This window comes from Paenarthrobacter sp. NPDC090517, assembly GCF_044769165.1.
GTDB lineage: Bacteria > Actinomycetota > Actinomycetes > Actinomycetales > Micrococcaceae > Arthrobacter.
In genome coordinates this window covers 1-57,671 of record NZ_JBIVXN010000004.1, presented here as the reverse complement: position 1 = coordinate 57,671, position 57,671 = coordinate 1, and the positions used below count along the sequence as shown (strand labels likewise).

41 protein-coding genes (1 of these 41 running past the window's edge) are annotated in these 57,671 nt (G+C 62.7%); 21 read left to right on the top strand and 20 right to left on the bottom strand.

Annotated features, from left to right (window positions below; translation table 11 throughout):
* The 5 genes from ACIQTW_RS13840 to sufU all read left to right on the top strand — a co-directional run.
* A protein-coding gene (locus tag ACIQTW_RS13840) for a LuxR C-terminal-related transcriptional regulator (protein ID WP_402937710.1) crosses the window boundary here: on the top strand, nucleotides 1-1,808 show its 3' portion. The gene continues 925 nt to the left of window position 1, outside the view; the window shows 1,808 of its 2,733 coding nt (coding positions 926-2,733); its start codon lies off the left edge, out of view; it ends in the stop codon at nucleotides 1,806-1,808.
* 41 nt (nucleotides 1,809-1,849) lie between these two features.
* On the top strand, nucleotides 1,850-4,507 hold the full coding sequence (locus ACIQTW_RS13835) for an AAA family ATPase (protein ID WP_402937707.1): 2,658 nt from the start codon (nucleotides 1,850-1,852) through the stop codon (nucleotides 4,505-4,507).
* 471 nt (nucleotides 4,508-4,978) lie between these two features.
* Nucleotides 4,979-7,468, top strand: coding sequence for an AAA family ATPase (locus tag ACIQTW_RS13830; protein WP_402937705.1), 2,490 nt, complete (start codon nucleotides 4,979-4,981; stop codon nucleotides 7,466-7,468).
* 79 nt (nucleotides 7,469-7,547) lie between these two features.
* Nucleotides 7,548-8,873 (top strand): cysteine desulfurase, encoded by a 1,326-nt coding sequence (locus ACIQTW_RS13825; RefSeq protein ID WP_402937702.1) that lies wholly within the window; start codon nucleotides 7,548-7,550, stop codon nucleotides 8,871-8,873.
* Between the two features lie 67 nt (nucleotides 8,874-8,940).
* On the top strand, nucleotides 8,941-9,393 hold the full coding sequence (sufU, locus tag ACIQTW_RS13820; protein WP_402937700.1) for a Fe-S cluster assembly sulfur transfer protein SufU: 453 nt from the start codon (nucleotides 8,941-8,943) through the stop codon (nucleotides 9,391-9,393).
* A 16-nt stretch (nucleotides 9,394-9,409) separates the two neighbouring features.
* On the opposite strand, the gene nhaA is transcribed toward sufU, so the two are convergent.
* The 4 genes from nhaA to ACIQTW_RS13800 all read right to left on the bottom strand — a co-directional run bounded on the left by nhaA (nucleotide 9,410) and on the right by ACIQTW_RS13800 (nucleotide 13,197).
* Entirely contained in the window at nucleotides 9,410-10,744 is a 1,335-nt protein-coding gene (gene nhaA / locus ACIQTW_RS13815) for a Na+/H+ antiporter NhaA (protein ID WP_402937697.1), read from the bottom strand.
* 158 nt (nucleotides 10,745-10,902) lie between these two features.
* Nucleotides 10,903-11,124 (bottom strand): SCO4848 family membrane protein, encoded by a 222-nt coding sequence (locus ACIQTW_RS13810; RefSeq protein ID WP_089594213.1) that lies wholly within the window; start codon nucleotides 11,122-11,124, stop codon nucleotides 10,903-10,905.
* A 1-nt stretch (nucleotide 11,125) separates the two neighbouring features.
* The gene (locus ACIQTW_RS13805) at nucleotides 11,126-11,623 is read right to left on the bottom strand and encodes a DUF2505 domain-containing protein (protein WP_402937693.1); all 498 of its coding nucleotides are present in this window, start codon (nucleotides 11,621-11,623) and stop codon (nucleotides 11,126-11,128) included.
* Between the two features lie 47 nt (nucleotides 11,624-11,670).
* Nucleotides 11,671-13,197 carry an SDR family oxidoreductase gene (locus ACIQTW_RS13800; RefSeq protein ID WP_402937690.1) on the bottom strand — a complete coding sequence of 509 codons (1,527 nt, stop codon included), beginning with the start codon at nucleotides 13,195-13,197 and terminating at the stop codon, nucleotides 11,671-11,673.
* Nucleotides 13,198-13,306: 109 nt separating this feature from the next.
* On the opposite strand from ACIQTW_RS13800, the gene mfd reads away from it, so the two are divergent.
* The 8 genes from mfd to ACIQTW_RS13760 all read left to right on the top strand — a co-directional run bounded on the left by mfd (nucleotide 13,307) and on the right by ACIQTW_RS13760 (nucleotide 26,684).
* Nucleotides 13,307-16,939, top strand: a complete 3,633-nt coding sequence (mfd, locus tag ACIQTW_RS13795) for a transcription-repair coupling factor (RefSeq protein ID WP_402937687.1) — start codon at nucleotides 13,307-13,309, stop codon at nucleotides 16,937-16,939.
* A gap of 4 nt (nucleotides 16,940-16,943) precedes the next feature.
* Entirely contained in the window at nucleotides 16,944-17,753 is an 810-nt protein-coding gene (locus tag ACIQTW_RS13790; protein WP_014921147.1) for a metal-dependent hydrolase, read from the top strand.
* 229 nt (nucleotides 17,754-17,982) lie between these two features.
* A complete protein-coding gene (locus tag ACIQTW_RS13785; protein WP_402937684.1) occupies nucleotides 17,983-18,780 on the top strand; it encodes a glycosyltransferase in 798 nt (265 codons plus the stop codon).
* Between the two features lie 11 nt (nucleotides 18,781-18,791).
* Nucleotides 18,792-20,216 (top strand): glycosyltransferase family 4 protein, encoded by a 1,425-nt coding sequence (locus tag ACIQTW_RS13780; protein WP_402937681.1) that lies wholly within the window; start codon nucleotides 18,792-18,794, stop codon nucleotides 20,214-20,216.
* 23 nt (nucleotides 20,217-20,239) lie between these two features.
* Nucleotides 20,240-23,344: a glycosyltransferase family 39 protein gene (locus tag ACIQTW_RS13775; protein ID WP_402937678.1), complete on the top strand. Its 3,105-nt coding sequence runs from the start codon at nucleotides 20,240-20,242 to the stop codon at nucleotides 23,342-23,344.
* A gap of 5 nt (nucleotides 23,345-23,349) precedes the next feature.
* On the top strand, nucleotides 23,350-24,660 hold the full coding sequence (locus tag ACIQTW_RS13770; protein WP_402937675.1) for a hypothetical protein: 1,311 nt from the start codon (nucleotides 23,350-23,352) through the stop codon (nucleotides 24,658-24,660).
* 76 nt (nucleotides 24,661-24,736) lie between these two features.
* On the top strand, nucleotides 24,737-25,873 hold the full coding sequence (locus ACIQTW_RS13765; protein WP_402937672.1) for a glycosyltransferase family 4 protein: 1,137 nt from the start codon (nucleotides 24,737-24,739) through the stop codon (nucleotides 25,871-25,873).
* Nucleotides 25,874-25,904: 31 nt separating this feature from the next.
* Nucleotides 25,905-26,684 (top strand): PIG-L deacetylase family protein, encoded by a 780-nt coding sequence (locus ACIQTW_RS13760; protein ID WP_402937669.1) that lies wholly within the window; start codon nucleotides 25,905-25,907, stop codon nucleotides 26,682-26,684.
* Nucleotides 26,685-26,699: 15 nt separating this feature from the next.
* Here the strand turns inward: ACIQTW_RS13760 and ACIQTW_RS13755 are convergent, their stop codons facing one another.
* From ACIQTW_RS13755 to ACIQTW_RS13740, 4 genes are all read right to left on the bottom strand, one after another.
* Nucleotides 26,700-27,776, bottom strand: a complete 1,077-nt coding sequence (locus ACIQTW_RS13755; RefSeq protein WP_402937666.1) for a right-handed parallel beta-helix repeat-containing protein — start codon at nucleotides 27,774-27,776, stop codon at nucleotides 26,700-26,702.
* A gap of 70 nt (nucleotides 27,777-27,846) precedes the next feature.
* Entirely contained in the window at nucleotides 27,847-28,074 is a 228-nt protein-coding gene (locus ACIQTW_RS13750) for a hypothetical protein (protein WP_402937664.1), read from the bottom strand.
* 52 nt (nucleotides 28,075-28,126) lie between these two features.
* Nucleotides 28,127-28,819 carry a deoxyribose-phosphate aldolase gene (deoC, locus tag ACIQTW_RS13745; RefSeq protein ID WP_402937661.1) on the bottom strand — a complete coding sequence of 231 codons (693 nt, stop codon included), beginning with the start codon at nucleotides 28,817-28,819 and terminating at the stop codon, nucleotides 28,127-28,129.
* A gap of 116 nt (nucleotides 28,820-28,935) precedes the next feature.
* A complete protein-coding gene (locus tag ACIQTW_RS13740; RefSeq protein WP_402937658.1) occupies nucleotides 28,936-29,823 on the bottom strand; it encodes an FAD-dependent oxidoreductase in 888 nt (295 codons plus the stop codon).
* A 171-nt stretch (nucleotides 29,824-29,994) separates the two neighbouring features.
* Between ACIQTW_RS13740 and ACIQTW_RS13735 the strand changes: the two genes are divergently transcribed.
* The 3 genes from ACIQTW_RS13735 (at nucleotide 29,995) to ACIQTW_RS13725 (ending at nucleotide 31,983) form a co-directional block, all read left to right on the top strand.
* A complete protein-coding gene (locus ACIQTW_RS13735) occupies nucleotides 29,995-30,765 on the top strand; it encodes an SDR family oxidoreductase (RefSeq protein ID WP_402937655.1) in 771 nt (256 codons plus the stop codon).
* A gap of 44 nt (nucleotides 30,766-30,809) precedes the next feature.
* Nucleotides 30,810-31,406: a dihydrofolate reductase family protein gene (locus tag ACIQTW_RS13730; RefSeq protein ID WP_402937652.1), complete on the top strand. Its 597-nt coding sequence runs from the start codon at nucleotides 30,810-30,812 to the stop codon at nucleotides 31,404-31,406.
* Nucleotides 31,407-31,551: 145 nt separating this feature from the next.
* Nucleotides 31,552-31,983, top strand: a complete 432-nt coding sequence (locus ACIQTW_RS13725; protein WP_402937649.1) for a LexA family protein — start codon at nucleotides 31,552-31,554, stop codon at nucleotides 31,981-31,983.
* Here ACIQTW_RS13725 and ACIQTW_RS13720 read toward each other — a convergent pair.
* On the bottom strand, nucleotides 31,974-32,996 hold the full coding sequence (locus ACIQTW_RS13720) for a LacI family DNA-binding transcriptional regulator (RefSeq protein ID WP_402937646.1): 1,023 nt from the start codon (nucleotides 32,994-32,996) through the stop codon (nucleotides 31,974-31,976). The genes ACIQTW_RS13725 and ACIQTW_RS13720 overlap by 10 nt on opposite strands.
* A 136-nt stretch (nucleotides 32,997-33,132) precedes the next feature.
* On the opposite strand from ACIQTW_RS13720, the gene ACIQTW_RS13715 reads away from it, so the two are divergent.
* Both ACIQTW_RS13715 and ACIQTW_RS13710 read left to right on the top strand, forming a co-directional pair.
* Nucleotides 33,133-34,599, top strand: coding sequence for a sugar porter family MFS transporter (locus ACIQTW_RS13715; RefSeq protein WP_402937643.1), 1,467 nt, complete (start codon nucleotides 33,133-33,135; stop codon nucleotides 34,597-34,599).
* A gap of 170 nt (nucleotides 34,600-34,769) precedes the next feature.
* Nucleotides 34,770-36,068, top strand: a complete 1,299-nt coding sequence (locus ACIQTW_RS13710) for a Y-family DNA polymerase (RefSeq protein WP_402937641.1) — start codon at nucleotides 34,770-34,772, stop codon at nucleotides 36,066-36,068.
* A gap of 37 nt (nucleotides 36,069-36,105) precedes the next feature.
* Here the strand turns inward: ACIQTW_RS13710 and ACIQTW_RS13705 are convergent, their stop codons facing one another.
* The 4 genes from ACIQTW_RS13705 to nirB form a co-directional block, all read right to left on the bottom strand.
* Nucleotides 36,106-36,894, bottom strand: a complete 789-nt coding sequence (locus ACIQTW_RS13705) for a hypothetical protein (protein WP_402937638.1) — start codon at nucleotides 36,892-36,894, stop codon at nucleotides 36,106-36,108.
* A gap of 199 nt (nucleotides 36,895-37,093) precedes the next feature.
* The gene (locus ACIQTW_RS13700; protein WP_091466214.1) at nucleotides 37,094-38,251 is read right to left on the bottom strand and encodes a uroporphyrinogen-III synthase; all 1,158 of its coding nucleotides are present in this window, start codon (nucleotides 38,249-38,251) and stop codon (nucleotides 37,094-37,096) included.
* Between the two features lie 12 nt (nucleotides 38,252-38,263).
* Nucleotides 38,264-39,298: a uroporphyrinogen-III C-methyltransferase gene (cobA, locus tag ACIQTW_RS13695; RefSeq protein WP_402937636.1), complete on the bottom strand. Its 1,035-nt coding sequence runs from the start codon at nucleotides 39,296-39,298 to the stop codon at nucleotides 38,264-38,266.
* A 9-nt stretch (nucleotides 39,299-39,307) separates the two neighbouring features.
* On the bottom strand, nucleotides 39,308-41,938 hold the full coding sequence (gene nirB, locus ACIQTW_RS13690) for a nitrite reductase large subunit NirB (RefSeq protein ID WP_402937633.1): 2,631 nt from the start codon (nucleotides 41,936-41,938) through the stop codon (nucleotides 39,308-39,310).
* A gap of 281 nt (nucleotides 41,939-42,219) precedes the next feature.
* Between nirB and nirD the strand changes: the two genes are divergently transcribed.
* On the top strand, nucleotides 42,220-42,582 hold the full coding sequence (gene nirD / locus ACIQTW_RS13685; RefSeq protein WP_402937631.1) for a nitrite reductase small subunit NirD: 363 nt from the start codon (nucleotides 42,220-42,222) through the stop codon (nucleotides 42,580-42,582).
* A gap of 6 nt (nucleotides 42,583-42,588) precedes the next feature.
* On the opposite strand, the gene ACIQTW_RS13680 is transcribed toward nirD, so the two are convergent.
* The 4 genes from ACIQTW_RS13680 to ACIQTW_RS13665 form a co-directional block, all read right to left on the bottom strand.
* The gene (locus tag ACIQTW_RS13680) at nucleotides 42,589-44,334 is read right to left on the bottom strand and encodes a phospho-sugar mutase (RefSeq protein ID WP_402937628.1); all 1,746 of its coding nucleotides are present in this window, start codon (nucleotides 44,332-44,334) and stop codon (nucleotides 42,589-42,591) included.
* 102 nt (nucleotides 44,335-44,436) lie between these two features.
* A complete protein-coding gene (locus ACIQTW_RS13675) occupies nucleotides 44,437-46,056 on the bottom strand; it encodes a glycoside hydrolase family 32 protein (RefSeq protein ID WP_402937626.1) in 1,620 nt (539 codons plus the stop codon).
* A gap of 90 nt (nucleotides 46,057-46,146) precedes the next feature.
* Nucleotides 46,147-47,745, bottom strand: coding sequence for a glycoside hydrolase family 68 protein (locus tag ACIQTW_RS13670; protein ID WP_402937623.1), 1,599 nt, complete (start codon nucleotides 47,743-47,745; stop codon nucleotides 46,147-46,149).
* Between the two features lie 462 nt (nucleotides 47,746-48,207).
* Nucleotides 48,208-49,008, bottom strand: a complete 801-nt coding sequence (locus ACIQTW_RS13665) for a purine-nucleoside phosphorylase (protein ID WP_402937619.1) — start codon at nucleotides 49,006-49,008, stop codon at nucleotides 48,208-48,210.
* 121 nt (nucleotides 49,009-49,129) lie between these two features.
* Between ACIQTW_RS13665 and ACIQTW_RS13660 the strand changes: the two genes are divergently transcribed.
* A complete protein-coding gene (locus ACIQTW_RS13660; RefSeq protein ID WP_402937616.1) occupies nucleotides 49,130-50,539 on the top strand; it encodes an NAD(P)H-quinone dehydrogenase in 1,410 nt (469 codons plus the stop codon).
* A gap of 109 nt (nucleotides 50,540-50,648) precedes the next feature.
* On the opposite strand, the gene ACIQTW_RS13655 is transcribed toward ACIQTW_RS13660, so the two are convergent.
* From ACIQTW_RS13655 to ACIQTW_RS13645, 3 genes are read right to left on the bottom strand one after another with little or no spacing between them, the layout of a single operon-like run.
* Entirely contained in the window at nucleotides 50,649-52,211 is a 1,563-nt protein-coding gene (locus tag ACIQTW_RS13655; RefSeq protein ID WP_402937613.1) for an FAD-dependent oxidoreductase, read from the bottom strand.
* The gene (locus tag ACIQTW_RS13650; RefSeq protein WP_402937610.1) at nucleotides 52,208-54,403 is read right to left on the bottom strand and encodes a molybdopterin oxidoreductase family protein; all 2,196 of its coding nucleotides are present in this window, start codon (nucleotides 54,401-54,403) and stop codon (nucleotides 52,208-52,210) included. The genes ACIQTW_RS13655 and ACIQTW_RS13650 overlap by 4 nt, the downstream gene beginning before the upstream one ends.
* Complete coding sequence (locus tag ACIQTW_RS13645; protein ID WP_402937608.1) at nucleotides 54,404-55,816, bottom strand: MFS transporter; 1,413 nt, start codon at nucleotides 55,814-55,816, stop codon at nucleotides 54,404-54,406.
* A gap of 294 nt (nucleotides 55,817-56,110) precedes the next feature.
* Between ACIQTW_RS13645 and ACIQTW_RS13640 the strand changes: the two genes are divergently transcribed.
* A complete protein-coding gene (locus ACIQTW_RS13640) occupies nucleotides 56,111-57,520 on the top strand; it encodes an MFS transporter (protein WP_402937605.1) in 1,410 nt (469 codons plus the stop codon).
* Nucleotides 57,521-57,671: the final 151 nt, after the last annotated feature.

Sequence of the window (57,671 nt, the reverse complement as noted above, 5' to 3'; positions counted from 1 at the left end):
TGGAAGAGTCAGCCCTGCTGACCATTGAAAAGGACGGCGACCACTGGGTTTCGCTCCGGGACACGTACGTGGGCGAAGTGGTGCGCGGCTGGTTGAGTACCCGCCGTATGCGTGAGCTGCGGTTGATGCTGCACGGCCCCAAAGAGCCTGAACTCCAAGCATTGGCACCACAGGACCTCCTCAGCTATGCGGCCTGGATGCATGCCTCCGAGGACGAACCCGCGCCATCGCCCGCGCATGCACTTGCGGCCGGGCGGGCCGCGTTGGATGACTATGACCCCAACTTCGCCATTCAATGCACGTTGTCATTGGACCCGAAGGACAGCGAATGGGTGCCCGGGCAACGGCTCAAAGCTGCGGCCTACCTCTTGCTGGACCTGCCGTTGCACGCCGCGCAGGCGTTGGATGAGGTGTCCGATTCCCATATCGCGGCTCTGGAGCCATTGGAGTTCGCTGAAGTCATCGCGGCAAAATGCCAGGCGATGACCTGGATCGATGGTCGGTCAGGAATGGTGCCGGGAGTTATCGCCGCCGGCCTGGAGACGCTCGAAGCCAAGGCCGGAAATTATCCGCCACAGGCCATGGTGGCGGCGCGCAACCGACTCCGGCTCTGCAGCTACGAGTACCAAACCTACATGGGTGAGTACGCCGCAATGATTGATGCCTTGGAGGAGGAACTGGCCAAGGACCCCGCAGAGGACCGCGAACACTGGCTCAAGTCTTCCTTCTTCCTGATCGAAGCCCGCTGCATGCTGGGCAGGGAGTTGGAGGCACAACAGCTCGCTCGAACCGTTTCACGGCACTTGGGGAACACGGACCGCCCCGCACACTTGGAGGAATCCTTCGCCAGGCACGCGTTCCTGGTTCTCCTGTTGTCCGGGCAATGGCGGAAGTGCATCGAACTCATGCGCCGCACACCCTCAGGGTCCTCACGCCTTCAATACCGGGGTGCGCTCACCGAACTGGGCGTCGGGCTCGCGTTCGCTTATGCCGGCAAGCCCGCCAGCGCAATTGAACCCCTGCGCTCGGCCGTTGCCCAACTGGAGCTCCGGCCCAGCATGAACATGAACAAGGTTGCCTACGCAGCCACCGCTTTTGCCTACGCTCAACTGGGCAATTCAGTGGAGGCCGGCCGGTACCTGGACCTCTACAGAACCTGCAGGGGAGTAGGGACGTATTTCTCCGAATCCGTCGCTGAGTTCTGTGCGGAGATGGCCGGGCGATGGATGGGTGACCCTGATGTTAAGCAGCGGCTCCTGGCCCGGGTACGCACAGACATCGAGCAGCAGCGCTTCACCACAGCCGGCATCTACCTTTTTGGCGCCACCGTGGAAGGCACGGACGAGGAATACCGGTTGCTGGAGGATATTGCCGGTCGCCGCCAAGGGCCCTTGGCCAAGATTTCCGGCGATCTTGCGCGCGGTGCCCTGACCAAGAGCTCCCGCTCCTTGCTGGCGGCCGCTGACGCTGCAGCATCCCTTGACCTGTTGGTGGTGGAAGCACGGTGTGTGGCCATGGCACTTGATTACGCCAGGGACGCCGGGGAAACCACAGCAGCCCGAACGGCGCAGCTGAGGCTTGAACGGCTGGAACATTCAGTCCCTGCATTGCCGATCCAGCCACGCAGCGACGCGCCGGTGTTGACCGAACGGGAACGCCAAATTGCTAAACTCGCGGGAAAGGGTGTCAGCAACCGTGAAATCGCGATGGATATTGGGGTGTCTGTGCGAACTGTAGAAGGTCATCTGTACCAAGTGTTCACTAAGCTCGGCGTATCGTCTCGGGGCGAGCTCAATGGACTGCTGTGAGGCAAGAGGCGAAACTTCCGTAGACATGGTGTGGGTTGCCCATGCAGGCTGAACACCTTGTAGGGCGGGACGCCGAATTGGAACTGGCCATGGAGATTCTGCGCCAGGAAGGCGCCGGGGCTGTGCTCCTGGTTGCGGATCCCGGCATCGGAAAGACCGCCTTGTCAGCCGAAATCGCAGCGCGCCTTGCCGGGGAAATGGTGGTGATGCGGGTTCATGGGAGTCCTGCATTGTCCGCCGTGCCCTACGGCGTCCTTGCCCCGTACTTGCTGGATCTTCCCGTTGAGCAAGCGACATCGCCTGTGGCGATCCTGCGTGAGTTCTGGTCCCAGTTCGAGAAACGGCGGGGCGGCGAAGGAGCGCGCCTGCTGTTGATCGTGGACGACGCACACGACCTCGATGAAGGCAGTACGCAGATTCTCGCCGAGTTGGTCACTGCGGGATGGGCGCGGCTCGTAGCCACCAGCAGGCCGAGGCCCGGCTTGCCCGCTGCGCTGCTCCAACTCTGGTATGACGGACTTGCAGAACGGCTGGAACTCCACCCGTTGGACAAGCAAACGGTCACCGAGCTGGCAGAAAAAACGTTAGGCGGGCCCGTCATGTCCAGTGCGGCTGAGGTCCTGCACTCTGCGTCCGAGGGCAACCCATTGCTGCTTCACTGCCTGCTTGAGGATTCAAAGTCTGAGGGAAACCTGGTACGGCGGAACGGGGTCTGGCTCCTGACCCGGGCACTCTCCGGCAGCGGGGAAAGCCTGGCCGAGGTGGTTCGTAACAGGATACTCCGCACCAGCGAAGCTGAACGGGAGGCGATGTACATCATTGCCCTGTCCGAGCCCGTCCCTGCCGCTGTGCTGGATACGCAGGTGGGCAGGGACACCGTACGGGCATTGATGGACAGCAGGCTTGTACTTTCCGCCAATGGAGCCGGCGGGCCCCTTAAGATGTGGCACCCCATGTACAGTGAGGCGCTCCGCAAGATCGTTTCGCCTGCCCGCAGCCTCCAGATCCACCAGCGCATGGAGCAGCACCTCCCAGCGGAACCGTCCACACCGGAAGGACTGCTCCGGATGGTGAGCTGGGCCCTGGACTGTGGCGCCGACGTCGATGATGAACGGCTGCTGCAGGCAGCTTTCCTGGCCGCCAAGCTGCTTCAGAATCCATTGGCGTTAGCGGCAGCTGCCAAAGTCCGCTCGGAGGCGCTGCGTCCCAGGGCGAGTGCAGTCATGGCCATGGTCCACTACAACGAAGGCGACTACCGCAGTGCCGTGCGGCTGCTGGAGGAAGGTTCCGGGTTCCTGGACGCTGATCCGTCGCGACCTTTGGGCGCAGGCCTTCTGTGGGCTGCCGCGCGAATTGCAGCGGGCGATCAGTCAGCGGACATCGTGGCTGATGCGCGGACCGCTGCCAAAGCCCTGATTGGTGAGCGGGAGATTTCGGACCCTGTTATCCAGCAGGTCGAAAGGCACCTGCTGGCGCTGGAATTGGCAGTACTCGCCAATGACGGCCGCTATGAGGAGCTCCGGTCGGGCTTGGACCGGTTCGCTGAAGCCCTAGGGCCGGAAGGGCCGGACCTTGTCATGAACCGGATTTTCCTGTTGGCGATGCAGTGTGAGCTTCTGACGGTGGAGGGACAACCCGTGCAGGCTTTGGAGGCTGGCCGCGAAGCTTTCCTGCTGTTGGAAAACGACAATGACCTCCTGTACTTCAGCGACTTTGTTCTGCTTCGTTACACCTTGGCCGCCTTGGAATCCGGCGACTGGGAAGCGGCCGCCGCGGCACTTGACCGTCACGCCGCAGGTTCAGCCATGGGACTTATTTATTTTGGTGGCGGCCTCGAAGCCCTCAAAGGCATGTCGCTGTTGCGCCAGGGCCGCTTGGAACAGGCCGCCGAGTTGCTGATGCCCGCCGTCGAAGCGCTGCGGGTCAGGGACCCGCTGCAGTTGCGGAGCCTTGGAAACGCCTTGGCGTTTTACGCCGCAGCGAAGTCCGGCAACACACTGCTCGCCTCGCGCCTGGAAAGCGGGCAGGGAGCGGCAACCGGCGCCTGCGCCTTCGTGGAGGCTCTCGCCGAGCTCTTCAGGCTCGCAGGCCAGGAACTTCTCAGCAAAGGCGCAGGCCTGCAGGGATTGAGCCGACTTCCGGAATCCGGATATCTGCACCGGTTGCCCGGCATTTTGCTGCAGAACCTGGTCCTCAGGGCCGAAGCCGGGGACGTGCAGGCCATGGAGTCCGTCCAGGAAACGGCGGCGTCGATGGCCGGAGGCTGGGCAGCCGGATGGCAGTCGCTGGCTGCGGCACAGTTGCGCGGCGAGGGCCAGGGATTCGTGAATGCGGGCAATCTCCTTGCCGCTTCCGGCATGCCAGGACCGGCCGCAGTCGCCTTCGACAAAGCAGCATTGACTTTCGACGCCGAAGGCAAGCGCCAGGAGGCGCGGCAAGCTGCGGTACTGCGCGATGTCAGCGAGGCCAGCCTGGGCGACGCCCTGGTTCATGACCCCCACACCGAGGCGGACCGGTCAGTGCCGTTGACCCGCCGCGAGCAGGACATCGTGGCATTGGCCGTTTCGGGCCTGTCGGACCGACAGATCGCGGAGAAGCTCATGGTGTCTGTGCGGACCGTGGAAGGTCACTTGTACCGGAGCTATGCCAAACTGGGCATCCGCCGGCGAGAAGACCTGGGCGCTGCCGTCCGTCACTGACGCACGCTCCTGAGTACCTGCATGGAAGCCTCCCGGAACACTTGTCCCGGCAACCAGCAGAGTTTGCCCAATCAATGGAGTAATGCGCGGGTATTCCGTGTCGAAACCAAGTAGTGCCCCTTCAGGGGACTGAGTACAACAGAGTACCGGACCATCAAAAGCCGCCCGGTATTCGAGTACCAACTACTGATGTACGCGATGTTGCGCCCCGGCAATATTGATCTTGGAAGAACGGTTCAGCCCCAAGCATCACCGGGATTCCGAAACTCGCATCACCCGCATCGGAGGTCTCTTGAGCCGATGCTCCGGCCACCGAAAGGTGGTCCGGCCCTGTACGAAGCCGGCGGCGACAGAGTCTTCTGAGACCGAGACTCTCCCCCCAGCCGCCGCCGGCTTCTAGGCCAGGGACCCCGCGAACCGCGGACCCCCAAACCCCTCCCGCATCATGGGACTGCTGCTATTGGAGTGCGCATGTTGCCGGACCCCTGGCTGGACGAAGACACCGTCACAGCAGGGCTGAGGCCATCAACACTCCCGGACAGGGCGCAGCTGCTCGACCTCATCCTTGCCGCCGTTCCCTCGGCCTCCACCAGCGGAATCGTGGTGGTGGGAGAGCGGGGCTCGGGAAAGAGCCACCTTTTGCTCTCCCTCAAAGAAGGTCTCCCCAAAACCGTGGATGTCCGCACCTTTACGGGAAAACCGGAACTGAAGGCCCTTCATTTTGCGGCGTTGGGAGCCATCTCAGGAACTGAGCCGGACGAGTCCGTAGCTCCGGGCCTCCACGTTCTGCGGGCCCTCACCAACACTCTGGGGCCAGCCGACTACTTGTACACACCCCCGCTTGGACGACGCCGGAACAAGCGGCATGCTCAATCGGCACGGCCGCAACTGGTCCTGTTGGTGGACGACATCCACTACATCGATCCCGCCTCACTAGCGGTCCTGCTGCAACTCATCCCGGGCTTCGGCGCAACGTTGGTGGCTACGGCGGAAAGCCACCATCCGCTCCCGCAGGATCTCTACCAGCTCTGGGAAGACGGCTTCCTGGAGCAGTACTTCCTGCCACCCTTCAGCTTCAAGGAAGCTCATGCTTTGTGCGAGTCCGTTTTGGGTGGGCAGGTCCAGCGACGCGCAAGCAGCCTCCTCGCTGCCATGAGTGGCTTCAACGTTGGATTGCTCTGCCTCGCGGTGAATGACGCCCGCCGCGCCGGGTTCCTGGTACAGATGGATGGTTTCTGGACCATCGATGTCCGGGCGCACTGCGACTGGCCCAGCGTGGTTGAGCACGTCAGCGCGGAGAACGTTTCCCGCCCGCCGGAAGAACGCCAGGCGTTGGAACTCATCGCTCTGGCCGAGCCCGTGGCGTTGGAGGTGGTGGAGCGCCACTTCGGGCAGAAAGCCATGGATCATCTCTTCACGAACCATGACATCAGGTTGCTGCCGGGCCGGCCCCTGCTGGTCCGCACGAGTTCCTGGCTGCGCGGGGAAGGAACCCGTTTGTCCGTGCCGCAGTCCCGGAGCATGGTGCTGCGATTGGGCTTGGAGGAGCCGGTGCTGACTAAGGAGACGGCTCCCGCCATGCTGCGATGGATGACGTGGACCCTCGACTGTGGCCTGACCCTCTCCGACGAGCTTCTCCTGGCCTCCGCTCCAGCCGCTGATCGGCCGTCCACTGCCGAACTCGCCCGGAAGGCCGTCTCAGCAGTGGGGCCGGGACACACGGACGAAGCCAGGCTGCTCAGGGCACGGGCACTGATCGCCGAAGGTCAACTCCGGGAGGCAGCTCCGGAACTTCGGGAATTGGCAGCCGCGGGCGGGCCCCTTGGTGTGAAGGTCGACGCCGCACACCGACTCATGGCCCTCGGACTGTTGGGCGCCGCTCCTTCTGAAACGGGGCCTGCTGAGCCGGAGGCTGCCGAGCCGAATTCCGGTGAGTTGGCGCCCGACCGCCAAGGCTCCGGGGAACCGACGGATTCCGCTGCGTTGATTACCTGGAACGTGCAGGAAGCCGAGCGCCTGCTGCTCTCCGGGGATGCGGCGGAAGCTTTGCAGAGATCATCGGCGGCGATGGCAGCCATCGGTGCTGACCCGGCATTGGAGATGTTCTTGCCCGGGGTGCTGCTTCGGCATGCGGTGAGCCTGCGCTACAACCTGGCTTGGGGGCAGCTGGACCCGTTGCTGGACAGTCCTGCGGACTACGCCATGCCCAGGCACCTTTCGGCCTGCTTGGACGTGGCCCGCGGCTACATCCAGCTCAGCCAAGGTCTCCCGCGCGCGGCCCGCGCCACTTTGGAACCCGTCCTCGCTGAACTGCACGACGCCGGCATACCCCCGGTGCTCGCCCTGGCTGCGGCCTTACTGGCCTACTGCGAGGCATTGTGCGGGAACCCACGGCAGGCCATGGCGCGGGTCCGGCAGGCCGTGGCGGCCCGGAAAGCCGGTCGGAATCCTGCAAGACCGGATCCAGCCGGCCTCTTGCCGCAGCTCAGTGCTGTGTATGTCGCGGCGGCGCAGGACCAGGCCTCCGGCACGTCAGGTCATCTGATGGCACTGGCAGAACAGACCCAGGCGCAGGGCAACATCACAATGGCGGCAGAGGCGTTATCACTCATGACGCTCAACGCGCGCAGTGCCGCCGTCGACGATCTTGCGATCCAGCGCCGACTGGGCGCACTGGCTGCTACTGTTCGCGGCCCGGGTGGTGCGGCGCTCGCCACGTTCGCAGCGGCCTTGACGGACAACGACCCCAGGGCCTTGGAGTCGGCTGGGCGGAGCCTGTCCGCGGACCGGCAGTTTGCCCATGCTGCCCTTTGCTATTCGCGGGCGGCCAGCGGTTACGACGCCAGGACGAGGGCTGCAGCGCGTCGTCGGGCCTCGATGCTGGTCGAACGGCTCCGGAGTGCCTTCGACAGCGGGTTGGTTCCGCCACTGGGATGGGTGCCGGGCCGGGCCGGCAGCTGACGTGCTGTACGGCACACCGCCGGGTGGAGGCCAGCGTGGGATAATGAGGAGTCCCTGAAGGATTTCCAAGGAGCGCCCCTTGACTGCCGTATCAACTCCCGCCTCACTGCAGCGGTCCATGCACGCCATGGATAACGCGGAGGTGTTGCGGATCCGGAATGATTTCCCGGTGCTGGACCAGCTGGTCAACGGCAAGCCTTTGATCTACCTCGATTCCGGTGCCACGTCGCAGAACCCGCTCAGCGTCATCGAGGCTGAGCAGGAATACTACGAGCAACGCAACGCCGCCGTTCATCGCGGCGCGCACCACCTCGCAGTGGAAGCTACGGAGGTATTTGAGGACGCACGCCAGACAGTAGCGGACTTCATTGGCGCGCAGTACGAGGAAACCGTCTGGACCTCCAATGCCACGGAGGGCCTCAACCTCATCAGCTACGCGCTCTCCAACGCCGCCCTGTGGGCTGCCCAGGGACGGGGTGGTTCCGGTCTGAAGGATCTGGCGATCGGTCCGGGCGATGAGATCGTCGTCACCGAAATGGAGCACCACGCCAACCTCATCCCCTGGCAGGAACTGGCCTTCCGAACCGGTGCCACGCTCAAGTACATCCCCGTGACGGACGACGGGCTCCTGCGGCTGGATGCAGCCGCTGAAATCGTGGGGAAGCGGACCAGACTCCTGGCCTTCACCCACGCATCGAACGTCCTGGGCACCATCAACCCGGTACCGGAACTCGTGGCCATGGCCCGCCGTGTGGGTGCTTTGGTGGTCTTGGACGCTTGCCAGTCCGTCCCTCACATGGCCGTGGACGTCAAGGAACTGGACGTCGATTTCGCAGTTTTCTCCGGCCACAAAATGTTAGCCCCCACGGGCGTGGGCGTGCTGTACGGGAAACAGGAGCTCTTGGATGTCCTGCCGCCTTTCCTGACGGGCGGGTCCATGATCACCACGGTCACCATGGAACGGGCCGAGTACTTGCCGGCGCCACAGCGGTTTGAGGCCGGAACCCAACGGATCTCCCAGGCTGTTGCGCTCGCAACTGCCGTGAACTACCTGACCGAGACTGGTATAGATCGCATCCACGCGTGGGAAACGGAGCTTGGCCAGCGTCTGGTTAAAGGGCTGGAAAGCATCGACGGCATTCGCGTGGTGGGTCCGGCATCCGGTTCTGAACGGATCGGGCTCGCAGCCTTCGACGTCGCCGGGGTCCACGCCCACGACGTCGGACAGTTCCTCGATGACCGCGGCATCGCCGTTCGCGTAGGCCACCACTGCGCCCAGCCGTTGCACCGCCGGCTCGGACTCACAGCAACAACCCGCGCGAGCACGTACCTCTACAACACCACGGACGACGTCGATGCTTTCCTCGACGCCGTTTCGGGTGTCCGGACCTACTTCCAGGCTTGACAAGCGGAGCCGGCCCCGGGCCGCGCAGCCGTTATCCGACGATTTCCCCAGAAGAGGCAAAAGCATCATGAGTCTTGACCAGCTGTACCAGCAGATCATCCTGGACCATTCCAAGCAGCGGCACGGCAGCGGCCTGGCGGAAACTGTTGCTCCGGATGGCACATCCACCGGTCAATCGCACCAGCTGAACCCCGTGTGCGGGGATGAAGTGACGCTGCGGCTTGCTGTGTCCGATGGAACCGTCCAACAGATCAGCTGGGACGGCGCGGGCTGTTCCATCTCCATGGCCTCTGCCTCGGTGCTCAGCGAACTGGGCGAGGGCATGTCCGTGGAGGAACTGCACTCCGTCATTGATAACTTCCGCGAGGTTCTGCGTTCCCGCGGAAAGGTCCAGGCTGATCCCGAAATTCTGGGCGATGCAGCCGCCTTCGAAGGGGTGGCCCGCTACGCCGCCCGCGTGAAATGCGCCATGATTTCCTGGGTTGCCGCCGAGGACGCGCTCAACCAAGCAACCGCGTAACAGCAGTACCTCCGCGCTAGGCGCGGGCAAAGAGGTCAGGGACGCCGTCGCCGTCGTCGTCCCGTTCTTCATCTGCCTGCACCTGGCGGTAGCGCCGGTTGCGGGCCTTGAGTACGACGGCGGCCAGCAGCGCCGAGATCAGGGAACCTGCCAGGATGGCCACTTTGGCATGATCGTTATGGGCAGAGCCGGCGCCGAAGCTCAACTCGCCGATCAGCAATGAGACAGTGAAGCCGATGCCGGCCAACAGAGCCAACCCGAAGAGGTCGATCCAGGCGATGCTGGAATCCAGGCTTGCGCGGGTGGTTTTGGTGACCAGGAACGTGGTGCCGAAGACACCCACGGCCTTGCCTACCACCAACGCTGCCACGATGCCCAAGGCCACCGGATCCCTGAGGGCGGCCCCCATGCCGTCAAACCCTCCCAAAGCCACACCCGCGGAGAAGAATGCGAAAACAGGCACGGCGAAGCCTGCTGAGAACGGCCGTAGCTTGTGTTCGAGGTGCTCGGCCAAGCCCTCGGCCGGTTCTCCCTTTTTGCCGCTGGCCAGGACCGGAACGGCGAAGCCCAACAGCACTCCCGCCACGGTGGCGTGAATGCCGGAGGCATGGACGAAGCCCCACGTGGCCAAGGCCAGCGGCAGTAGGAGATACCAGCTACGGATCCGCTTCTGGACAAGGAACGTGAAGAGCGCCAGTGGGACCAGGGCAGCCAAAAGCATGAGGGGCTGGAGCCCGGTGGAGTAGAAGAAGGCGATGATGCCGATGGCGATGAGGTCGTCCACCACTGCGAGCGTCAGCAGGAATGTCCGGAGCGCTGCGGGTAAATGCGTGTTGATAACGGCCAGCACTGCAAGGGCGAAAGCGATGTCCGTGGCGGTGGGAATGGCCCAGCCTTTGAGTGTTTCTCCGGCTGTTCCCAGGTTGAAGAGAACGTAGATCAAGGCCGGAACCACCACTCCGCCAACGGCAGCGGCCACCGGGACAACTGCCCGGGCAGGTTTGCGGAGTTCCCCGGCGACGAATTCCCGCTTGAGCTCAAGGCCCGCGAGGAAGAAGAACACCGCCAGCAAGCCATCCGACGCCCAATGGCCCAAGCTCAGGTCAAGATGCCAGGGTTCGTAGCCGATCTTAACGTCGCGGAGTGCGAAGTAGCCGTCGGCTGCAGGGGAGTTTGCCCAGATGAGCGCCACCACGGTGGCTGCCAGGAGGAGGGCGCCGCCCACTGTCTCGGTGCGGAGGATCGAGAGGATCCTGCGGTACTCGGGGTAGCTGGAGCGGGAGAAAACATTGCCGGTCTGGCTCGATGCGCCGGGCTCGGGTGCCGCGGGCTGGTTCGATGGCTGGGGCACAGGGGCTCCTCAAAAGTGGGCGGGCATTTGCGGGTACTGCAAAAGAACCGCCGACCAGACTTCCCGGCACACCAATATCCATCTTACCCAACTGGGTAGCAGATCAGGCCGTTCTGAACGTTCAAAACGGCCTGATCTGCTACCCAGTTGGGTGAAACCTAGGCGACCAGGCCCGCGATCCCGATGGCCGCCGTCGCGAGTCCGAGCACCATGGAGATGGTGACCAGCACAACGTGGACCGTGAGGAACTTGGTGGCCTTCCCGGCAGCATCGCGGGCGCGCGGGTCCTTCATGACGCGCTTCAGGAACTGCGGCCACACCACCAAGGACCAGACACCGGCAACGATCAGGACAACCGCCAGGATTGCGGGGATCTCCACGTTAGTGGCTTTCGAGCCAGGCCTGCGCCTGCTGCGACTGGATGCCCAAAGCCTTGCCCACCATGGGCTCAGCAGCGTCGGCGATCTTGCCACCGAGGAACGGAACCGAGGACGTCACGTTGCCTTCGAGTTCGATCCGGGTGCTGCCGCCCTCGGCCACCAGGCGCTGGACCGCCGTGACATCAAGCGGAGCGCCCGAGATCTTCAGGGCAATCGTGCTGGACCGTGAACCGTCGGCAGCCGGGGCTTCCCACTTCTCGGTCTGGGTCACCTTCAGGGTTTCGCCAACGAACTTGCGGGCGATATCCGGCAGGCGGGTGGTGGGCAGCGTGCGGACCGTGGTGGTGGTGAAAGCGCCGGCAGTATCGCCGTCAACGGTGAACGATTCCAAGGAGCCACCCACATATTCGCTGGTGTGACGCAGGAAATCTTCGTCAACGAAGACGGCAGCTACGCGGTCAACGCTGTGGGGCAGGGTGGTGGATGCACTCAGGGCCATGGGTCCTCCGTGGATGGTTGTGGTGAAGCTTTTTAGCTCCCAACATCCTACGGGGTCCGGGTGGACGCGCCTGAACCGGCCTCCTGGAGGGTGGTGGCCGCGGCCGAAATGTTGCGGGCCATAGAGGGAAAAATGAACCCGTGGAAGGGATAGACGCCAAGCCAGTAAAGCCTTCCAGCCAAGCCGCGCGGGAAGAAGATAGCACGTTGCTTATACAAGCTGCCGTCACCATCGGGCTCTACTGACAGCTCAAGCCAAGCACCGCCCGGGGCACGCATTTCGGCGCGCAACCGCAGCAGGCGTCCTCGGTCAATGGCCTCCACCCGCCACCAATCCACCACTTCACCTGCGTTCAGGGTCTTGGGATGCCTGCGACCCCGCAAGAGCCCTGCACCGCCCTGCAACTTGTCCAGCCAACCTCGGACCCGCCACGCCAAGGGAAGGGAGTACCAGCCGTTCTTGCCGCCGATGCCCTCAATGATGGTCCATACGTGCTCCGGCTTGGCCTCGCTGTGGAAGGACCGCTCGTCAAGGAAGACTTTGTAGCCGGCCCAGTCGGGATCGCTCGGCAGGGGATCGGCGTCAATGCCCGCATTCGCCCACGTCGTCTCAACCTGCCCGTCCCGTTCCTTGCCCAACGCCAAGGCGACAGCGCGCCGGTAAGGAGTCAGGCCGCCGTCGGGCTGGGGAAAGTAATCGTCGACGTCGTGCTCCCGCGACACCGCGTCGTGTTGCAGGGACTGCACCAAGGGGAGGGACATGGACAACGGAATGGGAGTCACCAAGGCCACCCACAAGCCCGCGAGCTTGGGAGCAGGAACCGGAAGAGCGACCACCAACCGCCGGGGGAGCCCACGTTCCACGGCGTACTCGTTCATCATGTCCTTGTACTTCAGGACATCCTTGGAACCGACATCAAAGGAACGGTTCAGCTTTTCCGGGAGTGCGGCCGCGGCCACGAGGTAATGGAGGACGTCACGTACGGCGATGGCCTCCACACGGTTATCAACCCAACTTGGCGCAGGCATGACCGGCAGGGTTTCAGCAAGGTGCCGGATCATCTCGAACGAGGCCGAACCCGAACCGATCACCACGCCGGCCTGGAACACGATGGAGTCAACCGCAGACTCGAGGAACACGCGGCCCACGGTCTCCCGGGATCGCATATGGATGGAAAGCTCCGCGTTTTCCGGGTGCAGGCCGCCGAGGTAGACGATCCTTTCCACGCCCGCATCCGTGGCTGCACGCGCCACGAGCCTGGCCATAGCTTCTTCCTTGGCTTCAAAACCGCTACCGGAAGCCATCGAGTGGACCAAGTAATAGAGGACATCCACGCCGGTCAGTGCGTTCGACAGGCTTTGGGCATCGGACAAGCTGTCCTGGATGATCTCAACCTGATTGTGCCAGGGAACATCGGCAATCTTCTGTGGCGTGCGTACCAAGACCTTGACCCTGTGACCGGCTTCAAGGAGCCGGGGGACCAACCGCCCGCCGATGTAGCCGGTGGCGCCGGTGACCAGCACCGTCCTGGTGTCCTGCGGGGTGTTGGAATGCGTAGCTTCCGAAGGCTGCAAAGGAACTCCTGTGGCTGGGGGTAGAGGTAGGCTGGAATGACCCGGCATTCATCTGAATTTCCGGGCATTTGTGTTGCCTGCCCTTGGACCCACCCTAGGAGTTTCTGCCATGAGCCTCAACGGTCTGCGCCGCGCACTGGCGGAGGACAAGACTTTTGCGCGCGTTCGTACGGAGGCACAGCGGTCCTTCAGTGACCGGAACGCCGACTACCAGATCAGCGCTCCCACTGGCATGCGCGCCGTGTTGCTCGCCGAAATGGCCGATGCGCTGGCTGACGCCGCTGCCGATGGCGCGGGCGCTCCCGTAGTCCTCGCCGTCACCGCCACCGGCCGTGAAGCCGAGGACCTCACCGCGGCGCTCGCTTCCTACCTCCCCGCGGAGTCCGTGGCCACTTTCCCCAGCTGGGAGACTCTCCCGCACGAGCGGCTTTCGCCCCGCTCCGACACTGTCGGGCGCCGGCTCTCCGTCCTTCGCCGCCTGACGCACCCTGAAAGCTCGACGGCGGCCCCCTTGCGGGTGGTGGTGGCCCCGGTTCGCGCCGTGGTCCAGCCCATTGTGGCCGGCCTGGGTGACTTGGTTCCCGTGACGCTGCAGGTAGGGCAGGAGCGCTCCTTCACGGAAGTTGTCCGGGCCCTGTCCGACGCCGCGTACGCCCGCGTGGACATGGTGACCCACCGTGGCGAGTTCGCGGTCCGCGGCGGCATCCTCGACGTCTTCCCACCCACCGAGGACCATCCCATCCGCGTGGAATTCTTCGGCGACGAAGTGGACCAGATGCGCTGGTTTGCCGTGGCCGACCAGCGCTCGCTGTCGGCACCCGGAATCCACCATCCCACTGAACTCCATGCCCCGCCGTGCCGGGAAATTCTGATCACAGCTTCCGTAATGTCCCGTGCAGCCAAGCTGAAGGCCGACATGCCTGCCGCGGCCGACATGCTGGAGAAGATCGCGGGTGGCATCGCTGTTGAAGGTATGGAATCACTGGCCCCCGTGCTGGTGGATGCCATGGTCCCGTTCGTGGACCAGCTCCCAGCCGGTTCCCTTTCCGTGGTCATTGAACCCGAGAAAGTGCGCACCCGGGCGCATGACCTCGCAGCGACCAATGAGGAGTTCCTGGAAGCTGCTTGGTCAACTGCGTCCGACGGCGGTGCGGCGCCACTTGATCTTTCGTCCCAGGCGTCCACGGACTTGCACGCCGCCAGTTTTCGTTCGCTCACCGACACCCGCTCGGCCGCCCTGGAGCATGGCGTGTCCTGGTGGTCCATCACCTCACTCGCCTCGGATGAAGACCTGGTCCTGGACATCGATGTCCTCAACATGCGCGCCCGCGAACCCCGCGGCTATCAGGGTGACGTGGCCGAAATGCTGGAATTCATCGGCTCCCGTGTCCGCGAGCAGTGGCGTGTGGTGGTGGTGACCGATGGTCCAGGACCCGCCCAGCGCCTGGCCGAACTGTTCCATGATGCAGACATTCCTTGTTCCCGCGTGGAGTCCCTGGATAAGGAACCCCAGCCGGGCATCATCGAGGTGACCACCGCCGCCGTCGGACGCGGTTTTGTCCTGGACGGCCTCAAACTTGGCTTGCTGACTGAAGCCGATTTGCTGGGCCGTGCAACGGCGAGCTCCACCAAAGACATGCGCCGCATGCCGTCCAAGCGCCGCAACGCCGTTGATCCGTTGCAGCTGCATGCCGGCGATTTCGTGGTGCACGAACAACACGGTATCGGCCGGTTCGTGGAGCTCATCCAGCGGAAGGTGGCCGGTACGTCGTCATCCGATGCCGGGCTGCGCGAGTATTTGGTGCTGGAGTACGCGCCGTCCAAGCGTGGCGCGCCGGGGGACCGGCTCTTCGTACCAACCGACCAGCTGGACCAGGTGACGCGCTACGTGGGCGGAGATGCCCCGGCGCTGAGCAAGATGGGCGGCGCGGACTGGGCCAGCACCAAGTCCAAGGCACGCAAGGCCGTCAAGGAAATCGCCGGTGAGTTGATCCGGTTGTATTCCGCCCGCATGGCCTCCCGAGGCCACGCTTTCGCGCCCGACACCCCGTGGCAGCGTGAGCTTGAGGAAGCGTTCCCGTATGTGGAAACGCCGGACCAGTTGACCACCATCAACGAGGTCAAAGCGGATATGGAGCGGGAGATCCCCATGGACCGGCTGGTCTCCGGGGACGTGGGCTACGGCAAGACTGAAATCGCCGTCCGCGCTGCCTTCAAAGCTGTCCAGGACGGTAAGCAGGTGGCGGTACTGGTTCCCACCACGCTGCTGGCGCAGCAGCACTACGAAACGTTCACCGAGCGCTTCTCCGGCTTTCCCCTGCGAGTGAAGCCGCTGTCCCGGTTCCAAAGCAGCAAGGAAGCCAAGGAGACAGCTGAAGGCGTTAAGAGCGGCGCCGTGGACGTGGTGATCGGTACCCACCGGCTTCTGTCCAAGGATTTCCAGTTCAAGGACCTGGGCCTGGTGATCGTTGACGAGGAGCAGCGCTTCGGTGTGGAGCACAAGGAAGCGCTCAAGAAGATGCGCACCAACGTGGATGTGCTGGCCATGAGTGCAACTCCGATTCCGCGAACCCTGGAAATGTCGCTGACAGGCATCCGTGAAACGTCCACCTTGGCAACGCCTCCGGAGGAACGCCACCCCGTGTTGACGTACGTGGGCCCTTACACGAACAAGCAGACGTCCGCCGCGATCCGCCGCGAACTCATGCGCGAGGGGCAAGTGTTCTTTGTTCATAACCGTGTCTCGTCCATCGAACGCATCGCCGCGCAGATCAGGGAGCTGGTCCCCGAAGCCCGGGTTGAAGTAGCACACGGGCAAATGTCCGAAAGCCGCCTTGAGAAGATCATTGTGGACTTCTGGGAGAAGCGTTTCGACGTCCTTGTCTGCACCACCATCATCGAGACGGGCCTGGACATCTCCAACGCCAACACCCTGATCGTGGACGGGGCTGACAAGTATGGCCTTTCGCAGCTCCATCAGCTCCGTGGCCGTGTTGGCCGTGGCAGGGAGCGCGCCTACGCCTACTTCCTCTACCCCTCGGAGAAGCCCCTTGGCGAGGTCGCGTTGGAGCGGCTCAAGGCCGTGGCAGCGCACAACGAGCTCGGCGCCGGTATGCAACTGGCCATGAAGGACCTGGAAATCCGTGGTGCCGGCAATTTGCTGGGCGGCGAGCAGTCCGGCCATATCCAGGGCGTCGGCTTCGACCTCTACATCCGGCTGGTGGGCGAGGCTGTTGCCGAATACCGTGGTGAGGCAGAGGAGAAAGCAGCCGAGATGAAGATCGAGCTGCCAGTCAACGCCCACCTTCCCCACGACTACGTGCCCGGCGAAAGGTTGCGCCTGGAAGCGTACCGGAAGCTGGCCTCTGCCATCACGTACGAGGCCATCGATGAAGTCCTGGCCGAACTCGTGGACCGTTACGGCGAGCCGCCGCTGCCTGCCCAAAACCTTATTGCGGTGGCCCGCTTCCGGGTAGGTGCCCGCGAAGCTGGCCTGTCCGACGTCGCACTCCAAGGCAACTTCATCCGCTTCTCGCCGGCCCAACTGCCCGAGTCCAAAACCATGCGCCTGAACCGCATGTATCCGGGTTCGCAGGTCAAACCTGCCTTGGATGCGGTGCTGATCCCCAAGCCCAAGACGGCAAGGATCGGTGGACGGGACCTCCAGGATGCCGAGATCCTTCAGTGGGCCAACAACGTCATTGAAGCGATCTTCGCTGAAGTACCTGTAAAGGCTGGCTAACTGCATGATGGGAGGACATCACGCCGCGTCGGGAGCCGCGGCGTGGATTGCTATTGCCTCGACAGGCCCGTACGCCTTGGGTTGGTACCCGTTGGATTCCACCGGAATCCTGATCGGAGCCATGGCGACGGCGGGAACTGCCTTGGTGGTCGACTGGGACCACCGCCACAGCACCATAGCCAATTCGCTGCCGCCGCTGTCCAATGTGATTGCGGTGGGGATCGAAAAAGCCAGCGGAGGGCACCGCCAAGGGACACACTCCTTGTTGGGTGCCTCCGCGTTTGTGGTGCTCGCGGCCATGGCAGCCCAATTCCAAATGGTGACCCCGGTGGGCAAGCTCTCCATCGGAGCCGGGCTGCTCTGCATGTTCATGATCAATCTGGCGGCCAAGGCGCTAAACCTGTTTCCAAAGTCGGGCTGGATTACCAACTGGCTGTTCGCCTTGGTGATGGCCGGCCTGGTGACGTGGTTTGCGCCGGATCAATGGGGTTGGCTGCCTTTGTCCATGCTCACCGGGGTGGTAGTGCACATTGTGGGGGACATGATTACTGTGGGCGGGGTGCCGCTTCTATGGCCCATCGTCATCAAACCGCCGAAATTCCTCCGGAAATCCATGATTCGGGGAATCTGGCGCCCGAATGGCGCTTTCTCCATCCCTTTGCTGGGGCGGGCAGGGTCCCGACGTGAGTGGCTGGTTCTGATACCTGTTAGCGGCTACGCCATGGTGGGCATGGGCGCGGCCGCATGGACGCTGGCACAACAACATTGGCCCGGGGTTCTGGCGGCCCTGGGCGGAGTAGTGCAACTGCCGTAACCCTGACGGAGGATGGAACGCTTGGTGTAAAGGACCTCCTTTTCATTGTTGTGGTGGCGGTACCGACCCGCCACAGCGAGTAGGACCCAAGTCCAAAACTGCGTACTTGCCGGGTAAATTCACAGGCTGCACGCAGACTTTTCGAGTAGTCACTACTCGTGCCTCCACTAGGTGCCCCCGCATAGCTTGGAACTCAGAGTTATCTGATTAACAATCAAGGGGTTCCCCAATGGATCTGCTCCGCCCGAATGGTGCCGATACCCAAACTGGTTCGGATATGCGGCAGAGGCTGCATGCGGACCCGCTTCTCCGGACAATGGTTGACGTTGAAGTCATCATTCCGGCCTACAACGAGGCATTGCGCATTAGCGATACCCTCATGCAAACCGTGGACTTCCTCGAGAACCAAGCGTGGTCTTCACGAATTGTTGTGGTTGATAACGGAAGCGTGGATGACACAGCCGCTGTGGTCCATAGGATGTCCCGGATAATAGGAAGCCCCGTGCCTATTTCCGTGGTCGGCTGCTCCCGAAAGGGTAAGGGGGCAGCGGTCCGCCGAGGCCTCTTGAGTGGCACATCCAAGTTCACAGGCTTTTTCGATGCCGACCTCGCCACGCCCTTAGAGACGTTAACCACGGCAGTCACACATCTGGAACATGGGGCCGCTGCAGTGATCGCATCGCGACACGCGCCGGGCTCCACCTTTATCCGCCCCCAGCACCTGGGCCGTCGGGTGGGGGGAGCGGCCTTCCGCGCCCTGACCAAATCCAAGGTCAGGGGAATCTGCGACACGCAATGCGGCTTTAAATTCTTCGAACGCGATGCCGTAACCGAAGCCATGGTGCAATGCCGGACAACCGGATTCGCCTTCGACGTGGAACTCCTTCAGTGGCTTCAGCTTGAGGGCGCAACCATTATTGAGGTCCCGGTGGCATGGACGGATGGATTGGCCTCCACGTTCCGTCCCATAAAGGACGGCGTGGCTAGTTTTGCCTCAGTCCTTCAGATCCAGAAAGCGATGCACTGATGGAATCCAACATGACAAACCTGTCGGCCCAGCTCGCAGGAAAACGAGTCCTGGTCCTGAATTGGCGTGACATTAGCCATTCACAGGCTGGCGGCGCCGAGCAGTACATGCATGAAATTTCCCGCAGGTGGGTCCGGAGTGGGGTTGCAGTGACCTGGTTTACGGGTCGTGATGCGGGGCAAGCAACCGGAGACAACATCGACGGGATTCGGATAATACGTTCCGGCGGTCCCCTTTCCCTTTATGGTCAGGCAGCCCTAAAACTCTTACGGTCCAGGGATCGGTTTGACGCAGTGGTGGATTGCCAAAACGGCATTCCCTTTTTCTCGCCGTTGTTCCTTCCTCGCGACATTCCCATCGTCCAACTGGTCCATCATGTCCACCAGCACCAATTCCGGACGAGGTTTTCGCCGCCAATGGCAGCCTTCGGCCGGTTCCTGGAGAAGAATGGTGCCAAAGCCATCTACGGAAAGCGGTCCATCGTCGCGGTCTCACCGTCCACGAGGTTGGAATTACGAAAGCTTGGCTTCCCCGGCCCCATCCATGTTGTTCCCAACGGAACCATAGATGTTCCGCAAGCTGTGGGACCCCGCGATCCCGAGCCGACCCTGACAGTCGTGAGCCGTCTTGTGCCCCATAAAAGACTGGACCTATTGCTCGGCGAGTTCGCGATAGCCGCCCGCAGCGTGCCAAGACTGCGGCTGGAAATTGTGGGCGATGGTCCGGAGAGGAGCAGGCTGCAGCAACTGGCCATGGACCTGGGTCTTGATGACGTTGTGACTTTCCATGGGTACCAACCCAATGCCGTCCGCGACAGCCTCTTGAACCGTGCATGGCTGACCGCCTCAACGTCCGCTTCCGAGGGCTGGGGTTGTTCTGTCATCGAGGCCGCTGCCTGGGGAGTGCCCTGCCTCGCGCTGAGAGTTCCGGGAATCAGGGATTCAGTAGTGGAGGAACGCACCGGATGGCTTGCTGACACACCGAAACAGTTCGGAGTGGCATTGGTGAAAGCTCTAAAGACTCTGGCCGATCCCGAGGTAGCGCGCGATATTGCTGCTGAATGCCAGAACTGGGCGCGTTGTTTCACCTGGGAACGCAGCGCCACGCTGTTGGCCGGCGTTCTCGTCGAGGAGAGCGCCTTTCGCCGCCAGCACCCAGGGGCGGCCATCAGCGGGCCATCCGACATGACCACGTTGGTACGCTTCCGGACCACTCAAGGGGCCGACATCCGGTCCATCCTGCGGCCAACGGATGAAATCGCTGAAAAGAGCGGGCTCATTTCAGTCCTTCTCAAGGGACGGGATGAGTTTGAGGCATTCTCCGTGCTGAAGAGCATCGGAGTAAGAGGAGCCGAATTGCGCGCCGCCGGCCGCAGCATGTTGCTTGCCGGTCCGGGCAGCACCTTCGCACCCGTCGACACAGCTGATGGCCTGTAGCAGACGGCATTTTAGGGGGAATAATGTCCGACGTTTTGAGAGACACCCAATCGACGGCTGCCGCCGGTCATATGAGGTTGCGTAAGAAATCAGCGGCTGAGGATGCCGGGACGAAGGTAGCCGAAAACAGCGGTTTCTTGTCTGTCTCGGCGGGAGTGGTTGGCATCGTTAGCTACGCCTGCACCCTGCTCATGGCAAACATGTTGGGTACCGCTGACTACACGCAGTTCGCCGCGGCCACGATGCTGCTGGGCATAGTGGGAATTGTTTCCTCGGCGTTGGTACCCCTGCCACTTTCCCACAACGTGGCCGTCTACTCTGAGGGCTCCGACGGCCGCCGCGATGGCATGGCGTTTTCACTCTTCCTGTCGTGTTTGGCAGGCGTGACAGCTGCGGCATTTACCGGGGCTGTGACGCTTGCGTTTGGTTCACCGGCGCTCGCGGTGGCGGTGGCGCTGGGGTCGTTGGTCATTTTCCTTATGGCGGCTCCTTCCGGTTGGCTGCAGGGCGAGCTGCGGTTCAAGTGGTACGCCTTGACAACCATCGGTGAGGTGGTGCTGCGGTTGGCATTTAGCCTCGTGGTGGTTGCGCTGGCGTGGGGCGCCGTGGGAGCTACGCTTGGATTCGCGCTGGGTGCCGCCGCGTTGCTGGTGGTTCCCTGGTCGTTTTACCGGGATATCGGTTGGCGTCCCCGGGTGTTGCGTCAGCGTTGGCGTTGGGCTGAAACCAGCGACATTGCCCCCGTTCTTGCCGTCGTTTCCGTTCTCGTAGGCATAGACGTGGTGGTCGTTGCATTTCTGGACGAAGGCTCAGCTGCCGCCGGATTCCAGGCTTTGGCTACCATCGCAAAGGGCCCGGTGTATGTGGCCGCGGGTACCGCTGTTGTGGCTTTCCCATTGCTCCGCAGGCCTGGCGCAAACGTGCCTCAAGTGCTTGGTGCTGCCTTCACTTCCTTTGGGCAGCTCGCGGTCGTTGCCTTCGCCATCATTGCTACCGTGCCTCACGATTTGGCTGCGTTGATCATCCCGGACAAGTACAGCGGCTCCCTGCATCTCATGCCGTGGCTCGCTGCGGCGGGGTTGGGTTACGCCGTCCTGACGGTACTTGCAACCATTCTTCTGGCTGTGCGGGCCTACCGCCGCTGCCAGATAGGACTGGCCCTTGCCTGCGTAATGGTTGTGTCCGGGTTGTCTGCGGGATGGCAGCTTGGCGGTGTTTCAGGTTTGGCCGTAGGTTCTGCCGTCGCCGCAGTGGTTGCTGCCGCGACGCTGGCACTGGTTTCCGGACCGGTTTTCAAGGCCGCCGGCTCCACCATAGCTGGCGGAGGATGGGTTGGAGGAGTAGCTGCACTGCTCGCAGCCCTCGTAGCAGCCGGCCAACTGCATCCCGTTGTGTGGCTGATCCTGGCTACCATCTGTGGCGTCACGGTTCTTGCCCACCAGCGGGGGATGCTGCCAAAGGCCATTGGTTCTGGATCAACCCGGCGAGCGGTTGACGCATCCGAGGAAACTTCTCGACGGCGGCACTCACGGCGGCGTGCACCCCTGAAGGGTCGGATCGCGGCAGTCACAAATCGGAGACCGTCCGGTTCGTCGACGGCGCACACAACGTCGCCGAGGTTGCTTCGGCGTCCTTTGTGGGCTGCAGTGCTTTTGGGGTTGTTGGCTTTGGGGTTCCGGATGTTCGGTGTTCAGCGGGCTAATGACGTGTTCATCGATGAGGTTACGTACGCGGACTTTGCCAGTCAATTTGCTGCTGGTCAGATGCCGTCGATTCTTGGTACCCCGTTTTTCCTGCATCCTCCAGGCACGTACGCCCTCAACGCGCTGTTTATCCGGGTGTTCGGTCTGGAAGGACACCCCATGGATCTGGCGTTGCAGCTGCGCTGGGTTAACGCCTTCCTCGGAGTACTGACGGTGGTTGTCTGTTTTCTGTTGGTGCGTCGTCTGGTGGGAGTGGGGCCCGCTGTGGTGGCGGGTGTCATTTTGGCCAGTGACCCGTTTGTCCTGCGCATGGACGGGCGGTTGATGATGGAAACTCCCGCCGGCCTCGCCGTCATGTCCGGATGGCTATTGGCCCTGGTGGCGCTGGACCGCGAGCGGGGACGGACGCGTATATGGCTTGAAATAGGCACTGGGCTGGTTTTCGGGATAGCTATCTTGATGAAGGATATGACTGCCGCGTTCACCGTGGTCCCGCTGCTGGCCGCTGTGCTTTGGCGCAGAACTGTTTCCCCGAAAACAGCCGCGCGTATCGTGGCGTTCTCCGTCGTCCCTTATGCGTTGTACCTGGGCTTGGTAGCCGCCACCGGGCTGTTTCCACAGTTCATGGAACAAAAATCGGTCGGCGTTCTCAGAATGGCTGGGGTCGTTCAGATGACCGGGTTCAATTCAGTACATAGTGTGAGCCTTACGGACCGACTCATTGACTTGGTTGGCCGGTTCGGTACCAGTTATTTGCTACTAGGGCTTTCCATACTTGCTGGCGCGGTGGCTGCCATGTCGCCGCTGGTGGAACGCCGGGTCATTGGTCTATTCTCGCTTTTTTGCGGTTTCGTGGGTGTCTACTCCGTGTTCTTCGGGGCGGCCGAGGAACAATTTGGCTACTGTGTGGTGCTCGCAGCGCTGGTTTCAGTACCTGTAGCCGCTGTGATGGTGGTCAAGTGGCGGCCACGGCTCCGTGGGGTCGTCGTGGCTTTTGCCGCGATCATGACCGTCCTGAGTTTGTTGCTGGGTATTCAGGCACGATCAGTGGTCGATGACGGGCTCGTCCGGGCACGGGATTGGATGAACGCTGAACTGCCTGCGTCCTCGAAGGTGGGGTTGACGTCCGTAACCGGTGAGTTCGCACTGCTGCCGCACGAGAATTGGGAGGTGTTGCCCTCGTTGCAGTCCCTTAGAGATGGTGGTGCCGATTATGCCCTAACGCAGGGACGGCAACTCAGCGAGGGCTACGGCTTCGCGTCACCTGCCTTCCTGGCCTGGCTGCAGGAGAATGCCCAACCGGTTTTCACGTTCACCGGGCCAACGTCAGGTGACACTGTTGTATGGAAACTGAACCAGAGCAAACTGGACGCCGCGGTCTCCGGAGGGTTGATACTGCCTCCTGTATCCGGTGGGTACCGGTGAGACGCATGATTCTGTCAACGCTGCTGCCGATCGTCATAACAGCTGCGGCCGCCGGATGCAGCGTCAGGAATGACCCCGTCATACCCGCCCCCATGACGTTCGGGGTTTTGGGATCCACGTGCGCCCCTGAACGCGTAGCAGCACTCCAGGACGCCGGAGTCTCAGCGCTGGAACTGCCGTTGGCTTGGGACCGCTACGAACCGGTAGCCGGGCGGGTGGACGCTGAATACGTTGCCGTGGTGCGGTCACAGGTAGACGGTTGCCGTGATGCCGGCATGGGAATGGTGCTGTCCCCAGGTCTGCAGTACCCGCCCGGTTGGGTCAGGGACCTGTCCGGTGGCCAACTAAGAGGAAGCCTCGGGGGCACACCACGACACTCCGGAGCCGAGCTGATATTCAGCGCGAAGGTCCGAAACGCCGCCCAAAAATACTTGGCCCACGTCGCAACCGACCTCGGGTTCGAGGGTATGACAGCGATACGCGCTGGAACCGACGCAGGCGGCGAGCTCGGGTACCCCGGGCCTGGCGACGGGGGAAACGAACGCGAATTCTGGGCGTTTGGGGATGCTCCTCAGCACGGCATCGGACTGGCAGAGGGCGTAGCGCCGGCCCCCATGCCCGGATGGGTTCCGGGCACTCGTTCGTGGAACGGCAAGCCCGTCACCGGCGAACAAGTCCAACGGTGGTGGGATTGGTACGCTGGATCTGCCGTGGACGCCGTGGTATGGCAGGTACGCGAGCTACGGAAACTCGGGTATCAAGGGCGAGTGCACGTTCCCGTAGCTGGCCGCGGAGTCCTGCCGACCGATAAAGCAGAAGCCATCAACGGGCATCTGGACGGTCGCGCTAACCCGGACGGCGCCCAAGAACGCGGTCTGGACTACCTTGAACAGTTCACAGTCCTGTCAACGTTGTCAGGCGTGGACGTGGACTTCACCGGTCTGGACGACGTATCGGACGTAAAAGCACGCGCTGCTGTTCCGCGTCAAGACCAATGCCTCCCCACCGATAACGAGAGTGTTATGCAGGAAGACGTCGCGTCATGGTCATCCCACCGATACACCAGCGCCTTGGCGCGACGCGCAGGCCTCGGGCTGGTCGGCGAAAACCCCGGCCCACCCGACGCACCCTTCACCGGCGGCTCACCCCTCTCGGACAGCCTCGCCGAACAATTACAAACAGCACCCAGGTATGCCAAAGAATGCGGCATGACAATGTTCCTCTTCGGCTTCGAAGAAAACCTCTTCGAACAAGACAGCAACGTCACACTCAAGGACTACAAAGAAGTAATCCAACAACTCCAAGCAGGAAAGTGACATGCCTATGGCGCCGGGGAAGCAGCACAATGAAAGGCCCGCCGTCCCAGACTTACGAGCCAGAAAGGAGAGTCCTGTGAGGATCCTGCATCTCGGCTTCGAAGACCCCCGGATGCCCGGTGCAGGTGGAGGATCAGTTCGGACTTTGGAGATCAATCGACGACTCGCTGCCGGGGACTTCTACATCACGGCGTTGACCACCAGATATCCAGGCTGGCAGGAACGGGTTCAGGACGGCGTGCACTACGTTCCGATTGGCGTCGGTCGCGGCAAGAGCCGACTGACGCGGCTGCTGGGTTACGTGTTTCGTTTGCCGTTCGAGGTGCACCGGCGCCGTCACACTACTGATCTGGTGGTGGAGGATTTCTTTGCGCCTTTCTCCACTATGGCGGCCCCGCTATGGACGAAGCGTCCCACCATCGGGGTAGTGCAGTGGCTGCATGCCCGCGACAAGGCACGGCAGTACAAGCTGCCACTACATTGGGTGGAGGGGTTCGGCGTCCAGCATTTCCGAAGGACCATCGCTGTTTCCGAGGGAATAGCGGATCGGTTGACTTCCATAAACCCTGACATCCACGTGGACGTGATCGGCAATGGAGTTGATCCTGCGGCGTGGAAACCAGAACCAAAACGTGGAAAGGACATACTTTGCATCGGGCGCTTGGAGTTCACGGGCAAGGGGTTGGATCTCCTGTTGGCCGCTTGGACGCAGTGCATCAGCGAAGTTGACGGAAACCTCCTCATCGCCGGTACCGGACCCGATGAAAGGAAGTTGCGTGCGGTGATCGAGGACAGAGGCCTCTCAGATCGGGTCAAGCTTCTAGGCTGGCTTTCGGGCGACGAGAAGTTCCAGGCAATGAGCGATGCGAGGCTGGTGGTTATACCGTCACGGCAGGAGACGTTTGGCATGGTAGCTATCGAGGCATTGGCCACAGGTACCCCGGTCATCGCCTTCGATATCCCTTGCCTCAGAGAGATCGTTCCCCCAGATGCCGGTTGGCTGGTGGAAGCTTTCGACGTTCAAAGCCTCGCTGACGAGATGACCCGCAGGTACACGGAGTCCGGGCTGGAAGATATCGGCGCCAGAGCGCGGGAGTTCGCCGCCGGGTACAACTGGGATCGCCTCGCCGGGCTGCAAGCTGACGCCTACCGCGCCGGCTATGCCCATCTGAATGATCCCCCTCCCGCCGGGCGACGCCAGGCATGCCTCTAGAAAGGTCTCCTTGATGCCTCTTCAGTCGAGAATGGAACGATCCCTGGCGGGCGATGCGCCCTGGCTGTTCCTGTCACCCCATCTGGATGATGCGGTGCTGTCCTGCGGTGCCCTGATTGAAGCGCAGGCTCGCGAACGCCAAGTCATCGTGGCCACACTGTTCACGGAGGCAGCTCCGTCACCTCATACACGCGCAGCGAGGTCCTTCGTGCGCCAATGCACCGTACCGGACGCCGGGGAACTGTTCAAGGCCAGGCAGTCGGAGGACCGCGCCGTCCTCCAAGACATGGGCGTTCAGTCCATCCATCTTGGTGAAGTGGACGCGCTGTTTCGACGCCGCCGCAAGCCACTAGTGCTAGGGAGCAGCGCTTGGGACAGGCTCCTCCCGGAGTTCACCCACCGTTACCCCACATACCGGTTCGACATCGCGTTGGGCAGGATCGCCAAGGGCGATCATCCACTCATCCGTCAACTTCGGGGAGACGTCGCCACGCTTATGGCACAGACTAAAGCCGAGCTTGTCTTCTGTCCCGTTGCAGTTGGCAGGCATGTGGACCATCTCATCACGCGTGAGGCCGCTAAAGGCCACATCGAGGACCTGATCCTCTACTCGGACTTCCCCTACGACCTTGTGTCCGAGCCAGACGCGACGCACTTGACACGGTTGGGTTGCGTTCCTTGGACGTGGGGCGAGGGCCTTGATGCCAAGTTGCCGCGTATCCGACAGTACGAGACGCAGGTGGATGCTCTGTTCCCTAGTGGCGAGATTCCCCTCAAGCCGGAGACCTATTTTCTGCCGCGCGGCCACTAGGACTCCGAACGGCAGCTAGCATGTTGTCCCATTGTTGGTGACGACGTTGCCGGGTGCGTCCTCGAGCATGATGGTGCCCACCCGGCAGGTGACATTATCCGTCACAACGATGTTGCCCAGATCGCCGTGGAAATCGAGCCACGGGCCTTGAAGATCGGAAAATTTGTTGTTTGTGACCGTTACATCGTGAACGGCCGCGGTGCCGCCGTCGTAGTATCCGATCTTGACGCCATCAGGAGAATCCCGGAAGCGGTTGCCATCCACGCTGATGTTGTAGATTTCATGCTCGCCTACGGCCAATTGCATTCCCGAACCGTGGGATCCGCCGCGCACGTCATTGTTTCTGTAGATCACGTCATGAACGGACCCGCCGAGGGCTTGGGCCACGAGGCCGTCGTCGCCATCGGCTCCCTGCCGCTGGTCAACGGTGTTGCCCTCCACCAACCCTCCATGGGAGTCGGTGATGTGAATGCCGTCCAACTGATCGTATCGGCCGCTGCTGGTCACAAGTGTGTGGTTGCCACGTAAGCAGAAATTGCTGCTGGCTACCACGGCGATGGAGTAAGTGTAGGGATTCCGCGTGGAGACACCCTCCACCAAGGCGTTGCTGGAGTGACGGACGTCCACTAGATACTCACGCAGGCGTCCTGGAAGGTTTCCATCCAGCTCTTCACCGTTTTGGTCCGCCGTGAGCTGTGAGATGGTGACGTTTTGTGCGCCGTTGGTGGTGATCAAGGGGTGGCCGCCGAAAGGGCCCTCGAATTCAAGGAAGTCCGGGCCTGCTTTCAGCACTGTTGTTGGCCCGGCTCCTCTGAGGAGCACATTGTTCTTCATAACCAAAGGACGTTCCAACGTGAAGACGCCCTCGGGCAACTGCACAATCGCTCCACCTCCCTTGGACGCGGTATCGATGGCCAGTTGCAGGGATTTGGAGGTGTCCTCGGGGTCGAGGTATCCCTCCACCACCCATTCTTTGACGCTGACGGCCTTGCTTCCCAACACATCGCAGGACGCTGGTTCCATGCGGTCCGGTGCATCCGGCTGGCTGAGGGCACTTGCTGGACCGCAGCCCGTGAGAAGGAGCGTGGTCACTAGGGAAACGCCCAACAAAAAGGAATGGCCCAGGCGGGGGCCCGGACCATTCCACGTCATTATGCGGGTTCTAGCTTTCGCCGGCGGAGTCCGAGCGGCCAAGAATGGTCTGCGGGATCCAGAACGCGAGGGCGAACAGGCCGAGGCAGACGGCCATCGGCCACGGGTTATCCAGGCTGAGGAAAGAAAGCGAGTAGATGGCGCCCAGGAAGAGCACGATCATGACAAGGAACAGCACAATGCTGGTGCCCAGGCTGTTCTCTTTTTCAATGGGGGCGCTTGTGGCGTTCTTGGACATTCATTCCTCCTCGCCCCGCAGGGCTCAAAAATCTCTGACGGCAGCGGAAGCCTTAGTAGGCGGATGAACCCTGTTCACCCTTGACAATGGCAATTCCGGAGCTCGCTCCGATACGTGTTGCACCAGCAGCAATCATAGCCTGTGCATCGGCGAGGGAGCGCACGCCGCCTGAGGCCTTCACCCCCAGCTCCGGTCCCACGGTCTTGCGCATCAAGGCAACGTCTTCAACGGTGGCACCGCCGCCATTGAATCCGGTGGACGTCTTGACGAAGTCCGCCCCGGCTTCTGCGGCCGCTTCGCAGGCAATGACCTTCTGCTCATCGGTCAGCATGGAGGTCTCGATGATGACCTTCAGGATGGCCTCCCCGGCGTGGACTACCTCGGACACAGCCCTGATGTCGTCCACCAGCGCGCCCTTGTCGTTGGCGCGGGCGGAGGCCATGTTGATCACCATGTCGATTTCATCCGCGCCGTCCAGCACGGCTCCGCGGGCCTCGAAAGCCTTGACGTCGCTGGGGGTGGCGCCCAAAGGGAATCCGATGACCGAGCACGTTAGCACACCCGAACCTTTGAGGGCCTTGGTGACGGTCTTGACCCAAACAGGGTTCACGCACACCGACTTGAACTTGTATTCGACTGCCTCGGCGCACACCTTGAGGACGTCAGCCTCGCTGGCCTCCGGCTTCAACAGTGTGTGGTCGATGTAGGAGGCAATATTTGTTGGCGCGACGGCTTCGTTGCTCATGGGATCCTTCCGTGCAGGGCGTGGCCGGCCCGGTGGCCGCAGGGTTGTCACTGCCCGTCAAAGGACCATCTTGCCACATGCGCAGAGGGCCCCACTGGGCCGCCGCCGGCGGGGCATCAGGCCGCGATCAACGCCTGCTGGTCGTCATTGCCCGCACTCAAGAGCAGGCCTGAGGCGCACAGCATCGCAGAGGACTCGGCGGAGAGAAGGAGGCCCAGTCGAAGTCCGTCGCAGGAGGCGGCATCGCCAATCGCCCAAATGCCCGGTACGGACGTGGCGAGGTCACGACCTACTGATATGCCGCCGTCGGCAGCAGTTGTGAGCCCGGCGCTTTCGGCGAGGTCGTTACGGGCCGTGCGCTCCTCGGCCAGCACAACGAGGTCGCCGTTCATGCTGCTGCCGTCTTCGAAGAGGACGCCGGTGGCCGGCAGCATGGAACCCTGCGCACCTGCGCCGGTGTTGGCGGCAGGCACGACGGCGGTGGGGCGGAGGGTTGTGCGGACGGGGCGGACCCCGCGTGCACGAAGCACAGCCTCGGCCTGACCCGCTGCCGGTCCGTTCCCAACGAGGATCCCAAGTGGACGGCGGCCCACCAGACGGCTGACATCCTTGACCGCTTCGCCGATGTTCGCGGCGTCATCGATGGTGGAGTAGCTCAAGCTGGACTCGGCGCCTGCCACCGGCGGGAGGGTCGGGGCAGAGCCCGTCGCAATGACCAACTGGTCGTAGGAAAACTCCATGCCATCCACGGTGGTGACAATCCTTGAATCGGCGTCAATGAAGCTGGCCGCCTGTCCGAAGCGGACCGAGACCTGGGGGAGTTCAGCGAGTTCCAACAGGGCGTCCGGGCACTCGTCGCGGTTGCTGAGCACAGTTATGGTTCCGTGGAAAGCGCGCTGCCGGGATTCGGACGCTCCGGCAAGTCGCCGCACCAGAGCCTGGGCCGCGGGACCGGCGCCTGCAATGACGATGTGGAGGGAAGGTGCGGACGGGATGGCGGACATGTTTGGCCCTTTCGCTCATGTGACCTGCTGTTGATCAACAGCGTAGGGGGCCGGTTTTTCGCGGGTGTTTCGCCGCTGTTGCCGTCTTTGGCGGATCCGTAGCTTGGTGTTTACCGGCCGGTAATAACGTGGATCACATCCGGCTCCGCGCGGGGCACATAGAGTCGGAGCATGACAGCAGATACAAAGGTAGCTTTGGTGACCGGCGTGGGACGGCGCCGTTCCATCGGGGCGGCCATGGCCTTGGGCTTGGCTCGTGACGGGTGGGACCTGATTCTCAACTATTGGACGCCCTACGATCAGCGACTGGGGCTTGAGGCGTCTCCCGACGATCCGGAGTCAATAGCCGCCGAGTGCCGCAAACTGGGGGCCGCCGTCGAGCTTGCAGCCGGCGACCTCAGTGATCCGGCGGTGCCGGCAGAACTGGTCACTGCCGCACTTTGCCTTGGCCCGGTGCGCGGTCTGGTGATGTCGCATTGCGAGTCGGTGGACAGCTCCATCCTCAGTACCTCGGTACAGAGCTGGGATCGGCATTTCGCTGTGAATTCGAGAGCCACTTGGCTGCTGATCAAAGCCTTCGCTGAGCAACTCCCCGTTGTTGAGCATGGGGAAGTTGGCGGGCGGATCGTCGCCTTGACCAGCGACCATACTGTTCATAACTTGCCCTATGGTGCCAGCAAGGGCGCCTTGGACCGGATTGTCACGGCCGCCGCGGTGGAACTGGCTGATCGTGGTGTTCGGGCCAATGTGGTGAATCCCGGGCCAATTGACACCGGATGGATGGACGAGTCAATCCGGCAGTGGGGGACCTCCGCCACCCCGGCCGGCCGCTTGGGAACCGCGGAAGACACGGCAAACCTGGTCCGTTTCCTATTCTCGGATGCAGGCTCATGGATCAACGGGCAGGTGCTGCACAGCAACGGTGGTTTCAAGGTGGGATAGTGCACCGGCTGACCCTTGCGGGCCGGTGGTGGCATGATGGGCGCATGAGCCAAGTCACATGCGATCTGACTGTTTCGCTGGATGGATTTGTTGCCGGGCCCAACCAGCGCGTGGAGGAGCCGTTGGGCGACGGCGGAGAGCTCCTGCACAGGTGGATGTTCGAAGAGCCGGAGGCGAATGCGCCTGAGATTGAAGGGATCCTCGCGGCCGGTGCCTTCATCATGGGACGCAACATGTTTGCGGGGCCCGGACCCGCGGCGTGGGACACGGAATGGCGGGGTTGGTGGGGCGAGGACCCGCCGTATCACGCACCGGTTTTCGTCCTTACCCACCATCGGCGTGAGCCGTTGGAGATGGAAGGCGGAACAACGTTCAACTTTGTTACCGACGGCATCGAATCGGCATTGATGCAGGCCCGCGAGGCTGCCGGGGACAAAGATGTAGCCATTGCCGGGGGTGCGCAGACTGCCCGCCAGTATCTTTCGGCCGGGCTCATGGACGAGCTGCGGCTCCACATTTCACCCATGGTTCTGGGTGGTGGCGAGCGATTGCTCGACGGCGTGGGGGACCTGCAGCTGGAGCAGACCCAGGTGCGCGCGACCAGCTTGGTAACGCACGTGCGGTACCGCGTGGTTCACTAGTCACCCAAGAGCGCTGGTCTCGCAGCAGTGAGATCCGAACGCGGGAACGACCACCACCCGGTGACGGGGGTGAAGGCTAGGGGCACAATGTCCGCCATCCGCTGTACACTGAACTATCGAACATATATTCGAATAAAGGTGTGTTGTGGGCGTGATAGTCGGCCCCCGCGTGATAGATGCGGGCTTTTCCCTTATGTCAGTACTGCTGGCGCCTATCCCGGTGGCGGCGGGGTATCCGTCGCCCGCGCAGGACTATTTTGATGGTCGGATCGACCTCAATGAGCACCTGATCAAGGACGTCACCAGCACATTCGTAGTGAGGGTGACCGGTGAGTCCATGGAGGGCGCCGGAATCAGTGACGGCGATGAGTTGATCGTCAACCGGGCGCTCGAGCCCAAGGACGGCTCCGTCGTCGTAGCGGTCCTTGACGGCGAGCTGACCATCAAAAGGCTACGGGTCACGCCTGCGGGCGTTGTCCTGCAGGCCGACAATCCCAAGTACCCGGACATTCGCGTCCCCGCAATGTCGGAGCTGACCATTTGGGGTGTCGCTACCACGTGCCTGCATCACATTTGACTGTATGCAACCGGCGGGGCGGTCGAGTTTCGCACCACGAGCTGCGGTGTGAGGCGCCTGTCTGCGGCGGGCCCATCGGGATTGCTGAGGCGTTCCAAGGCAACGGTTCCCGCAATCTGACCGAGTTCAACAGCGTGGAGGTCAACCGATGTGAGGTCGATGCCGTGGAGTCCGGAGGTCCTCGAGTTGTCGTATCCCACCAGGGAAAGCTCGGACGGCAATGAAAGACCCTTGGCGTACGCAGCCTCGCGGGCACCCAGGGCGAGCTGGTCATTGTGGGTGAATATCGCCGTTGGCCGGTCAGTCATAGCGAGCAATTTGGCGGCCGCCCGCTGTCCGGCGTCCTGCGTAAAGTCGTCGGCCTCGAGCAATAGCGGCTTCAGCCCGGCGTCGCGCATGGTTTGTGCGTAACTCCGCCTGCGGACCGTATGACCGTCGTAGACGGGCCCTGCCAGGTGGGCGATTCTTGTGTGACCCAGCCCGATGAGGTGAGCGGTGGCCGCGCGGGCGCCGGCGGCATCGTCTGAATAGACGCTGTCCACGCCCTCCACGGGACGCGTTACGCTGACCATGGGAACGATCCTGGCCAATTCATGGACCCGTTCGTCCGAATCCAGCAGGGTGGCGGCAATGATTATCCCCACTCGCGCCTCAATTAGTGATTCCAGAGCGCCGTGGTCCTCTCCGCCAACAGACCGGGAGACACTCAGGATGAGCCTGTTGCCATCCTGCGGCAGTGCCATGCGGACGCCGTTGAGGATGTCGGCGTAGACCTCATTGCGGATGTCCAGGAGATGGAGGCCGACGGCGGACCGATGCTTTCGTGCGAGATCGGCAGCTACTGCGTTGGGTCGGTAGCCCAGGCGCTTTGCGGCATCGAAGATCGCCTGTTTGGTTTCCTCGCTGACGCCCGGCGCGCCCCGGAAGGCAAAAGACACGAGGGTTCGGGAGACGCCGACTTCCCTGGCGACGTCGCTTTGGGTGGCCGAACGATGGCGGTTGTCGATAACCATGTCCTCATCCTCCCATGATGGAAAGGCGGGATCTTAGCGATTTGTTAGTTTGACCTTACATTTAAGCCTTTCGCGCGTTAGTCTGTATTCAGCGCGGGGTGAATATGACCCGCAACACACCGACAAAGGAGTCTTGATGTCTGCCACACAAACGCAGCGGGGAGCCGCCGATGGCACTTCCCTCCCTCCGCTGACAAATGGTCCGCACAGAAAGCGCCTCGGCCTCGTTGCCTTGATAGCCACCTTCGGTGGTCTTCTCTTCGGCTACGACACCGGCGTTATCAACGGCGCACTGAGGCCTATGACCGTGGACCTCGCATTGACGCCGCTGACGGAAGGAATCGTCACCAGCTCCCTTTTGTTCGGAGCAGCTGCCGGAGCGGTTGGCGGCGGGCGCTTGTCCGATAGTTGGGGTCGCCGCAAGACGATCATCCTGTTGGCCGTCCTGTTCTTTGCCGGGACCATTGCCTGCGTCTTCGCACCGAGCTTCGAAGTCATGGTCCTGGGGCGGGTCATCCTCGGTTTGGCTGTCGGTGGCGCCTCCACCGTGGTCCCGGTGTTCCTTGCCGAGCTGGCCCCGTATGAAATCCGTGGCTCCCTTGCGGGGCGGAATGAACTCATGATCGTCATTGGGCAGCTCGCGGCTTTCGTGGTCAACGCCATCATCGGCAATGTCTGGGGTGAGTTCGGGGGAGTCTGGCGCATCATGCTTGCGGTCGCGGCCCTGCCCGCCATAGCTCTGTTCTTCGGTATGCTGCGTATGCCTGAGTCGCCGCGTTGGCTCATTTCCAAGGGGCGCTCGCAAGAAGCGCTGGAAGTGCTGAAGACCATTCGATCCGTGGAGCGAGCCGAGGCTGAAATGGCCGACGTGAAGCACCTGGCTGATGAGGAACGGGCTTCAAAAGCAACCTCCTGGGCAGCGCTCAAGGACAAGTGGATCCTGCGCATTGTGCTGGTAGGTATCGGTTTGGGTGTGGCTCAGCAGCTAACCGGCATCAACTCGATCATGTACTACGGCCAGTCCGTGCTGGTCGAAGCCGGCTTCGACTCAAGTGCAGCCCTCATCGCCAACATTGCCCCCGGTGTCATTGCCGTTGTCGGCGGCGTCATTGCCCTGACGCTCATGCAGCGGATCAATCGACGCACCACCCTGCTCCTTGGATTCACGCTGACCACTGTTTGCCACTTCCTCATCGGAATCGCCTCGATCGTCCTGCCTGTCGGCAATGCAGCACGTCCTTTCGTCATCTTGTTCCTGGTGGTTGCGTTTGTAGGATCCATGCAGACATTCCTCAACATCGCCGTGTGGGTGATGCTGTCCGAGATCTTCCCGCTGCATGTTCGCGGCTTCGCGATCGGCCTGTCGGTATTCTGCCTCTGGATAGCCAATGCTCTCCTCGGTCTCTTCTTCCCCACGTTGGTGGCGGGCGTGGGTATTACGGGAACGTTCTTCCTCTTTGGGGTTGTTGGAATCCTGGCCCTCATCTTCATCTACACGCAGGTTCCCGAAACCCGCGGACGCACCTTGGAGGCTCTCGAAGAAGATGTGACCACCGGTGCCATCTACCTGGTGCACAAGAAGGAGCCGGCTGGTATGTCCTAGGTTTCAGTAGTAGTCGCATCCCGCCCGCCGGACTTCCGTAGTCTGGCGGGCGGGATGTCTTCTTGTCAGAGGCTAGCGGTACAGTGAAGGTATTCGAATGTATGTTCGAATGCATGGCGTGTCTCACACTCGAATGCGGGCACGCGTGCTAGTGCGAGCCAAGGAGTGGAATGTCCAAGCCAGCGCTCATGCATCGCATGCAGGAGATCGCCCACGTGGATATCAACTGCTTCTATGCGTCGGCAGAACGTGCCTTCAATCCTGCGTTGGAGGGCAAGCCGCTGATCGTCCTGTCCAACAACGACGGCTGCGCCGTGACCAGGTCGCCGGAGGCCAAAAGACTGGGAATCGGACTCGGCGAGCCTTGGTTCAAGCTTGCTCCACGCGCCAAGGAATGGGGACTCATTGCACTCTCAAGCAACTATGAACTTTATGGAGACATCAGCTCGCGGGTGATGGAGCTCCTGGCCCGGTACTCAGCATGGCAGGAGGTGTACTCCATTGATGAAGCGTTCCTCGGAGTCAAAGGGCAACCCGACGATCTGCTGGAGCTAGGGCGCACCATCAAAGCTGCCTGCCAACGACACGTGGGGGTTCCCGTTTGCGTAGGAATCGCGCGCACCAAGACGCTTGCCAAGCTGGCCAACAAGTGGGCAAAGCACAACCCGGCCTTCAACGGCGTGTGCCGGTGGGACTCCATCCCGGAGCCCCAACGCGAAGCACTCATGGCACGGCTCTCCGTGATCGAAATCTGGGGCGTCGCCACCAGGCTCACGAAACGCCTGAACGCGATGGGGATCTTCTCCATCCTGGACCTGGTCCGTGCCGACCCGGTGGCATTGCGGGACAAGTTCTCCATCGTCATGATGCGGACTGTGCTGGAACTGCAAGGCACCCCCTGCATCCCCATGGAGGAGGAACGGATCGGACGGGATCAACTGATCTTCTCCCGATCCTTCTCCACACCAATAACCTCAGCGGCTGAGCTGCGGCAGGTACTGAGTGTCTATGGCCAGATGGCCAGTGCCAGGCTGGCCAAACATGACCTGCAAGCCAAGCTACTGACTGCCTTTGCCGCAACATCGGTCTACAACCCCAACGACAAATCGTTCCCCACTGTCAACGTCAAGCTGCCAATGCCCACCTCGGATCCGGTGTTGCTGACCAAGGCCGCGCATGCGCTGGTTCCAAAAATCCAGGAAGGCGTGAGGTACGCCAAAGCTGGAATCATGGTCACGGACCTCCGACCCAGCGGCAACCAGAAACCGCTGGAAATCTTCGAGAACCGGCATGAAGAACGGGGCATAGGCCCCTTGCTCGAGCAGGTCAGTAAGCGCTATGGCCGTGGATCCATCGGTTTGGGCCATGCGGGCATCAAAGGCGGCCCGGACTGGTCCATGAAACGCGACATGCTCAGCCCCCGCTACACCACCAACTGGGACGAGCTTCCCCTGGTGAAGGCGGCCTAGCGTGGCAGCGAGCGGGATCGGCCGCCGGATCAGCTGATCACTTGTAGGACTCGAACACGATCGAGTCGAAGACAGTGCGCGCCTCTCTCATCAGCTCCGGATTGATCGATTCGTCGATATGGCCCACCGCGATGACAGCCCGCTTGCCGTTCACGTCGACCACCCGGTAGGTCTCGTGCTCATTCTGAGTCGAGTACCAGTGTGTGCAGTGGTACATCATTTCTGAGTGGATGCAGAACTTGCCGCTGTCGCAGGCCGGGATGTCCACGTCGCCCTCGACGGAGTGGTCGAACTCGAAGCCGGAGTAATCGCCCACCATGACCTTGACAGGAGGAGTGCTTGCCGTAAACGACTGCGCCGCCATAGCCCTAGTGAAGGCCCAGTCCGCAGGACCGAAATCGCCAAGGGCGCCCCTCCAGTTGCATGCGTCCTGCGACACATAGAACGCGGACCCAAGGGTCAGGCGGACGGCCCATTCAGCCGGGTGATCCGGGTCATCCTTGCCCAGGCTATTGCCGTCGAGAGCAGACCAGCCGCCTGGGACGGTGATCTGGAAAGGCTCCTTGTAGCCGTCGACGGGGACCAGGTATGTGCCGGCGTCGATATCGCCACTCTTCGGCAGCGGCGGGACCGTGCGAGGGTCGCGGCTCTCAGGCAGCGGTGGGACCGTGTGAGCCTCCGTCATCGGAGAACTGGCAGACGGCAGGGATGCGTCGTAAGGCTCATATTCGCACCCGCCGAGACATCCAATCAGTGCGATAGTCAGCACGGGCAAGAGATGGCGTGACCGCTGAGCGGCCTTTTCGAGGGGTGTCATGGAACTCATTAATCCACCAGGCCACTACAAGCTACTGTGAGGCCCCGCAGCCGGGTGGCCTCGCAGGCGGTCCGAGATGGGATGCCGTCGCCTCAAGTCTCCTCCGGTAGAGAACCCGTGACAATGAAGAGTTCGACGGAGAAAAGTTCGACCAGCAGGGCGACATTTAGCTCAGCAAAAGACCGCCATTTATCGCTAACATTCACACCTAAGCCCGCAGCCGGTAGCCGCGCTTCACTACGGTTTCCACAAGTTTGCCATCAGGAAGGGAAGACCTGAGCCTGCTGACCGTCATGTCCAATGCGTGTACGGAACCGCGGAGGTCCAAGAGGTCGGAGAGAGCTTCCCTGGACAGGACAGCCCCGCCCGCGCCGAGCAGCGCTCGCAGTAGCAGGAGGGGAGCGGGCGCAAGGTCCACCACCTCACCGTTGATCCGCAAGCAGCGTCCACGGAGCTCGATGGTGGCGCTCTTGGTTTCCAAACGTCGCACGTGGTTCAGCGAAAGGTGTTCGGTTACCAGCCTGATGAGCGCACCCATGCGGTAGCGATCCGGGATCAGCGGGGTGAGCCCGGCGTCGACCAGCGGTTGAGCGGTGACCGGACCGACGGCCGCAACAGTCACCGGACCTTTGAGAGCTTCGATGAGTTGGCGGTAGAGGCCCATTTCGTGGGCGGTGCTCCACATCGCGTCCACGGCCGGGGCACTGGTAAAGGTCAGGACGTCGAGGTTTCCGCTGACCACAGCTTCGATCAGACGCGGCAGTTTGTCTTCGCCGTCGGGCTTCACCCAGCGGTACGGAGTCACCGTCAAGACAGTAGCTCCGGACATGCGGAGCCGTTCAAGCTGGCGGACGTCCGTGTAACCGTGCAACTGCACGGCTACGGTCTTTCCGCGGACGCCCTCGGCCAGGAGCATGTCCACCAGCGTGGCGGTGGTTTCGTCACTGCTGATTCCGACGTCGGCAAGGCCGGCCGCCCGAACGGCGCCGCGGGCTTTGGGGCCACGGACGAACATGCGGCAGGCGGACAGCGTGTCCAGGAGTTGCTCGCCGATTCCAAAGGAATCAGCGGCCTCACACCACCGACGCATGCCGTAGGCGGTGGTGGCGATGCAGATGTCCGGCTTGGCCTCGATGATGGTGCGGGTGTCCTCGATGAGGACCATGTCCTCTTGCACAGGGGCGATCTTCAAGGCGGGGGCGTGCAACACGCTCGCACCGCGGCGCTCCAGTGCCTCAATGAGGTCGCGGGAGCGGCGGTGTGAGGTAACGCCGATTCGGAATCCATCCAACGGCGCTTCTACGGCTTCGGCAACTTCCGGCGCGGCAGTAGCGTCCTGGACTTCGATGGCACGTGCAACAGTCATGTGTTTTTACCTTCAGGCTTCAAGGAGCGAAGCCGCGAGTCGGCTCAGTTCAGCGGATGCTTCGGCATGATTACGGTTGGCTTCAGCAACCCGGACCACCTCGCCGATGACCAACACGGCCGGGTTGCTGCAGCCGGTGGCTGCCGTTTCGATGGTACCGAGGTCAGCGATGGTGGTGCGCTGTCCCGGGCGGTACCCACGTTCCACCACGGCCATTGGCATGTCCGAATTCATCCCCGCTCGGCGGAGACCGGCCGCCAGCTGGGGCAGGGTGCCGATGCCCATGAGGACCACGATAGTCCCGCCAAGTCCGGCAAGGTGGGTGTGTTCCTTCTCGGTCAACGGCGCATGGCCGGATACCACGGTGAACATGTGGCTGACCTCGCGGTGCGTCACCGGGATTCCGGCGGCAGCGGGAACGGAGATGGCACTGGTGACACCGGAGATGACCTTCACCGGGACGCCGGCAGCAACACATGCCGCCACTTCCTCACCGCCGCGGCCGAACACGTATGGATCGCCGCCCTTGAGTCGGACCACATTCTTGCCCAGCAGCGCAGCCTCCACCATCAACTTCTCGATGTCCCTCTGAGTCACCTTGTGAAGCCCGGGCTGCTTTCCCACGTCCACAAGCTCAGCCGAGGTCAGATCGGCCAGTTCCTGGTAGGGAGCAAGCCGATCGTAAAACACCACATCGGCATCGCGCAGGGCGTCCACGGCACCCACCGTGAGCAGATCCAGGGCTCCAGGGCCTCCACCCACCAGGGTTACATGGCCTTCGGCACCAGGTGCAGGCTCGAAAGCAACGGGAATCCCGGCGTCGCGGCAGCGTTCCACCAGCGGCAGCCAGCCGGATTCGCCGTCGTCCACTACCGCCACCAAGAAGGGGCGCTCGGGAAGCTGGCCATCGCCCGGAACACCTTCCGGCGCGCTGAGCCGATACACGTTGGCACCGGCGCTCTGGTAGCGGCGGACCGCTTGGCGGGCAGACTTTTCAGATCCCGTGACAAGGACGTCACGGCCAGTGAGATCAATGGTGAGCTGCATGGTGAACCCCTAGTTTTCTGCGCCGACGGTTTCGCTGCGGACCGGGATAGTGGAAGCGATGAGCACGCCGCCCTTTTCCTCGTTGGTGGCCGGACGGATCTGGCCGCGCTCCGGAACAAAGGAAATGGATTCGTCCTTCTGGTTGGGGGCGTTGACGAACGAACGGAAACGGCGGAGGCGCTCCGGGTCCTTCAGGGTCTCGGCCCACTCGTCCTCGTAGGTGTCGATGTGCTTGGCCATCGCGGCTTCAAGCTCTTCGGCAATGCCCAAGGAGTCGTTGACCACTACTTCCTCAACGTGCTTGATGCCGCCGTCGAGCTCTTCCTGCCAGCGCGCGGTGCGCTGGAGGCGGTCAGCTGTGCGGATGTAATACATGAGGTAACGGTCGATGTACTTCAGCAGGGTTTCATCGTCCAGGTCCTTGGCCAGCAGCTGGGCGTGCGCCGGGGTAGCGCCACCGTTACCACCTACGTACAGGTTCCAGCCGTCCGCCGTGGCAATCACTCCAACGTCCTTGCCGCGGGCCTCGGCGCACTCACGGGCGCAACCGGAGACACCCATTTTCAGTTTGTGCGGGCTTCGGAGGCCGCGGTACCGCAGCTCCAAGGCGATGGCCATGGCCACCGAATCCTGCACACCGAAGCGGCACCATGTAGAACCAACGCAGGACTTCACGGTGCGAAGGCTCTTGCCGTAGGCCTGTCCGGATTCGAAGCCGGCGTCCACCAGTTCCTTCCAGATGTCCGGCAGCTGCTCCAGGCGGGCACCGAACATATCGATGCGCTGGCCACCGGTGATCTTGGTGTACAGGTTGTACTTCTCTGCTACGGCCGCGATGACGCCGAGACCCTTCGGCGTGATCTCGCCACCAGCGATACGAGGGACCACCGAATAGGTGCCGTCCTTCTGCATGTTCGCCAAGGCGCGGTCGTTAGTGTCCTGCAGAGCACCACGTCCGGCATCCAGAACATAGGCGGAGTGCTGGCTGGCCAGGATGGAGGCGATGGTGGGCTTGCAGATATCGCAACCCGCGCCGGTGCCGTACTTGGCCATGATGTCTTCGAAGGACGTGAGTTCAAGGACGCGTATGGCATCGAAGAGTTCCTGCCGGGAAAGGCTGATGTGCTCGCAGAGGGCCTTGGAGACCTCAATGCCGGACTTCTTCAGTTCGCCTTCAAGGAGCTTCTTGAGCATGGGAACGCACGAACCGCACTGGGTGCCGGCCCTGGTGCAGCCCTTCAGCTCGCCGAGCTCCTGCACCGGGGAGTTGCCCTCGCAGGCACCGCAGCCGTTGATGGTGTCACGGATAGTTCCGGCCGCCACGTTGTTGCAGGAGCACAGGATGGCGTCGTCCGGAAGTTCGGTCTCCGGAGCCTCGCCACCACCGGCAGCGCTCAGGTAGGCACCCGGTTCGGCGGACAGTTCGCGCCCCAGAAGCGGGCGGAGGCTCATGTACGGGGAAGCGTCGCCAACGAAGATGCCACCCAAAAGCGTCTTGGCATCATCCGTGGTGACAATCTTCTGGTAAACGCCACGCGCGGGGTCGGCGTAGACGATCTCCAAGGAGTGCTCGGTGCGGGCAAACGCGTCGCCGAAGCTGGCAACGTCAACGCCGGACAACTTGAGCTTGGTGGCAGTGTCAAAGCCCGGGAAGGTTGCTTCTCCACCATGAAGGCGGTCAGCAACGATCTCGGCCATGGTGTTGGCGGGAGCCACGAGGCCAAGGCACATGCCTTCGAAGTTGGCCACCTCGCCGATGGCCCAGATACCCTCGACTTCCGTGGCGCAGAAATCATTGATGACAACGCCGCCGCGCTGGCCCAGGCTAAACAGTTGCTCTTCGCCTTCTGCCGCGCGGAAGAGGTCGTCGCGCGGCTTGACGCCAATAGCCACGATTACGAGGTCCGCGTCGATGGTCCGGCCGTCAGCCATCAGGACACCGGTGACGTTGCCGTCGTCGTCCGTGACTACCTCGGAGGGGAAGACGCCACCGTGGACTTCGAAGCCCTTGGCCTCAATCAGGCGGCCGAGGGCCTGACCGGCGCCCTCATCCAGCTGGGTGTTCATCAGCCACGGTGCGCCATTGATGACGATCGGTGTGGCGCCCAGCTGTTCGGTGCCGGCAGCGGACTCAAGTCCAAGCAAGCCACCACCAATGGTGACCGCGTTGACTTTGCGGCCGAGCTTTTCGCGCAGCTCGGCGATGGCTTTGTTAATGGCCCAGACGTCCTCGAGCGTGCGGTAAACGTGGGTGTGCTCGGAACCCGGGATGGGGAGTCGAGCCGCGTCGGAACCCGAAGCCACCACCAGGTGGTCGTATTCGTACTTGTTGCCGGCGGCGGTGAGGACGCTCTTGGCAACGGAGTCGATCTTGACGGCGCGCTCGCCGGTGACCAAAGTCAGGGCTTCGTGGTCCCACATGGACGCATCGCCCAAGGTGAGGTCCACGCCGGTTTCCGTGAGGGCCTTGCTCAGCGCAACGCGGTCGTAGGGGAGGTGTGCCTCTTCGGTCAGCACCGTAACCTGCCAACCTTCAAGTCCGCGATTGAACATGGCGTCGGCGAAACGGTGGGCAGCGGGGCCGCCGCCGACGACGACGATGCGGCGCGGGTTCTCTGTACTTGAAGTGTGTCCGGTCACTGGTGGGCCTTTCGCAGATGTTGCAGACGGATCTCCGCAACTTGTGGTTCCAGCCTAGGGACGGGCAGTTTCGCTTCAGTTTCCCTTATGTTTCGTGATCTTAACTTCTGCATCACGAACGCATTTCGTGAGGTGTGAGGTCTCTTTTACGCGTTTGACACAAACACGGACACCCGATGAAACACCCGGGTCCTAGCTTGGAGTAGTGGCCGCAAGTGTGGCCCGGTCCGGGGGAGTGACGGTGGAAAAGCCAACACCCGGACACAGTGAGAGGGGCTGAAATGACCGTAATTCTGGACCGTGCCGAGGACCTGACCACAACCGCCACATGGCACCGTGTTTGCCTGGTGGACGAACTCGAACTGGCTTGGGGCGAGGCTGCACTGATTGCCGGCCGTCAGGTTGCGCTGTTCCGCACAGCGCCCACCGAGGTCTTCGCTGTGGCACAGCAGGACCCGGCTACGCTCGCCAACGTTATGGCCCGCGGGATCATTGGATCCCGCGGAAGCCGGCCGACCATCGCGTCGCCGCTGCACAAAGAGGTCTACGACCTCGAAACCGGTGAATGCTTCACCAACCCGGAACTCAAGCTCGACGCGTTCGCCACCCGTTTGGTGGACGGCTTCATCGAGGTTGAACTCTAAAGAGTCCTATAAGCCCAAGGCTTCACGGACGTCCCTGAGAACATCATCCAGGGACGTCCGCGCTGCTTGGCGTGCCGCTGGAAGTTCGGCCGCGGATTCCACGGCCTGGATGACTTCCAGGTAGCACTTGAGTTTGGGCTCGGTGCCACTGGGACGGATGATGACGCGGCTTTGGTCCCGGGTCAGGTACGACAGGCCGTCCGTGGGAGGCAGGGCTTCGCTTCCTTCCGCGAGATCGGTTGAAACCTCGACGGCGGAGCCTCCGAACGCTTCAGGCGGGTTGACCCGCAGGCGGTTCATCATGGCATCGAGCAGTCCCAAATCAGCCACCCGGATACTGAGTTGGTCGCTTGCGTGCAGTCCGTGCACCAGATACAGGTCATCGAGGGTATCGAAGATCGTCCTGCCTTCGGCCTTGGCAGTTGCGGCGAGTTCCGCGATCAGCACAGCTGCTGAGATGCCGTCCTTGTCGCGCACCAGGTCAGGCGCCACACAATATCCCAGTGCTTCCTCGTAGCCATAAGTGAGGCCGGGAACCCTCGAAATCCATTTGAAGCCTGTGAGTGTCTCCTCGTGGGCATAACCCGCTGCGGAAGCGATGCGTGAGAGCAGTCGGGAGGACACGATCGAGTTGGCGAACACTCCGGTCTGCGGCTCATCCCCGGCACCGGCAGCCATTCGCGCTACTACGTGCGCACCAAGCAGCGCCCCCACTTCGTCACCGCGAAGCATCCGCCAGCTTCCAGTGGCGGGATCCAACGCAGCCACCGCGGCCCGATCGGCGTCGGGGTCGTTGGCCAAAACGATGTCCGCATCCGAGTCCGCCGCAGCGGCAAGCGCCAGGTCCAGCGCCCCGGGCTCCTCCGGGTTAGGGAAAGCGACGGTGGGGAAGTCCGGATCCGGCTCGGCCTGTTCGGCCACGAGCATGACATCGGCGAAACCGGCGGCGTTCAGGACGGAGACGGCCGTTTCACCGCCGACACCGTGCATGGGCGTTAGGACGATCTTGAGGTCCCGTGCCGGGAAGTGCTCCCTATCCACCAGACCCGCCATGGCAGCTTCATATTCTGCGGCAATGGACGTCGGCAGCACAGTCCAGCCGTTTTCTGCCAGTTCAATCGAATCCAGCGCCCCCACGGCTTCAATCTTCGCGGCGATCTCACCGTCGTACGGCGCCACGATCTGAGAACCGCGCCCGCTTTCAGATACTGCATGGCGTCCCAGGTAGACCTTGTAACCGTTGTCCTGCGGCGGGTTGTGGCTGGCAGTGACCATGACGCCGCCGTCGCAATCCAGTGACCTGACCGCGTAGGCAAGCAACGGCGTCGGAAGCGCTGCCGGCATTAGGAAGGTTTCAATGCCTGCTGCTGTGAAGATCGCAGCGGTTTCCTGCGCGAAGATGTCCGAGTTGTACCGGGCGTCAAAGCCAACGACCGCGCGCGGGCGGGTGCCCGGCGCAGCTGCGGCTACCACTTCGGTGAGGAAGGCCGCCAGGCCTGCAGCCGCCCGGCGGACAACAACGCGGTTCATTCGGTTGGGGCCCGGGCCAAGCGCTGCGCGGAGGCCGGCTGTGCCGAATTGCAGGGTGCCATTAAAGCTGTCGCCCAGTTCCTGGGCTGCTCCCGCATCACCGCCGCTGGCAAGCCCGGCCAACTCAACGAGGGCGGCCGACGTCGCCGGGTCCGGGTCTTGGGAAGCCCATTGGCGGGCGTCGGTGAGCAGCTGGTCAAATGCGGCATCGCTGGATGTCATAGGGACAAAACTATCCTCAATGCGTCCCTCCCGGGCAACGAGGAGTGCGATCTCGTCCCTAAGAGTGGTTGTAAAGGGTGAGATCCCGGCCTTGGGCGGCCCTTAAAGAACGCGGGACGTGAAGGTGAACTCCGTGTCGCCCTCCATACTGAAGGCCGACGCGCCGGTGTTGTCCCAGTCCGGGAAGAACGTGTCCGAAATGACCGCAGTTCCACCCGCAGCGAAGACTTCCACCGAGGACGAATCGAGGAGGATCGTGAGATGGACCTTGCTGCCGGAGGAAGGCAGGGCCACTTCATGAAATGGGCTGAACTTTTCGGAGAAGTTGCTTGTTCCGGCTTTTGACCGGTCCACCCGGACACTGCCTGTCTCCTTGTTATACGAGATCCGCAGTCCGGTCTCGGAAGCGGAGGATGAGTGGCGGAGGAGAACCCCGGCTTCACGCGCCGACTTCAGGTCCATGTCCAGTTCGATCAGTTGGCTGCGTCCCCTGAACTCCTGGCCAAGGTCCTGGGGCGAGGAGCCAACGGTGAGGTTTTTGCTCTTCACTTCACCGGAGCGGTCCAGCGTCTCCCGCGCGGCACCGGCTATGGCGGATCGGAGCTCAAGCCGCTTCCCACCCCGAACCAAGGTGAGTTCGCGGGGAATTGCCATGGAGCCGCGCCATGGCGTGGTGGGCACGTCCTGGGCGTAGTCCCAGTTGCCCATCCATCCCAGGAGAACGGGCTTGTCCCCGGGTGCGCCGGCGATGGAGTTCGCGGCGTAGTAGTCTGCGCCGTGGTCCAGCCACTGGGACTCGGTGAGCGGGGCGCCGGGAGCTGCCGCGTTTTCTGCGGTAAAGCGTGTCCCGTCGAATTCGCCCACGAAGTACTGCATTCCCGAGCCGCCGGCAATGCCGCCGGGGTTGATGCTCAGGAGCATGACCCACTTCTTTGCGGTGGAGTCTTCAACGTCCATGTGGAGGAGTTCCGGCACCTCCCAGAGGCCTCCTTGGGCGCCGACGCCGGAGAAATCGCTCAGGTATTCCCAGCGGAGCAGGTCCGTGGACTTAAACATCTTGACCACTTGGGCGTCGGCCACCACGGTGGTCATCACCCAGTAGCGGCCGGGTTCGTACCAAGTGATTTTGGGGTCGCGGAAGTTGTTGTTGGTGGGTGCAAGGTTCAGGACCGGGTTGCCTTGGTACTTCTGCCACGTGGTCCCGTTGTCCAGGCTGAACGCGACGGATTGTGCCTGGGAGCCTTGAGGCAGAGCGCCGTTCTTGCCATAGGCGCTGGTGTACAGGGCCACCATGGGCGGGTTCTCTGCAGAGCCAAGACCGGAGGCATTGTTCTTATCCATCACAATGCACCCGGAGAAGATTTCCTCTTCGGGGCCCGCCTCCATGGCCACGGGCTGCTGCTCCCAATGCACCAGGTCCTTGCTGGTGGAGTGGCCCCACGACATGTTGCCCCATGAGTTGCCCCGCGGGTTGTACTGGTAAAAGGCGTGGTAGGTGCCGTCTTGATAAACGAGACCGTTTGGATCGTTGAGCCAGTTCTTCTCAGCCGTCAAATGCGCCAGCGGCCGCCACGGATCTGAAGGGGTAGGTGCCGGACCCGCCGGGGTGGGAACCGGCGTCGGGCTTTCTTGCGTGCAGGACGAGGCGGACAAGGCGACCACGACGGCGGCACTTGCGGCCAGCATTTGGCGGCGGGACAGGTGGGGGCTGGGAAAAGTCATGGGGAAGATCCTGGGGTTGGGGGTAGCAGGGGTGCCGGTCCTCGTGGGTCCGGCACCCCTGCCGTGGCCTCTCGGCCGGGGTGTTACTGCTTACTTGTAGAGGCCCTCGCCGCCAACGCGAACGTTGGTGGGAAGGTAACCGAACGGGCCAAGCCCGTTCTGGCCGAAGCTGCGGTCAACCTGCGTCACGCCGCCCTTGAAGTTCATCTTCACGGTGGGGGAGAGGGAACCGCCGCGGACGCCGTCCACGTTGTCGATGAAGGACTGGACCAGTCCGCCAGGCTGCACGTAATGCGAGTAGGCCTGGAACTGACGGCCGTTCTGACGTGGGTCCGGACCCTCCGGCGCGTTGGCTGGCATGTTCAGGTCCGTGGGGGAGCCCAAAGCCAGGCCGCTGTTGTTGACCGGCTGGTAGTCGGAACGGACGCCGTTGCCGACGAATCCGTACACGCCGTCGGGACCGCGCATTCCATCTGCATACGTGAACTGGTGGCTGATGGTGAACAGGTAGTACTTGTTCTTGCCGTTCTCGTTCTGGATGTAGATCTGCGGACGTTCAGTCTGGTCGTTGACGCAGTTGGCTGAGAGGATCGGCGGCAGGAAGCTCCACTTGGTGAGGTCCTTGTTGTCCGCCACGGCGAGGCCCACGTTGGCAGTCTGGTACCAGGCGCCGGTGCTGTTGACCTGTGCCACAGTCTCGGCGTTGGGGTCACCCGGCTGGTAGCCGAGGTCTTCCTGCTTGCACTTGTAGGAGCCACGGGTGCCGCCGGTGTTGCCTTCGAAGACCATGAAGGTTTTGCCCGGGTGGGCGGGATCCGCGAAGGTGTACGGGTCACGGAACGCGAAGCCGGGGTTCTGGGCTTTGTTCTGGTACATCTTTCCGTCCGGCTCCAGCAGTTTGGTGTGCTGGAAGCCGTCGAACGTCACGCCGTCCTTGTTGGCGTGGATGTTACCCAATGCCTTGGCGATCGCAGCGTCCGGAGCGATTCCGCCGCCGCCTGCATTCCGCTCGGCGACGTCGTAGAACGTAGTGGCCGTGTAGAAGACGTTGATCTTATTGCCCTGCATGAGGCGCGTGGAGCCGGACCACTCCGTGTTGCCGATGGACGTGTTGTCCAGGAACAGGTGTCCGCCGTAGTTCCACTTGTCCTTGGCGGGATCAGCGTTGGTCTTGCGGAAGAAGTAGCCGATCCTTGCGTTCCAGTGGCGCTGGTCGAAGCCATAGCCCGCGTGCCTGTCCGCAACCAGGGAGAAGATGACATCCCAGCCCTTGTAGCTGATCTGGTTGGCGTTTTCGTCTGTCAGGGACCAGGTGTCCCAAACCCAGACGTCGTCGTTCATGGCCGGGAAGTCCTTGGGGATTTCCGGCATGGTGACGTTGGGGCTCATGGAGTTCTCGCCCGGGGCAACGTTGGGGTCGCTCTGGGCCATGATCTGCTTGGCGTCGGCTCGCGTCCACTTGGACGTGAAGTCTGCTGCCGGATCGTACGCCTGCTGGGTGTGCGTAGTCGGCAGCGGGAAGCCGGGCGTGGGTGCCGGCATGGTGCTCGACGGCGGGTCGGCCGGCAGGTTGGCTTGCGCAGCCGGCGTCACCAGCAGGATGCTGCCGGCCACACCTGCCGCAGCTGCGAGGGCTACTGCCTGTCGCAACCGGCGGCGCGGCCGTGGAGGGGTTGAGTGCGTGTTCATGCTTGCTCTTCTCGCGGAGTGTTGGACTTCGTGGAGTGGGGCGCATGCCCTGACCCCCTGTTGGGGGTTCTCTACTCAGGCGTCCGTCGATCCGCTGTAGGCGTCATCGAAGGACGCCATCGTTTCGAGGTGCGGGGGGAGCTTTGTAGCTATCCGCCGCGGTGGCTCCGGCACGTCGACTTACCGGAGCACTCCCCACGCTAGACACGTGTTAGGTCTCAGGGCAAAGGGCATTTCACGGGCTTTTTCGGTTACTCGTCAGTACTTGCGCAAGCGCTTACATTGGCAACGTGCGCGCGTGACACATCCGGGCGGCCTCAATCAAATGTTTCGCCACAAATCAGATTTATCCTGAGAATTTACTGTGCGTTTACTTCTCCTCCGGAATTGTTAGCGCAAACCCTTAAACAGCGATGCGGGGCCACCTTTGGTGGTGGCCCCGCATCTGCCGACGTTTCGCTCCTAGAGCTTGGCGATGATCTCCGCCAGGAGCTTCGAGATCCGCTTACCCGCTGCGTGACCGGCTTCAAGAACTTCAGCGTGGCTCAAGGGAACAGGGCTGATGCCGGCTGCAAGGTTGGTGACAAGGGAGATGCCAAAAACTTCCATCCCTGCGTGGCGGCCGGCGATTGCTTCCAGCGCGGTGGACATGCCCACCAAGTCGGCGCCGATTCGCTTGGCGTACTGAACCTCTGCCGGTGTCTCGTAGTGCGGGCCCGTGAACTGTGCGTACACCCCTTCCTGCAGGGAGGAATCAACTTCGCGGGCAAGGTCCCGGATCCGTGAGGAATAGAGGTCCGTGAGGTCGACGAACGTTGCGCCCTCAAGCGGTGAGGTTGCGGTGAGGTTGATGTGGTCGCTTATCAGCACCGGAGTTCCGGGGGTCCACTCTTCATTGAGCCCGCCACAACCGTTGGTGAGCACCAGCGTCTTGCACCCGGCTGCTGCGGCCGTGCGTACGCCGTGGACTACGGACCGCACGCCGCGGCCTTCGTAGTAGTGCGTCCGGGCACCCAGGACCAAGGCTCGTTTGCCCTCCTTGGTGAGCACGGAGCGGATGGTGCCAACATGGCCCACCACCGCTGGTTTGTGGAAGCCGGGAACCTCGGAAGCGTTCAGGGTGGCGGTGGTTTCGCCGATCAGGTCGGCGGCCTCCGCCCATCCGGATCCGAGCACCAGCGCTACGTCATGGGACTCGACGCCGGTCTCCGCGGCGATGAAGTCAGCGGCCGCCTTCGCGGCTTCAAAGGGGTCAGTGTTCATCAGCTCAGTGTTACTCACTGGTACAAGCTACCCTGCGGCGACAGGACTTTGGTAGGGATCGCTGGGGAGTGAGGTTGGGCTGGGTGGCGACCGGCGGGGCAATGAGCGAGAATTGAGGATTGTGACCACCCAAGTTGACTTCAGTGCCCCCCGTATCGCGATCCTTGGAGGTGGTCCCGGCGGATATGAAGCTGCCATGGTTGCCGCCTCGCTCGGCGCGCACGTCACCATCGTCGAACGGGCAGGCCTCGGCGGCTCCGCGGTGCTGACCGACGTCGTGCCTTCCAAAACCCTTATTGCCACCGCCGACCTCATGACGCGCGTCGGTGAGGCGGACGAACTCGGAGTGAAGTTCGACGGCGACGGCACGGCCTCCAAGCCGCGTGCCGACCTCAAACACATCAACGATCGCGTCCTGACCTTGGCCCACGGCCAGTCTGACGACATCCGTGCAGGCCTCGAGCGCCTGGGCGTGGAGATCGTCATCGGTTCCGGCAAGCTGCTGGATAACAACACCATCGAGGTTCTCACCCTCGAAGGCACACGCACCATTGATGCCGACGCGATCCTGCTGGCTGTTGGTGCTCACCCCCGGGAACTTCCCACGGCCAAGCCCGACGGCGAACGCATCCTCAATTGGGCCCAGATCTACAACCTGGACGAGCTCCCCGAAGAACTCATCGTTGTGGGTTCAGGCGTTACCGGGGCCGAGTTCGCATCCGCCTACAACGGCTTGGGCTCCAAGGTCACCCTGATCTCCAGCCGTGACCAGGTTCTTCCCGGCGAGGACACGGATGCCGCCAAGCTGCTGGAAGGCGTCTTCGAACGCCGTGGCGTACACGTCTTGTCGAAGTCCCGCGCCAATGCAGTGGAGCGAACCGACGACGGCGTGAAGGTCACCTTGGGTGACGGGTCGGTAGTGACAGGTTCGCACTGCCTGGTGTGTGTCGGTTCCATCCCCAACACCGCAGGGATCGGCCTTGAAGAAGCAGGCGTCACCCTGACCGAGTCCGGGCACATCAAGGTGGACGGCGTTTCCCGCACCACTGCCCCCAACATTTACGCCGCCGGCGACTGCACCGGCGTCTTCGCGCTCGCATCCGTTGCAGCCATGCAGGGCCGCATTGCGATTGCCCACTTCATGGGTGATGCCGTCAAGCCGCTGAAGCTCAACCAGGTGGCGTCCAACATCTTCACGTCCCCTGAAATCGCCTCCGTGGGCGTCTCAGAGGCGGACCTCGCGTCCGGCAAGTACCAGGGCGACGTTGTGATGTTGTCCCTGCTCAGCAACGCCCGCGCCAAGATGCGCAACACCAAAGACGGCTTCGTGAAAATCATCGCCCGCAAGGGTTCCGGCACCGTGATCGGTGGCGTGGTGGTTGGCCCGAACGCTTCGGAGCTCATTTTCCCGATCTCCGTCGCGGTGACCCAGAAACTCCACGTTGATGACGTAGCCAGCGCTTTCACGGTGTACCCGTCGCTGACCGGTTCCATCTCGGAGGCTGCGCGGCGCTTGCACGTGCACATGTAGCTCCACGCTGACCAACGTGGCGCCCGTTTCGACTGCCCGCTGCGGATCGTGCCGTGCGGACGGCGTGATCCGCAGGGAACCCCCGAATCGGAGTGAGGACTACGCGGCTTCAGGCGGCAGCCGCTTGGAAGTGTTTTTCGATGATCCCCTTGATGTCCTCATGGCATCCTCCGCAGCCTGTGCCGGCGCGGGTGGCCCTGGATACCTCGCCCACGGTGCTGCAGCCTTCCACCACGGAATCCTCGATGCTGGCCGCACTCACCCCGGCGCAGCGGCACACGGTCCTTTGGGGATCGTTGCTGGTGGCACCGGCATCCAACTGGTCAGGTCCGTCCAGGCGGAGCAGCAAGGAACGGTCCGAGGGCAGCTCCGAGGAACGCTCGAAGAGTACCACCAGCTCGGCAGCGGTCCGGGGCATGCCTACGGCCACCAAGCCCTCCAGCACTCCGCCGCGGGTTGTCATCTTCACGTAGCGGCCGTGTTCGGGATCGGCCCATTGTGAAACTTGCCTGCGCGCACGCCCGGACGCGGCACCGGCTTCCAGCAACTCCTCGTCCCAAGGATCGGCTTGGTTGTCGCCCGCCACGGCAAGGTTGATGCCCCGTGCCTTCAGGACAACCACCCCCGGCTTCTCTTTGGGCAGCGCTTCCAGGGCATCTGCGGCGGCCTGGCCATCCCGGGCCAGGACCACGAGGTACTCGGCCAACCACTCGGCCTGACGCCAGCCCGGACCTACCAAGCCGGAGGGCCCGGCGGCTGTTCGGCAATCAACGCAGGCAGCGTCGGGGCAGCGCACTTCAGCGCAGTCGCCGATCGCGAACATGTGGGGTTCGTGATAGGTCCGGAGGTGGTGGTCCACGAGGATCCCCGCCGAAACAGGGAGGCCACAGCCTTCCGCCAATTCGATGCGGGGGCGCACACCACAGGACAGAACCAGTAGGTCGCCGTCGATCGCAGAGCCATCATCCAGCAGCAAAGCCGAGAAGCTGCCGCCGGGGCCTGCCGTCTCCACACCGGTAGAACGTGCATTGCCTGCCATCCGGACACCGCCGGCTCGCAGGCTGTTGATGAGGACGGATCCACTGCCGCGGTCAATGCTCCTGCCGAGGGGGAAGGGTCCATTGTGAACCACAGTTGCTTGGGCGCCTTCTTCCGAGGCAGCCAAGGCGGTTTCCAGGCCAAGCACGCCGCCACCCAGCACCACTACACGCTTTCCGTCGGCCACCGCCGCCCGAAGTACCGCAGCATCCTGTAGATCACGCAGTGCCGTGACGCCGGCCGGAAGCACCGGCCTGGAAGGATCCGGGTTGAGCCCTGTGAGGTTGGGAATGACGGGACGGGACCCGGTGGCGAACACCAGTCGGTCATAGTGCTCAGTGCTGTCATCGGACAGGACTATGTTTTGACGGGCACGGTCGATCCTTTTGACCTTGACGCCCAACCGCACTTCCACGCCGTCGGCTTCCAGCTCGGCAGCGTCAGCCATGGCCAGTGCTTCAGGGGTGGTGCGGCCGACGCCCAGCTCGGCCACCATCACGCGGTTGTACGCTGCCTCGGTTTCCTGGCCCACCACCAGCAGCTGCACCAGTCCCGAGCGGACGGCGGGGAGCAGTTCGTCCACGAGACGGGCAGCTACGGGCCCGAATCCAACAACAACAATGCGCTCGCTCATGATGCCTCCTTGACGTGCAGTGGCAGCCGGGTTCCAGCTGGAACCCTTTCCTGGGTGGAGACTGCCTTCCGGACCCATACCCGGCTGGTCTTGAACTCCGGCATGCCGGAAATAGGATCTGTGGTCGCCTCGGTGAGGCGGTTGGCGTTTTCCTGGCCGGGGAAGTGGAACGGCAGGAAGACAGTGTCAGGGCGGACCGAGTTGCTGAGCTCGGCACGGCAGAGCACTTCACCGCGCTCATTTGTCACGGTGGCGTAGTCGCCGTCGGCAATGCCGCGTGAAGCCGCCGTTCCCGGGTGAATGAGGAGCCGGGCCTGGGGCTGCGACGCCAGGAGCTCGCTCACGCGTCGGGTCTGCGCGCCGGATTGGTAGTGCTCCAGAAGCCTGCCGGTTGCCAACGCCAGTGAATCATCCGCGAACGAACGAACTGCCCGTTTGGACGGCGTCACCGGAACCATGACGGCCCGGCCATCGGCATGGGCAAACCCGTCGGCGAAGAGTCGCGGCGTCCCGGTGCTGCCCACGGGGTAGGGCCAGTAGGCAGCTTCGCCCCGGTCCAGCATGGCGTAATCGATGCCCGAGTAGTCGGCCAAACCACCGGCCGAAGCCAGGCGAAGCTCTTCGAAAACGGTCTCGGGATCGTCACTGAAGGTTGAAGGGGCGTCAAGCAGTTCCGCCAGCCGCGCCATGAGCCACAACTCGCTGCGAACGCCCGGGGGAGGAGTCAGCGCTCGGCGGCGCCGGATCACGCGACCCTCTAGGTTGGTCAGCGTGCCTTCTTCCTCGGCCCACTGGGTCACAGGCAGAACCAGGTCCGCTTCAGCTGCGGTCTCGGACATGAAGAAGTCGCAAACCACCAGGAAGTCCAGGCTGCGGAGGCCTTGGATTACTGAGTTGGTATCGGGTGCCGAAACCACCACATTGGCGCCGTGCACGAAAAGGCACCGGACGCCGTCGGGCTTACCGAGGGATTGGAGAAGTTCGACGGCGGGGAGGCCGGGTCCGGGGATCAGCGACTCATCGATACCCCACACGCCGGCGACGTGCGCGCGGGCAGCAGGATCGGTGATCTTGCGATAGCCGGGAAGCTGGTCGGCCTTCTGTCCGTGTTCGCGGCCGCCCTGGCCATTGCCTTGGCCCGTGAGCGTGCCGTAGCCACTGCGGGCCGAGCCGGGCAGGCCCAGGAGGAGGCTTAGGTTGATCGCCGCGGTTGCGGTGTCGGTTCCGTCCACGTGCTGTTCCACACCGCGGCCGCTGAGGATGTAGCTGCCACCGTCGCGGGCTCCTTGCGCCAAGCGTCGGGCGGTCTCGCGGATCAGGGTGGCGGGGACGCCGGTGATGGACTGCACGCGCTCCGGCCAGAACGCGGACAAGCTACGAACTACGGCGGCGTGGCCGCTGGTGTTGGCTTCGATGTACTCAGCGTCGGCCAGTCCTTCATGGACCACCACATGGCTGATGCCCAAAAGGAGGGCTAAATCTGTACCGGGCGTCGGCTGCAAGTGGAGGCCACCGCCGTCGCCCGTGAACGCCGCAGTAGCCGAGCGGCGGGGGTCCACAACGATCAGTCCACCGGCGTCGCGCGCGCCCTGCAGATGCTGGACGAACGGAGGCATGGTCTCGGCAACGTTGGAACCGAGCATGAGGATGACGGACGCGGTGTCCAGGTCCGTAACAGGGAACGGGAGGCCGCGGTCCACACCGAACGCCCGGTTGCCCGCAGCTGCCGCCGAAGACATGCAGAAGCGGCCGTTGTAGTCGATCCGCGAAGTGCGCAAGGCCAGCCTGGCGAACTTTCCCAGTAGGTACGCCTTCTCATTGGTGAGGCCGCCGCCACCGAAGACACCTACGGCGTCATTCCCGTATTGCTGCTGAGTGTCTTTGACGGCAGCCGTGATGAGCATGAGTGCCTGGTCCCACGAGATGGGCTGGTGCACGCCGTCGGAACCTTTGAGCATCGGCTCGGTGACGCGGCCGTTGTGACGCAACAACGACGCCGATGTCCAGCCTTTGCGGCACAGCCCGCCCCGGTTGGTGGGGAAGTCACGCCCGGTTACTTCCAGGGGCGGGGCGGGTGCTGCCTCCGGCGCGGGCGCTGCCGCTGCTCCCGAAACTGCAGGTGCAGCCGGGGTCAGCGTCATGGCGCACTGGAGCGCGCAGTAAGGGCAGTGGGTATCGGCGCCGTTGGGCATCTAGATGTGTCCGATCGTGTTGCGCTTCCGGGCGGGGCGGATGTAGCAGACCCAGCAGACGGTGAGCATGAGGACATACGCACCAACGAATCCGTAGAACGCCGGGGTGTAAGAGCCGCTGGCCGTGTTGGAAGCGTTGAGCACCTGTGGAATCACGAACCCGCCATAGGCGCCGATCGCGGAGATCAGGCCCAGCGAGGAAGAAGCGAGTCGTGCGGTGGTGGCGCTCGGAGCGCCTGCACGGGCTGCCCGGCTGGATGTTGCGAAGATGACCGGGATCATGCGGTACGTTGCACCGTTTCCGAAGCCGCTGGCCAGGAAAAGCAGCAGGAACAAGGTGAGGAAGAGCCAGAAGTTCTTCAGGGGCAGCGTCCAGATCATGGTCAACGTGATGACGGCCATGGAAGCGAACGAGGCGATGGTCATCCGGGCGCCGCCCATGCGGTCTGCCATGCGTCCGCCATAGGGGCGGGCCAGGGAACCGACCAGCGGGCCGAGGAAGGCCAGCGAGAGTGCCACCGCGCCGACATGGATGGAGGAGAAGTCCGGGAAATAGTCCTTGATCAGCTTGGGGAAGACGCCCGCGAAGCCAATGAACGAGCCGAAAGTGCCTATGTAGAGGAACGCCATGATCCACAAGTGCGGTTCCTTGAGGGCAGCCAGGGAACCAGCCACATCACCCTTGGCGCTGGTGAGGTTGTTCATGTACTTGTAGGCGCCGAAGGCGGCAATGATGATCAACGGGATCCAGATGATGCCTGCCATCGGCAGGTTGACGGTCCCGGCAGCCAGCAGCGTAATGGCGATGGGGACAACAAGCTGTGCGACGGCGGCACCGAGGTTACCGCCGGCAGCGTTCAGGCCCAGCGCCCAACCCTTTTCACGGGCAGGGTAGAAGAACGTGATGTTGGCCATAGAGCTGGCGAAGTTGCCGCCACCAAAACCGGCGAGTGCGGCCATGAGGAGCATGATGCCGAAGGGCGTCTCCGGGTTGGAAACACAGATGGCAAGGCCTGTGGTGGGGATCAGCAGGAGCAAGGCCGAGACGATGGTCCAGTTCCGGCCACCGAACTTGGGAACCATGAAGGTGTAGGGGATACGGAGAGTAGCGCCCACGAGGCTGGGGATGGAGATGAGCCAGAAGATCTGGTTGGTATCGAACTGGAATCCGGCTGCGGGGAGCTGGACCACCACGATGGACCACAGCTGCCAGACGACGAATCCGAGGAATTCGGCGAAGATCGACCAGTAGAGATTGCGCTTGGCGATGGACCGGCCTTCGGCTTCCCACTGGCCCTTGTCCTCGGCATCCCAGTTGGCAATCCAGCGGCCGGGGCGGTGTTCAAGGGCGGGGGCGGCGGTGGCAGTGGACTGGACAGGGGCCAGTTCATCTGCGGAGCGGTCAACAGTCACGGAGTGCCTCCTTGGTGGGGGACGTTGTTATTCCAAGGTAGGTTTCGCGCATTTCGTGGACGGGCGCCGTTTGTAAACGTGCTGTGACATTTCCCTATCGGCGGGGTCACCGGCGCGTGAGGCGATGGTGAGGTAATGTGGCGCGGACCACAAGATGAGATTTTCCCGCACGTCCGCATGTTGGACTTTGTTGTCCATTCAATGGACGTCGGGAACTATCATTGAACTCTCGAATAATCCTTCGCCGGGTTGCCTCATGGAGAATCGGCCGGCGTGAAAGAAAGCTGCAAACACATGTCTTCCACTGCACCATCCAAGGAAGGCGAGTCCACTAAGCCAGTGAACTCGCGGGGCAAGGTGATCTTCGCGAGCCTGATCGGCACGACGATCGAGTTCTACGACTTCTACGCCTATGCCACCGCGTCGGTACTCGTCTTCCCGAAGCTCTTCTTCCCGGACGCCACTGACATCAACGCGCTGCTCAGTGCGTTCGCCATCTTCGGTGTTGCCTTCTTCGCGCGGCCCATCGGCGCGGTGGTCTTCGGCCACTTTGGTGACAAGATCGGCCGCAAGGGCACCCTGGTCGCATCGCTGCTGACCATGGGTATCGCCACCTTCCTCATCGGCCTGCTGCCCACGGCCTCCATGCCGGGTTGGGCCATCCTGGCTCCGATCATGCTGGTCATCCTGCGCTTCTTCCAGGGCCTGGCCCTGGGCGGAGAATGGTCCGGCGCAGCGTTGCTCGCCACTGAGAACGCGCCCAAGGGCAAGCGGGCCATCTACGGAACCTTCCCGCAGTTGGGCGCGCCCATCGGTTTCATCATCGCCAACGTCATCTTCATCTGGATGAACGTGTCCCTGAGCGCCGAAGAATTCCTGGCCTGGGGCTGGCGGGTTCCGTTCCTGCTCAGCGCGGTTCTGGTCATCGTGGGCCTGTATGTCCGTCTGAAGCTGGTGGAGAGCGTTTCCTTCACCAAGGTGATCGAGCAGGAAAAGGTGCAGAAGCTGCCCCTCGCGGCCACCCTGAAGAGCCACTGGCGCCCCGTGGTGGCCGGTACGTTCATCATGTTCGCCACCTACGTGCTCTTCTACATCATGACCACGTTCACGCTCTCCTACGGCACCAAGCCCACCCTGGCCGGCGCCCAGGCAGCGGCTGAGAAGGCCGGTAAGCCCATGACCCCCGAGCAGGTCGCGGCCTTCGTCCCTGGCCTGGGCATCACCCGGTCCGACTTCCTCTGGATGCTGATCATCGGCGTCGTGTTCTTCGGTATCTTCACGGTGGTCTCCGGGCCGCTCGCTGAGAAGTGGGGCCGACGCAAGTTCCTGCTGGGCGTCACCACCGGTATTTTCGTCTTCGGCGCCCTTTGGTTCACTATGTTCGGACCCGGCCAGGCAGCGGCCATGGTGGGCCTCATTGTGGGCTTCACCCTCATGGGCCTGACCTTCGGTCCCATGGCGGCCATCCTGCCGGAGTTGTTCCCGGCCAACGTCCGTTACACGGGTTCAGCTGTGGCGTACAACCTGTCCTCCATGATCGGAGCCGCTCCGGCCTCGTTCGTTGCTATTGCCCTCTGGTCTGCAGCCAACGGCAGCACCTGGCTGGTGGGCGCCTACATGGCAGCCGCCGCTGTAGTCACCTTCGTGGCGCTGTGGCTGACGCGCGAAACCAAGGACACCGACTACGAGAACAATGTTGCCTAAGTAGCCCAATAACGACGTGGGGGGCCCCCCCCCCCCGGGGGGGGGGGGGGGGGGGGTTTTTTTTTTTTTTTTTTTTGGGGGGGGGGGGGGGTTGGGGGGCCCGAAGGCACTGGCGCCCCAAAAAAAAATGGACATCAGTGTGCAGCATAGT

Coding starts and splice junctions, on each gene's coding strand:
- ACIQTW_RS13835 (WP_402937707.1), top strand. CDS start 1,850: ATGCAGGCTGAACACCTTGTAGGGCGGGACGCCGAATTGGAACTGGCC.
- ACIQTW_RS13830 (WP_402937705.1), top strand. CDS start 4,979: ATGTTGCCGGACCCCTGGCTGGACGAAGACACCGTCACAGCAGGGCTG.
- sufU (WP_402937700.1), top strand. CDS start 8,941: ATGAGTCTTGACCAGCTGTACCAGCAGATCATCCTGGACCATTCCAAG.
- ACIQTW_RS13805 (WP_402937693.1), bottom strand. CDS start 11,623: ATGGCCCTGAGTGCATCCACCACCCTGCCCCACAGCGTTGACCGCGTA.
- mfd (WP_402937687.1), top strand. CDS start 13,307: ATGAGCCTCAACGGTCTGCGCCGCGCACTGGCGGAGGACAAGACTTTT.
- ACIQTW_RS13790 (WP_014921147.1), top strand. CDS start 16,944: ATGATGGGAGGACATCACGCCGCGTCGGGAGCCGCGGCGTGGATTGCT.
- ACIQTW_RS13785 (WP_402937684.1), top strand. CDS start 17,983: ATGGATCTGCTCCGCCCGAATGGTGCCGATACCCAAACTGGTTCGGAT.
- ACIQTW_RS13780 (WP_402937681.1), top strand. CDS start 18,792: ATGACAAACCTGTCGGCCCAGCTCGCAGGAAAACGAGTCCTGGTCCTG.
- ACIQTW_RS13775 (WP_402937678.1), top strand. CDS start 20,240: ATGTCCGACGTTTTGAGAGACACCCAATCGACGGCTGCCGCCGGTCAT.
- ACIQTW_RS13770 (WP_402937675.1), top strand. CDS start 23,350: ATGATTCTGTCAACGCTGCTGCCGATCGTCATAACAGCTGCGGCCGCC.
- ACIQTW_RS13760 (WP_402937669.1), top strand. CDS start 25,905: ATGGAACGATCCCTGGCGGGCGATGCGCCCTGGCTGTTCCTGTCACCC.
- ACIQTW_RS13750 (WP_402937664.1), bottom strand. CDS start 28,074: ATGTCCAAGAACGCCACAAGCGCCCCCATTGAAAAAGAGAACAGCCTG.
- deoC (WP_402937661.1), bottom strand. CDS start 28,819: ATGAGCAACGAAGCCGTCGCGCCAACAAATATTGCCTCCTACATCGAC.
- ACIQTW_RS13740 (WP_402937658.1), bottom strand. CDS start 29,823: ATGTCCGCCATCCCGTCCGCACCTTCCCTCCACATCGTCATTGCAGGC.
- ACIQTW_RS13735 (WP_402937655.1), top strand. CDS start 29,995: ATGACAGCAGATACAAAGGTAGCTTTGGTGACCGGCGTGGGACGGCGC.
- ACIQTW_RS13730 (WP_402937652.1), top strand. CDS start 30,810: ATGAGCCAAGTCACATGCGATCTGACTGTTTCGCTGGATGGATTTGTT.
- ACIQTW_RS13720 (WP_402937646.1), bottom strand. CDS start 32,996: ATGGTTATCGACAACCGCCATCGTTCGGCCACCCAAAGCGACGTCGCC.
- ACIQTW_RS13715 (WP_402937643.1), top strand. CDS start 33,133: ATGTCTGCCACACAAACGCAGCGGGGAGCCGCCGATGGCACTTCCCTC.
- ACIQTW_RS13710 (WP_402937641.1), top strand. CDS start 34,770: ATGTCCAAGCCAGCGCTCATGCATCGCATGCAGGAGATCGCCCACGTG.
- ACIQTW_RS13705 (WP_402937638.1), bottom strand. CDS start 36,894: ATGAGTTCCATGACACCCCTCGAAAAGGCCGCTCAGCGGTCACGCCAT.
- ACIQTW_RS13700 (WP_091466214.1), bottom strand. CDS start 38,251: ATGACTGTTGCACGTGCCATCGAAGTCCAGGACGCTACTGCCGCGCCG.
- cobA (WP_402937636.1), bottom strand. CDS start 39,298: ATGCAGCTCACCATTGATCTCACTGGCCGTGACGTCCTTGTCACGGGA.
- nirD (WP_402937631.1), top strand. CDS start 42,220: ATGACCGTAATTCTGGACCGTGCCGAGGACCTGACCACAACCGCCACA.
- ACIQTW_RS13680 (WP_402937628.1), bottom strand. CDS start 44,334: ATGACATCCAGCGATGCCGCATTTGACCAGCTGCTCACCGACGCCCGC.
- ACIQTW_RS13675 (WP_402937626.1), bottom strand. CDS start 46,056: ATGACTTTTCCCAGCCCCCACCTGTCCCGCCGCCAAATGCTGGCCGCA.
- ACIQTW_RS13670 (WP_402937623.1), bottom strand. CDS start 47,745: ATGAACACGCACTCAACCCCTCCACGGCCGCGCCGCCGGTTGCGACAG.
- ACIQTW_RS13665 (WP_402937619.1), bottom strand. CDS start 49,008: ATGAACACTGACCCCTTTGAAGCCGCGAAGGCGGCCGCTGACTTCATC.
- ACIQTW_RS13655 (WP_402937613.1), bottom strand. CDS start 52,211: ATGAGCGAGCGCATTGTTGTTGTTGGATTCGGGCCCGTAGCTGCCCGT.
- ACIQTW_RS13650 (WP_402937610.1), bottom strand. CDS start 54,403: ATGCCCAACGGCGCCGATACCCACTGCCCTTACTGCGCGCTCCAGTGC.
- ACIQTW_RS13640 (WP_402937605.1), top strand. CDS start 56,111: ATGTCTTCCACTGCACCATCCAAGGAAGGCGAGTCCACTAAGCCAGTG.